This window comes from Mycobacterium paraintracellulare, from assembly GCF_000276825.1.
Classification (GTDB): Bacteria; Actinomycetota; Actinomycetes; order Mycobacteriales; family Mycobacteriaceae; genus Mycobacterium; species Mycobacterium intracellulare.
This window is the reverse complement of record NC_016948.1, coordinates 2,854,689-2,912,359: the sequence shown is the minus strand read 5'-3', so window position 1 is coordinate 2,912,359 and position 57,671 is coordinate 2,854,689. Positions and strand designations below refer to the sequence as shown.

Genomic DNA, 57,671 nt, shown 5'->3' with positions numbered 1-57,671 from the left:
ACCGAGGCGATCGTCGCCATCCTTGCCGTGCTGAAGACCGGGGCGGCCTACCTGCCGATCGATCCGGCGCTGCCGGCCGAGCGGATCGGCTTCATGCTCTCCGACGCCGCCCCGATCGCCACGCTCACCAGTCCCGGGCTCGCCGACCGGCTCGAGGGCCACGACGTCACGGTCATCGCCGTCGACGATCCCGAGCTCGAAGACCGGCCCGCGACCGCCTTGCCGGCGCCGGGGCCCGACCACCTCGCCTACCTGATCTACACCTCGGGCACCACCGGTGTTCCCAAAGGCGTTGCGGTCACGCACCGCAACGTCACCCAGCTGCTGGCATCGAAAGACTCCGGGTTGCCGCGCACCGGCGTGTGGTCGCAATGGCATTCGCTGGCCTTCGACGTGTCGGTCTGGGAGATCTTCGGCGCCCTGTTGCACGGCGGCCGACTGGTCGTGGTGCCCGAATCCGTCGCGCGCTCACCGGAAGACCTGCACGCGCTGCTGGTGGCCGAGCGGGTCAGCGTCCTCAGCCAGACCCCGTCGGCGGCGGGCGCGCTCTCGCCCGCCGGCCTGGAGTCGGTCGCGCTGGTGGTCGCCGGTGAGGCCTGCCCGGCCGAACTCGTGGACCGCTGGGCGCCCGGCCGGGTGATGATCAACGCCTACGGGCCGACCGAAGCCACGGTCTACGCCGCGATCAGTGCGCCGCTGCAGGGCGGAACGGGCGCTGTAGGGCCAGTGCCGATCGGCTCCCCGGTGCCCAACGGGGCGTCGTTCGTGCTCGACGAATGGCTGCGACCCGTGCCGCCCGGCGTCGTCGGAGAGCTGTATGTCGCCGGCGCCGGCGTGGCCTGCGGCTACTGGAAGCGCGCCGCCCTGACCGCGTCGCGGTTCGTGGCGTGCCCCTTCGGCGCGCCCGGATCGCGCATGTACCGCACCGGCGACCTGGTGCGCTGGCGCGCGGACGGGCAACTGGACTACCTCGGCCGCGCCGACGAGCAGGTCAAGATCCGCGGCTACCGCATCGAGCTCGGCGACGTGCGGGCGGCGCTGTCCTGGGTGGCCGGCGTCGAGCAGGCGGTCGTCGTCGCCCGCGAGGACCGGCCGGGGGACAAGCGCCTCGTCGGTTACGTCACCGGCACCGCCGACCCGGCCGCGGTCCGCGCCGCGCTGGCCGAAAGGCTGCCGGGCTACATGATTCCGGCCGCCGTGGTCGTCATGCAGGCGCTGCCGCTGACCCCGAACGGCAAGCTGGACACCCGCGCGCTGCCCGCGCCGGAATACTCCGACGCCGACCAATACCGCGCCCCCGACAACGCCGTCGAAGAGATCCTGGCCGGCATCTACGCCCAGGTGCTCGGGCTCGAGCGGGTCGGCGTCGACGACTCGTTCTTCGACCTTGGCGGGGACAGCATTTCGTCGATGCAGGTGGTGACGCGGGCGCGCGCCGCCGGCCTGGTGTGCAAGACCCGCGACATCTTCGTCGAGCAGACCGTGGCGCGGCTGGCCCGCGTGGCCGAGGTGGTCGACGCCGACGCCGCCGTCCTCGACGAGGGCGTCGGACCCGTGGCGGCGACCCCGATCATCCGCTGGCTGCAAGACGTGGAAAGCGTTGGCGGACAGGTCGATCAGTTCAACCAGGCCATGCTGGTGCAGGCGCCTGCCGGGGTGACCGAGGCCGACGTGGTAACCATGCTGCAGGCGCTGCTGGATCGCCACCCCATGCTGCGGCTGCGCGTCGACGGCTCGGGCGTCCAGGGGTCCGGCGACTGGTCGCTGACGGTGCCCGAGGCGGGCTCGGTCGATGCGGCCGACTGCCTGCACGTGGTGGACGAGCTGTCCGACGCGGCGGTCACCGAGGCGCGGTCGCGGCTGAACCCGGCCGCCGGCGTGATGCTCAGCGCGCTGTGGGCCGGCGCCACCGGGCAGCTCGTGGTGATCGTGCATCACCTCGCCGTCGACGGCGTGTCGTGGCGAATCCTGTTGCAGGACTTGAACATAGCCTGGGCCCAGCATCACAGCGGGCGGCCGGTCGAGTTGCCCGCTGCGGGCACCTCGTTCGCGCGGTGGTCGTCGCGGCTCGCCCAGCATGCGCGCCGCCCCGACGTCGTCGATCAGGCGGAGCGCTGGACCTCGGTGGCGGCGACACCGCCGGCCCTGCCCGCGGTCCGCCCCGACGTGGACACCTTCGCCACGGCCGGACACCTCTTCATGGAGCTGGACCCCGAGACCACCGGCGCCCTGCTCGGCGAGGTGCCGTCGGCGTTCCACGCCGGCGTGCAGGACATCCTGCTGATCGCGTTCGCGTTGGCGTGCGCGGAGTTCGGCGGCGGCCGCGCGCCCATCGGCATCGAGGTCGAGGGGCACGGCCGGCACGAGGAACTGGGCCGCGACATCGACCTGTCCCAGACCGTGGGGTGGTTCACCACCAAATACCCGACGGCGCTGAACGTGCGCGGCGTCTCCTGGGGGCAGGTCGTCACCGGCGGGACCGCGCTGGGCGCGGCGCTCAAAGACGCCAAGGAACAGCTCCGGGCGCTGCCTGACCCGCTGACCTACGGGCTGCTGCGCTACCTCAACCCCGAGATCGACCTGGACGGCCCCGAACCGCCGATCGGGTTCAACTACCTGGGGCGCCAGGGCGGCGCGGGTGAGCTCACCGCCGACATGTGGCGGCCCGTGCCGGACGGCTGGTCGGTCACCCGCGCCGCCGCGTCGACAGCCATGCCGTTGATGCACACCCTCGAACTCAACGCGGCCACCGTCGACTCCGCGGACGGCCCACGCCTGCACGCCAACTGGACCTGGGCGCCGTCGGCGCTCGACGACGAACAGGTCGCCCGGCTGGGCCGGTTGTGGTTCGCGGCGCTCGCCGGCATCTGCGCCCACGTGCGCTCCGGCGGCGGCGGATTGACGCCGTCGGACATCGCGCCCGCGCGGCTGAGCCAACAGCAGCTCGATCAGCTTGCGCGCCAACACCGTATCGCCGACGTGCTGGCGTTGACCCCGGTTCAGCAGGGTCTGCTGTTCCACGCCAACACCGCGCCGGCGACCGACGACCTGTACGCGGGACAGCTGAACATCAGCATCGCCGGCCCGCTCGACCCGAACCGCCTGCGCGACGCCGTGCACACTGTCGTGAGCCGGCATCCGAACCTGGTGGCCCGCTTCTGCGACCGGTACGACGAGCCGGTCCAGATCATCCCGGCCGATCCCGCGCTGGCCTGGCGGTACCTCGAGCTGGATGGCACCGACACCGACGCGATCGAGCGCCTGTGCGCCGCCGAACGCGCGGCCGTCTGCGGCGACCTCGCCGAGCAGCCCGCGTTCCGGGTGGCGTTGGTACGCACCGCATCCGAGCGCTACCGGCTGGTGCTGACCAACCACCACATCGTGCTCGACGGCTGGTCGATGCCGATCCTGCTCGGCGAGATCTTCGCCGCCTACTACGGGCAGCGGCTGCCGGCGGCGGCGCCCTACCGAAGCTTCGTCAGCTGGCTGGCCGACCGCGACCTCGACGCCGCCCGGGCGGCCTGGGGCGAGGTGTTCGCCGGCTTCGACACCCCCACCCTGGTCGGGCCCCAGGACCGGACGGAGCTCGGCCGGCAAAGCGTCGAATCATTCGCGCTGCCCGCCGACCTCACCCAGGCCGTCGCCGACCTGGCGCGCTCCTGCCACACCACCGTCAACACCGTGCTGCAGGCCGCCTACGCGCAACTGCTGGGCGGGCTGACCGGCCAACGCGATGTCGTGTTCGGCACCACGGTGTCTGGCCGTCCCGCCGAAATCGCCGGCGCGGACACCATGGTGGGCCTGCTGATCAACACCGTGCCGGTGCGGGCGAACATCGGCGCCGCCACCACCACCGCCGACCTGCTCGACCAGCTGCAGGGCGCGTACAACCACACGCTCGACCACCAGCACCTGGCGCTCAACGAGATTCACCGCATCACGGGGCAGGACGCGCTTTTCGACACCCTGTTCGCCTACGAGAACTACCCGATCGACGCCAGCGCGCTGTCGGGCAACCACGAACTCGCCGTCACCGACATCAGCAGCCGCGAATCCACCCACTACCCGCTGACGGTGCAGGCCCAGCCCGGTCGCGAGATGCGCCTCCAAGTCGAATACGACACAGACGTTTTCGACGCGGCACGGATCGCGACGCTGATCGAACGATTGCGGCGAGTGCTGGCCGTCATGACCGCCGACCCCGCGCGGCGGCTGTCGTCGATCGACCTGCTCGAGCCCGCCGAACACGACCGGCTGGACGCGTGGGGCGACCGGGCCATCCTGACCCAGCCCGGCACGCCGGCGTCCATCCCGGAGTTGTTCACCGCCCAGGCGGCGCGCACCCCGCACGCGCCGGCGGTGACCTACGAGGGCCGGTCCATGACCTACCGCGAGCTCGACGAGAGCTCGAACCGGCTGGCGCACTTGCTGATTGACCGCGGGGTGGGCCCCGGCGAGTCCGTGGCGCTGCTGTTCGGAAAGTCGGCCGACGCGATCGTGGCCATCCTAGCGGTACTGAAGACCGGCGCGGCCTACCTGCCGATCGACCCGGCCCTGCCGGCGGCCCGCATCGAGTTCATGCTCGGCGACACCGCGCCCATGGCCGCACTCACCGTCGCCGCGCTCGCCGACAAGCTCGACGGCCACCACCTGATGGTCATCGACATCCACGACCGCGCCGTGGCCCGCCAGCCCGTCACGGCGCTACCGGCGCCGGCACCCGAACACGTCGCCCACATCATCTACACCTCCGGCACCACCGGCGTGCCCAAAGGCGTTGCGGGGAGCCACCACAACGTGACCCGGCTGTTCGACGCGCAGGCCGTCGGCGTCGAATTGTCGGCCGACCAGGTGTGGACGCAGTTCCATTCGTACGCCTTCGACTTCTCGGTGTGGGAGATCTGGGGTGCGCTGCTGCACGGCGGGCGCCTCGTCGTGGTCCCCGATTCGGTGGCCCGCTCGCCGATGGACTTCCACGCCCTGCTGGTCGGCGAGAAGGTCACCGTCTTGAGCCAAACCCCGTCGGCGGTGCGGATGCTCTCGCCGCAGGGACTGGATGCCGCGGCGCTGGTGATCGGCGCGGAGCCCTGCCCGCCGGAACTGGTGGACCGCTGGGCGCCCGGGCGGGTGATGGTCAACGTCTACGGCCCGACCGAGGCCACGATCTTCTCGACGACGAGCACGCCGTTGAGCGCGGGTTCGGGTGCGCCCCCGATCGGCTCGCCGGTCCCCGGGGCCGGGTTGTTCGTGCTCGACGGGTGGCTGCGCCCGGTACCGGCCGGCGTGGTCGGCGAGCTGTACGTGGCCGGGCGCGGCGTGGGCTACGGCTACTGGAAGCGGTCCGGGCTGACCGCGTCGCGGTTCGTGGCGTGCCCGTTCGGCGAGCCGGGATCCCGCATGTACCGCACCGGCGACCTGGCGCGCTGGGGCACGGACGGCCAGCTGCAATACCTCGGCCGCGCCGACGAGCAGGTCAAGATCCGCGGCTACCGCATCGAGGTCGGCGAGGTGCGTTCGGCGCTGGCCGCGCTCGACGGGGTGGACCAGGCCGTCGTCGTCGCCCGCGAGGACCGCCCCGGTGACAAGCGCCTCGTCGGCTACATCACCGGACCCGCCGACCCGGCCGGCGCGCGCGCCGAGCTGGCCGAGCGGTTGCCGGCCTATATGGTTCCGGTGGCCGTGGTGGCGCTCGACGCGCTGCCCATGACCGTCAACGGCAAGCTCGACACCCGCGCCCTGCCGGCGCCCGAATACTCCGCCGCCGGGTATCGCTCGCCGACCACCCCCACCGAGGAGATCCTGGCCGGCATTTACGCCCACGTGCTCGGCGTCGAGCGGGTCGGGGTCGACGACTCCTTCTTCGACCTCGGCGGCGACAGCATCTCGGCGATGCGCGTCATCGCGGCGATCAACAGCGCCATGGACACCGGCGTTCCGGTGCGCGTCATCTTCGAGGCGCCCACCGTCGCCCAGTTGGCGCCGCGCATCGGGGAGGACACGGGCCGGCTGGACCCGCTGGTGGCGGGCGCCCGGCCGGCGGTGATCCCGCTGTCGTTCGCCCAGAGCCGGCTGTGGTTCCTCGACCAGCTGCAGGGACCGTCCCCCGTCTACAACATGGCCGCGGCGCTGCGGATGCACGGGCGGCTCGACGCGCACGCGCTCGGCGCCGCGCTGGCCGACGTGGTGGCCCGCCACGAGAGCCTGCGGACGGTGTTCGCCGCGCCGCAGGGAACACCCCAGCAGGTGGTGCTCCCCGCCGAGCGGGCCGATCTGAGCTGGCGGATGGTCGACGCCCGCGGGTGGTCGGCCGGCCGGCTGCGCGAGGCCATCGACATCGCCGCCGCCGAAACCTTCGACCTGGCGACCCAAATCCCGCTGCGCGCTTCGCTTTTCCGCGTCGCCGAGGACGAACACGTGCTGGTCGCCGTGGTCCACCACATCGCCGCGGACGGCTGGTCGCTGCGACCGCTGGTGCGCGACCTGGGCATGGCGTACGCCAGCCGGTCCGCCGGGCGGGCCCCCGACTGGGAGCCCCTGCCGGTGCAATACGTCGACTACACCCTGTGGCAGCGCGACCAGTTCGGCGAGCTGGCCGACAGCGGCAGCCGCATCGCCGAGCAGCTCGCCTACTGGCAGGAGGCGCTGGCCGGCATGCCCGAGCGGCTTCAGTTGCCCACCGACCGGCCCTACCCGCAGATCGCCGATCAGCGCGGCGCGGCCGTCGAGGTCGACTGGCCGGCGGACCTGCAGCAGCAGGTCGCCGGGCTGGCCCGCGAGTACAACTCGACCAGCTTCATGGTGGTGCAGGCCGCCCTGGCGGTGCTGCTGTCGAAGATCAGCGCCAGCACCGACGTGGCGGTGGGCTTCCCGATCGCCGGGCGGCGCGACCCCGCCCTCGACGAGCTGGTCGGCTTCTTCGTCAACACCCTGGTGCTGCGGGTCGACCTGGCCGGCGATCCCTCCTTCACCGACCTGCTCGCCCGGGTGCGCGCCCGCAGCCTCGAGGCGTTCGAGCACCAAGACGTGCCCTTCGAGGTGCTGGTCGAGCGGGTGAACCCGGCGCGGAGCCTGAGCCATCACCCGCTCGTGCAGGTGATGCTGGCCTGGCAGAACTTCGCCGGCCAGGACGGCGACCCCGGTGCCGGGCTGGCCCTGGGCGACGTGCGGGTCACCTCGATCCCGCTGGACACCCAGGTGGCCCGCATGGACCTGGTGTTCTCGCTGGCCGAACGCTGGACCGACGGCGACGAGCCCGCCGGGATCGGCGGGCGGGTCGAGTTCCGCACCGACGTGTTCGACGCGGACAGCATCCGGGCGCTGATCCGGCGGCTGGAACGAGTCCTGACGGCGATGACCGCCGACCCCACCCGCCCGATGTCGTCGGTGGACCTGCTCGACGCGGCCGAGCACGCCCGGCTGGACGCCCTGGGCAACCGCGCCGTGCTCACCGCACCGGCGACCGAGGCCGGCTCGATCCCGGCGCTGTTCGCCGCGCAGGCGGCGCGCACCCCCGACGCGGTGGCCCTGAGCTTCGAGGGCCGCTCGTGGACCTACCGCGAGCTCGACGAGGCCGCCAACCGCCTCGCGCACCTGCTCGCCGGCTTCGGCGTGGGGCCCGGCGAGCGGGTGGCCCTGCTGTTCGGCCGGTCGGCCGACGCGATCGTCGCGATCCTCGCGGTGCTCAAGTCCGGCGCCGCGTACCTGCCGATCGACCCGGGGCTGCCGGCCGAGCGGATCGGGTTCATGCTCTCCGACGCCGCGCCGATGGCCGCGATCAGCACGGGCGAGCTCGCGGCGCGGCTGCGCGGGCATCACGTCGTCGTCCTCGACGTGAACGACCCGGCGATCGACGCCCAGCCGGCCACCGCTCTGCCGGCGCCGGACGCGGACGACATCGCCTACCTGATCTACACCTCGGGCACCACCGGGGTGCCCAAAGGCGTTGCGGTGAGCCACCGTAACGTCGCCCAGCTGCTGGCAGCCCAGGACTCGGGCCTGCCGCGCGAAGGCGTGTGGTCGCAGTGGCACTCGCTGGCCTTCGACGTCTCGGTCTGGGAGATCTTCGGCGCGCTGCTGCACGGCGGGCGGCTGGTGGTCATCCCGGACTCGGCGGTGCGATCCCCGCGGGACTTCCACGCGCTGCTGGTCGACGAACGGGTCAGCGTGATCAGTCAGACCCCGTCGGCGGCGGGCGTGCTGTCGCCCGAGGGGCTCGAATCGGCCACCCTGGTGGTCGCGGGGGAGGCCTGCCCGACGGAGCTGGTGGACGCCTGGGCGCCGGGACGGGCGATGATCAACGCCTACGGCCCCACCGAGGCGACGGTGTACGCGGCGGTCAGCGCGCCACTCAAGGCCGGATCGAACGTCGTTCCCATCGGATCGCCGGTGCCCGGCGCGGGGCTGTTCGTGCTGGACGAGTCGCTGCGGCCGGTGCCGCAAGGCGTCGTCGGCGAGCTGTACGTGGCCGGCGCCGGCGTGGCCTGCGGCTACTGGAAGCGGTCCGGCCTGACCGCGTCGCGGTTCGTGGCGTGCCCGTTCGGGGCGCCCGGATCGCGCATGTACCGGACCGGTGACCTGGTGTGCTGGGGCTCCGACGGGCAGCTGCAGTACCTGGGCCGCGCCGACGACCAGGTCAAGGTCCGCGGCTACCGCATCGAACTCGGCGAGGTGCGTTCGGCCCTCGCCGCCCTCGACGGGGTGGACCAGGCCGTCGTCATCGCGCGCGAGGACCGTCCCGGCGATAAGCGTTTGGTCGGCTACGTCACCGGCGCAGTGGACCCGGCCCAGCTGCGCGCCCGGCTGGGCGATCGGCTCCCGGCCTACATGGTCCCGGCGGCGGTCGTGGCGCTCGACGCGCTGCCGCTGACCCCCAACGGCAAGCTCGACGCGCGGGCCCTGCCGTCACCGGAATACACCGACGCCGATCGCTATCGCGCCCCCCAGACCCCGGTCGAGGAGACCCTGGCCGCCATCTACGCCCAGGTCCTGGGGGTCGAGCGGGTCGGGGCCGACGATTCGTTCTTCGACCTGGGCGGGGACAGCATTTCCTCGATGCAGGTGGTGACCCGGGCCCGGGCCGCGGGCCTGGCGGTGCGGACCCGCGACATCTTCACCGAGCAGACCGTGGCCCGGCTGGCCCGGGTGGCCGTCGCGGCCGACGGCGAGGACGGCGTGGTCGACGAGGGCACCGGGGCGATCACCGCCACCCCGATCATCCGCTGGCTGCGCGGGGTGGAAAGTGCGGGCGGTCCGGTCGACCAGTTCAACCAGACGATGGTGCTGCAGGCCCCCGCCGGGGTCACCGAGGCCGACGTGGTGACCGTGTTGCAGGCCCTGCTGGATCGGCACGCCATGCTGCGCCTGCGGGTGGACCGCCATTCGGACGACGACGCCGGCGAGTGGTCGCTGCAGGTGCCCGAGCCGGGCTCGGTGGACGCCGCGCACCGCGTGCTCTCGGTGGACGAACTGACCGACGCGGCGGTCGTCGAGGCGCGGTCCCGGTTGAACCCGGCCGCCGGGGTGATGCTCAGCGCGCTGTGGGTCGCACCCACCGGCCAGCTGGTGCTGATCGTTCACCACCTGGCCGTCGACGGGGTGTCCTGGCGGGTCCTGCTGGAAGACCTCAACATCGCCTGGGGCCAGCACCACCACGGGCAGCCGGTGGCGCTGCCCACCGGCGGGACGTCGTTCGCCCGCTGGGCGTCATTGCTGGCCGAGCGCGCGCACGCGCCCGCGGTGACCGAGCGGGCCGAAGCCTGGCGTCGGGTCGCGGCGACCCCGCCCGCGCTGCCGGCCGTGCGTCCCGGCCTGGACACCTACGAGACCGCCGAGAACCTGTCGGTGCTGCTGGACGTCGAGACCACCCGCACGCTGCTCGGCGAGGCGCCGGCCGCCTTCCACGCCGGGATCAACGACATCCTGCTGGCCGGGTTCGCGCTGGCCTGGGCGGAATTCCTGGGCAACGCGGGCGCCCCGATCGGCATCGACGTCGAGGGCCACGGCCGCGACGAGGAGCTGGCCGCCGGCGTGGACCTGTCCCGCACCGTGGGCTGGTTCACCGCCAAATACCCGGTGGCCCTCAACGTCGGCGGCCTGTCCTGGGCGGACGTCGTGGCCGGCGCGCCGATCCTGGGCGCGCTGCTCAAAGACGCCAAGGAGCAGCTGCGCGCCCTGCCCGACCCGCTGACCTACGGGTTGCTGCGCTACCTGAACGACGAGGTCGACCTGGACGGCCCCGACCCGACGATCGGGTTCAACTACCTCGGCCGGCTGGGCGGGGCGGCCGCCGAACTTTCCGACGAGCTGTGGCGGATCAGCCGGGACGGCTCGGCGGCCACCGCCGCCAGCACCGCGGTGCCCATGCCGCTGATGCACACCGTGGACCTCAACGCCGGCACCATGGACACCGAGGACGGCCCCCAGCTGCACGCAACCTGGACGTGGGCGCCCTCGGCGCTCGACCGCGAGCAGGTGGCCCGGCTGAGCACGCTGTGGTTCCAGGCGCTGGCCGGCATCTGCGCGCACGTGCGCGACGGCGGCGGCGGACTGACCCCGTCGGACATCGCGCCGGCCCGGCTGAACCAGCCGCAGATCGACCAGCTCGAGCGGACCCACCGGGTGGCCGACGTCCTGCCGCTGACCCCGTTGCAGGAGGGGCTGCTGTTCCACGCCACCACCACGCGGGGCTCCGACGACCACCTCTACGTGGTCCAGCTGGACCTCAGCCTCGCCGGTCCGATCGACCGCGACCGGCTGCGCGACGCGATGCACGCGGTGATCATCCGGCATCCGCACCTCGTCGCCCGGTTCAGCGACCGGTTCGACGAGCCGGTGCAGATCATCCCCGCCGACCCGGCGATGGCCTCGCGCTACCTCGAGGTCGCGGCCAACGGGTCCGAACCCGAGGAGCAGATCCAGCGCCTGTGCGCGGCCGAACGCGAAGCCGTCTACGACCTGGCCGACGAGCCCGCCGTGCGGGCGGTGCTGATCCGCACCGGGCAGGACCGGCATCGGCTGGTGCTCACCATTCATCACATCGTGCTCGACGGCTGGTCGGTCCCGATCCTGCTGAACGAGACGTTCGCCTGCTACACCGGCCAGCGCCTCCCCGCGCCCCCGCCCTACCGCAGGTTCGTCGCCTGGCTGGCCGAACGCGACCGCGACGCCGCGCGCGAGGCCTGGGCCGGGGTGTTCGACGGCTTCGACACCCCGACGCTGGTCGGCCCGCCGCACCAGCCGGAGCCGGGCGCCCGGGGCGTCCAGTCGTTCGCGGTCCCCGCGGGGATCACGGCCGCGCTCGGCGAGCTGGCCCGCTCCAGCCACACCACCGTCAGCACCGTGCTGCACGCCGCGTGGGCGCAGCTACTGGCGTGGCTGACCGGCCAGCACGACGTCGCGTTCGGCACCACCGTCTCGGGCCGGCCCGCCGACGTCCCCGGCGCCGACGCGATGGTGGGCCTGATGATCAACACCGTCCCGGTGCGCGCGCGCATCGCGGCGGCGACCACCGCGGCCGACCTGCTGGCCCAGCTGCAAGGCGCGCACACCGAGACCCTCGACCACCAGCACCTGGCACTGAGCGAGATCCACCGAATCACCGGTCAGGACAAGCTGTTCGACACCCTGTTCGCCTACGAGAACTACCCGCTGGACACATCGGCGATGGCCGTCGACCACGAGCTGGGCATCACCGACGTCAACATGTTCGAGCGCAACCACTACCCGTTGACGATGCAGGCCGCGCTGTCCGGCGAGGAACTGGGCCTTCGGGTCGAATACGATGCCGCCGTCTTCGACGCGCACACGATCGGCGCGCTGGGCGAGCGGTTCGAGCGGGTGCTGGTCGCGATGACCGCCGATCCCGCCCGGCCGCTCTCGTCGGTGGACCTGCTCGACGGGTCCGAACACGCGCGCCTCGACGAGGTCGGCAACCGGGCGGTCCTGGCCCGCGCGCCGCTCGAATTCCCGTCGATTCCGGCGTTGTTCGACGCGCACGTCGCCGGGACGCCGGACGCGGTGGCGGTCAGCTGGGGCGACCTGTCGATGACGTACCGCGAACTCGACGACGCCGCCAACCGGCTGGCGCACCTGCTGACCGGCCACGGCGCGGGCCCGGGACAGGCTGTGGCCCTGCTGTTTTCGCGCTCGCCACAGGCGATCGTCGCGATCCTGGCGGTGCTCAAGACCGGCGCGGCGTACCTGCCGATCGACCCGGCGGCGCCCGCCACCCGGATCAGATTCATGCTCGAGGATTCCGCGCCGGTCGCGGCCGTCACCACCACGGGCCTGCGCTCGCGGCTGGACGGGTGCGACGTCACCGTCATCGACATCGAGGACGCACCGACCGACACCGCAGCGGGCACGCCGTTGCCGGCGCCCCCGCCCGACGGCATCGCCTACATCATCTACACCTCGGGCACCACCGGCGTTCCCAAAGGCGTTGCGATCACTCATCGCAACGTGACGCAGCTGCTGGAGCCGTTGGATGCGGGCCTGCCGCGAGCCGGCGTGTGGACGCAAAGCCACTCGTACGCGTTCGACGTCTCGGTGTGGGAGATCTTCGGCGCGCTGCTGCGCGGCGGGCGGCTGGTGGTGGTGCCCGAGTCGGTGGCGCGCTCGCCGCAGGACTTCCACGACCTGCTGGCCGCGGAGCGGGTCAGCGTGCTGACCCAGACGCCCTCGGCGGTGGCGATGCTGTCCCACGAAGGGCTGGAATCGGTGTCGCTGGTGATGGCCGGGGAGGCCTGCCCGCCCGAGGTGGTGGACCGGTGGGCGCCGGGACGGGTGATGGTCAACGCCTACGGCCCGACCGAGACGACGATGTGCGTGGCGATCAGCGCGCCACTGACGGCGGGATCCGGGACGCCGCCGATCGGTTCGCCGGTGGACGGCGCGGCGCTGTTCGTGCTCGACGGCTGGTTGCGTCCCGTCGCCGCAGGCGTCGTGGGGGAGCTGTACGTGGCCGGCGACGGGGTGGCCGCGGGTTACGTCGGCCGGTCCGGGCTGACCGCGTCGCGGTTCGTGGCGTGCCCGTTCGGGGCGCCCGGGTCGCGCATGTATCGCACCGGGGACCTGGTGTGCTGGACAACGGACGGCCAGCTGCAATACCTGGGCCGCGCCGACGAGCAGGTCAAGATCCGCGGCTACCGCATCGAGCTCGGCGAAGTCCAGACCGCGCTGGCCGCGCTGGAGGACGTCGACCAGGCGGTGGTGATCGCCCGCGAGGACCGCCCCGGCGACAAACGACTGGTGGGGTACATCACCGGAACCGCCGACCCGGGCGAGGCGCGCACCGCGCTGGCCCAACGGCTGCCGGGCTACATGGTGCCGGCGGCCGTGGTCGGGCTCGACGCGCTGCCGCTGACGCCCAACGGCAAACTCGACACCCGCGCGCTGCCGGCGGTGCAGTACACCGGCAGCGGGTACCGGGCCCCGTCGAACGCGCTCGAGGAGGCGCTGGCCGCGGCCTTCGCGCGCGTGCTCGGCGTTCAGCGGGTCGGGGTCGACGACTCGTTCTTCGACCTGGGCGGCGACAGCATTTCCGCGATGCGTCTCGTCGCGGCGATCAACACCGGCCTGGGTGCCGATCTCCCGGTGCGCACCTTGTTCGACGCGCCCACGGTCGCCGGGTTGGGTCAGCGACTGCGCACCCCCACGACGGACGCGCACGAGGTGGTTCCGGTGCAGACCCTCAAGCAGGGGGCCGGCGGTGTCCCGCTGTTCTGCGTGCATCCCGCCGGCGGGGTGAGCTGGCCGTATCAGGTGCTCGGAAACCACCTCGACTGCCCGATCATCGGGATCCAGCAGGTCCCGCGCAACGGCGACGGCGGCCCGCGGTCCATCCGGGCGATGGCGCAGACCTATGCCGACCGGATCCAGCACGCCTATCCCGAGGGTCCCTACAACCTGCTGGGCTGGTCGTTCGGTGGGGTCGTGGCCCACGAGGTCGCCATCGAGCTGCAGCGGCGCGGGTGCGAGATCGGGCGCCTGATCCTGCTCGACGCCCAACCCGGCCTCGACGGCGGCGTGGCCGTGAGCGAGCACGCCCAGGGCGAGCAGAGGGTGCTCGAAGAAGTGTTGCGGGCCAACAACATCGGCCCCGGCGAACAGGACGGACACGCCGACGAACGCCGGCCGCCCAGCAAACCGCTCGTCGCGCAACTGCTGAGCAACCTCAACGACAACATCGAGCTCTATCGCCGCCACGAGCCGGGGCGCTTCGAGGGGGAGATCACCGTGTTTTCCGCGGCCCGCGACGACGGCGATCGCGGCGCGCGGCTGTCCCGATCGTGGGCGCCCTACGCGTCCGGCCACATTGCGGTGCACGCGATCGACTGCACGCACCACGACATGCTGACCGCCGAATCGGTGGCGAGGTACGGCGAGCGGCTGCGCGACCTTCTGGGCGCGACGATGCGAGCCACCTCACACTCGCGGCGATCGCAGTGATCACCACGCGTTGATCATGGGCGTTGATGGGCCGTTGCAGCGCTTTTGGCGGACGTCACGCGCGCGCCGAATCGGGCCCCGGTAGGGTCGAAGAGGTGTGCGGAGTCACCGGGGAGGTACGACTCGACGGGCGGGCGCCCGAGGTAGCGGCGGTCTCAGCGATGGCCGCCGTGCTGACGCCGAGGGGCCCGGACAGTGGCGGCGCCTGGTCGCAGGGCCGGGTTGCCCTCGGCCATCGTCGCCTCAAGATCATCGACCTGACCGAGGCCGGCTCGCAGCCGATGGTCGACTCCGAACTGGGCCTGTCGATCGCCTGGAACGGCTGCATCTACAACTACAAGGAACTGCGCAGCGAACTCAGCGGGTACGGCTACCGCTTCTTCTCGCACAGCGACACCGAGGTTCTGATCAAGGCCTACCACCGATGGGGCGACGACTTCGTCAGCCACCTGTTCGGCATGTTCGCCTTCGCCATCGTCGAGCGCGACAGCGGGCGGGTGCTGCTCGGGCGCGACCGGCTCGGCATCAAACCCCTGTACCTGACCGAGGACAACCACCGGGTCCGCTTCGCCTCGACCCTGCCGGCCCTGCTGGCCGGCGGCGGCGTGGACACCCGCATCGACCCCGTCGCGCTGCACCACTACATGACCTTCCACTCGGTGGTGCCCGCCCCGGCCACCATCCTGCGCGGGGTGCGCAAGGTGCCGCCCGCCTCGCTCGTCGCGATCGAGCCCGACGGCAGGCGCACCGTCACCACGTACTGGGCGCCCGACTTCACCCGGCACGCCGACCGCGCGGACTGGTCGGAGCGCGACTGGGAAGACGCCGTGCTGTCCACGCTGCGCCTGGCGGTGAAGCGCCGCCTGGTCGCCGACGTGCCGGTCGGCTGCCTGCTGTCCGGCGGTGTCGACTCCAGCCTGATCGTGGGCCTGCTCGCCGAGGCCGGCCAGCATGGGCTGTCCACCTTCTCGATCGGCTTCGAGTCGGCCGGCGGCGTCAAGGGCGACGAGTTCCAGTACTCCGACATCGTGGCCAAGCGCTTCGAGACCGACCACCACCAGATCCGCATCGAGACCGAACGGATGCTGCCCGCCCTCGACGGGGCCATCGGCGCGATGAGCGAGCCGATGGTCAGCCACGACTGCGTCGCCTTCTACCTGCTCAGTCAGGAAGTCGCGCGCCACGTGAAGGTCGTGCAGTCCGGCCAGGGCGCCGACGAGGTGTTCGCCGGCTATCACTGGTACCCGCCGATGGGCTCGCCGGCCGCCGCGTCGCTGCAGGGTGCGGTCGCCGAGTACCGCGGTGCCTTCTTCGACCGTGATTCGGCCGAGCTGGCCGGCCTGCTGGGCCCGGGCATCATGGCGCCCGGCGACCCCAGTGGCCGCTTTGTCACCGAGCACTTCGCGCAGGCCGGCGCCGAGACGGGCGTCGACCGCGCGTTGCGCCTCGACACCACCGTGATGCTCATCGACGACCCGGTGAAGCGGGTCGACAACATGACGATGGCGTGGGGGCTGGAGGGCCGGGTTCCGTTCCTCGACCACGAGCTGGTGGAACTGGCCGCCACCTGCCCGCCGGAGTTGAAGATCGCGCACGAAGGCAAGGGCGTCCTCAAACAGGCTGCGCGGCGGGTGATTCCATCGGAGGTCATCGACCGGCCCAAGGGCTATTTCCCGGTTCCGGCGCTGACCCATCTCGAAGGGCCCTACCTCGACATGGTCCGCGACGCCCTCTACGCGCCGGTTGCCAAGGAGCGCGGCCTGTTTCGTGCCGAAGCGGTCGACACCCTGCTGGAGAATCCCAACGGCAAGCTGACCCCGCTGCGCGGCAACGAGCTGTGGCAGATCGCCCTGCTCGAGCTGTGGTTGCAGCGTCACGGCATCACGGGGCCGGTTGCATGACCGTGGTCGATCCGTCCGGCGACCACACCGAGGCGATCACGCTCGGTCTGCACGACGCTTCGCCGCCGGAGCTGGTCGATGCGATGGCGAAAGACGTCGAGCTCGAATTGGGTTGGGGCCGACTGATTTTCGGGCAGACCTTCGCCGACTCCCAGCAACTGGTCGAGGCGCTTCGCCGCGAGGGTCCCGGCCGGCGCGACATCTGCATCTACGCCCGCGAATCCCACGTCGTGGTCGCCGAGGCGCCGACCGAGCTGTTCATCGACCCCAGCCACACCTACCGGCTGCGCTTCACGGGCAAGAAGAAGGCCTCGCCGCCGCCGCCGCTGGGCGTGACGGTGCGCACGCTCAACGATCCGATCGACGCCGACGCCATGAACCGCGTGTACGTGCGCTGCGGGATGGTCCCCGCCGGGGTCGACGTGATCTGGGACAACCATCGGCATGTGCCGGCGGTGAAGTATCTGCTCGCGGTGCGCGACGAGGACGGCGCCGTGGTCGGCACCGTCACCGGCGTCGACCACGAGTTGCTGTTCAACGACCCGGAGGAGGGGTCGAGCCTGTGGACGCTGGCCGTCGATCCGGCCGCCGGGCTCCCGGGGGTCGGCGCGGCCCTCACCCGGGCGCTGGCCGAGCACTTCCGCGACGCGGGCCGCGCCTACATGGATCTGTCGGTGGCCCACGACAACGCCGCCGCCATCGGCCTCTACGAGAAGCTGGGTTTCCGCCGCGTCCCGGTGCTGGCGATCAAGCGCAAGAACGCGATCAACGAGCCGCTGTTCAGCCCGCCGCCCGAGACGGTCGACGACCTCAACCCGTACGCCCGGATCATCGCCGACGAGGCGCTGCGCCGCGGGATTTGGGTCGAGGTGCTCGACGCCGAGACCGGCGAGATGCGGCTCACCCACGGCGGGCGCAGCGTCATCACCCGCGAGTCGCTGTCCGAATACACCTCGGCGGTGGCCATGTGCCGCTGCGACGACAAGCGGTTGACCCGGCGGCTGGTCTCCGAGGCCGGCATCACCGTGCCGCGCGCGCGGCTGGCCACCTTCGACGAGAGCGACTTCGCCTTCCTCAAGGAGGTGGGCGAGGTCGTCGTCAAACCGACGCGGGGCGAGCAGGGCAAGGGCATCACGGTTGGGGTCGTTCCCGACAACGGGCCCGACGACCTGTCCGCCGCCCTCGCGCGCGCCCGCAAGCAATACCCGGACGTGCTCATCGAGCAGCGAGTGGCCGGCGACGACCTTCGCCTCGTCGTGATCGACGGCCGCGTCGTCGCCGCCGCCCTGCGCATGCCCCCGGAGATCATCGGCACCGGGGAGCACAGCGTGCGGGACCTGATCGCGGCCGAAAGCCGGCGGCGGTCGGCGGCCACCGGCGGCGAGTCCCGCATCCCGCTGGACGACCTCACGGAATCGACCGTCGCCGAAGCCGGTTGGGCGCTCGACGATGTGCTGCCCCAGGGCACCCGGCTCCGGGTGCGTCGCACGGCGAACCTGCATCAGGGCGGCACCATCCACGACGTCACCGCGCAGGTGAACAGCGAGCTGTGCCGGGTCGCGGTGACCGCGGCCGAGGCGATCGGCATCCCGGTGACCGGCATCGACCTGCTGGTGCCCGACGTCACGGGCGCCGACTACGCGTTCATCGAAGCCAACGAGCGACCGGGGCTGGCCAACCACGAACCTCAGCCCACGGCGGCGGCTTTCATCGATTTCCTCTTCCCCGGCCACCCCGGGCAGCCGCAGGCCTGGACGCCCGAGGAGTCCCGCTCCGATCGCGGCTGACGCCGGTCGAAACCAGAACGGAGACGCCCGTGAGTGCGAGCGCGCAAACCAACGCCATCACGACGCAGGTACCCGCACGGCTGGACCGGCTGCCGTGGTCCCGGTTCCATTGGCGCGTCGTCGTCGGCCTGGGCGGAGTGTGGGTGCTCGACGGGCTCGAGGTCACCATGGTGGGCAACGTCTCGGCTCGGCTCATGGAACCGGGCAGCGGCATCGCGCTGGACCCCGCGCAGATCGGCATGGCGGCGGCGATCTACATCGCCGGGGCGTGTTCGGGGGCGCTGTTCTTCGGTCACCTGACGGACCGGTTCGGGCGGCGAAACCTGTTCATCCTCACCCTCGCGATCTATCTGGTCGCCACCGTGGCGACCGCGTTCGCGTTCGCCCCCTGGTATTTCTTTCTGACCCGCTTCTTCACCGGCTCCGGCATCGGCGGCGAATACGCCGCCATCAACTCGGCCATCGACGAGCTGATCCCGGCGCGGGTGCGCGGCCGGGTCGACCTGGTGATCAACGGAACCTATTGGCTGGGTTCGGCCGCCGGCGCCGGCGGCGCGCTGATCCTGTTGAACACCGCCAACTTTCCGCCCGACATCGGGTGGCGGCTCGCCTTCGGCATCGGCGCGATCCTCGGCATCTTCGTGCTGCTGGTGCGGCGCAACGTCCCGGAGAGCCCGCGCTGGCTGTTCATTCACGGGCGCGAGGAGGAGGCCGAGCACATCGTCGGCGAGATCGAGCAGGAGGTCGAGCGGGCGACGGGCGAGCCCCTGCCCGAGCCGCAGGGCAAGCCGCTGCGGATCCGCCAGCGCAAGTCGATCTCGTTCCGGGAGATCGCCGGCGTGGCCTTCAAGCTATACCCGCGGCGCGCGGTGCTCGGGCTGGCGCTGTTCATCGGGCAGGCGTTCCTCTACAACGGCGTCACGTTCAACCTCGGCACGCTGCTCAGCCAGTTCTACGCCGTGCCGTCGGGCATGGTGCCGGTCTTCTTCGTGCTGTGGGCCCTGAGCAACTTCGCCGGCCCGCTGGTGCTCGGGCATCTGTTCGACACCGTCGGCCGCAAACCGATGATCACGCTGACCTACATCGGCTCGGGTCTCGCGGTGGTGGTGCTGGCGCTGGTGTTCGTCACCCAGGCCGGCGGCGTCTGGGCCTTCATCGGCGTGCTCATCGTGGCGTTCTTTTTGGCGTCGGCGGGTGCCAGCGCGGCGTACCTGACCGTCAGCGAGATCTTCCCGATGGAGACGCGGGCGCTGGCGATCGCATTCTTCTACGCGATGGGGACGGCGATCGGCGGCATCACCGGCCCGCTGCTGTTCGGTCAGCTGATCAACTCGGGCCACCGCAGCGAGGTCGTCTGGTCGTTTTTGATCGGCGCGGTGGTGATGGCCGCGGCCGGGCTGGTCGAACTGTGGCTGGGGGTCGCCGCCGAGCGGCGCCCGCTGGAAGAGCTGGCGTTGCCGCTGACCGTGGAAGACGCCGAAGAGGCCGAACGCCAAGGGGATTCGGCGCCGCTCCCGGACTGACGGGCCTGCCCGCTCGCGCGCGTCACCGCTCGGCTACCCGGTGAGCCTGGTCAGCCAGGCGGGATCCTGATAGTTCACGGACGTGACGCCGTCCCACACGAAGGGGGTGGAGTTGGCGTTGACGCCGGACAGCGTCGAATAGCCGTTGGCCGCTTTCGTCTTGGCCGTGCCGAGGTCGTCGCCGGACTTGATGCAGGTGATCACGGCGGCGCCGGCGCCGACCGTCTTGGCCAGTTGCGCGAATTCGCCGTCGGTGCGGTCTTCGGCGCCGCCCTCCTGCGGCTGAAAGTTGCTGGCGAACAAGCCCGAATAGAAGTCGCTGTAGAGCTTGGCGTCGTTCTGCGCGGCGACGCAGTAGGTGGCCGCGACCGCGCGGGTCGAATAGGTCCGGCTGTGCGAGCGGTCGTCGAGGAAGTTGAGCAGGTGATAGCGCACCGCGAGCTTCTTGTTGTTCACCGCCGCGTCGATGTCGGCGCCGTTCGATCGGATGAAGGTGCCGCACGGCGGGCAGATGGGTTCGTTGAAGATGTCGATCGTCGCCCGTGCGGCCGAACTGCCCACGTACACACCGTCATCGAGCACCCGCAGCGCGACGGCGTCCGGTGGTGGCGGCGGCGAAGGCGGCTCCGGCGGGGACTCAGATTCCCACGGCCGGACCACGGCGAGCAGCGCCCCGACGAGCGCCACGGCGACGGTGGCGGCGACGCCGACCCACAGCCAGGGCCTGCGGCCGGCTTGCGGCGGTGGCGCCCACGGCGGCGGGCCACCGGCGTTGCTCCAGCCCCCAGCACCGCCCCAGCCGGTCGGTTGGGGCACCGGCCCGCCGGGAGCAAATGGCTGGCCGGCGCCCGCAGGGGTGGGCCACGCCGTCGCCGCGGGCGGTGCCGGCGCGATGCCCCCGGGTGCCTGGGCGGCGAATGCCGAAGGCGGCGTTGCCATCTGGGTGCGCGCCAGGATGTCGGTGGCCCGATCCTGGTCGGGTGCGGCCAGCGCCGCGTACGCGGCGGATGACAGGTCACCACAGGTGAGGTAGCGGTCGTCGGGGTTCTTGGCCATGCCGCGGGCGATCACCTCGTCGAAGCCGGCCGGGATGCTGGGCCGCGCCGCGCTGGGCCGTGGGATCGGTTGGTGCACGTGCGCGCCGATCACGCTGAGCTGGTCGCCCGTGTAGGGAGGGGAGCCGGTCAAGCACTCGTACAGCACGCAGGCCAGCGCGTAGATATCGGCGCGATGCGTCACCTGGGAGTCGCCGAACCGTTCCGGGGCCATGTATTTGGCGGTGCCCACGGTGGTGCCGATTTGCGTCAGCTTTTCGTCCGACGTCGCGCTGGCGATGCCGAAATCGACGAGGTAGGCGAAGTCGTCGGCGCTCACCAGGATGTTCTCCGGCTTGACGTCTCGGTGCAGGATGCCGGCCGCGTGGGCGGCGTCGAGCGCCGACCCGATCTGACGGACGATTGCCACCGCCCGCGGCGGCGACAATGGCCCGTACCGCTTCAGCATGCCGGCCAGGTCTTTGCCGTCGACGAGGCGCATGTCGACATAGAGCTGGCCGTCGATCTCGCCGAAATCGTGGATGGGCACGACGTGGGGTTCGTGCAGCCGCCCGGCGGTGCGCGCCTCGCGCTGCATCCGCGAGCGGAAGACCGGGTCGTTGGACAGCGTAGGCGACATCAGTTTTAGGGCCACCACGCGCTCGCGGACCGTGTCCTCGGCCTCGTAGACGTCGCCCATGCCGCCGCGACCGACCAGCCGCCGCAGCAGGTACGGCCCGAACTGCGAACCCGCCCGCGTATCCGCGGTCGTGTCATCCATCGGCGACTCCTCATCCGCCAGCCCCATGCACCGCAAACCGATTCGTGGCGCTCGCGCGGGCCCGGCCGATGGCGGCGCCGGATCCGCCGATGCGGTGGCATGCAGGCATAAGGCTAAGGTTTCGGCGACCGCGGGGCACACCGAATAGCGAAAGCCAGCTAATTCGACGGGACGCGCTTAACGGACGTCGTCATCCCCGGCGGCGCGGTCGGTGAGGCCTTCGCGCGACAGCGCCCGGACGAATCCGTAGGCCTGCATCCCGGCCGGGCCGGGATTGTCGAAGATCCACTCGTTGATCTTTTCCAGCGCGTTGGCCAGGTCGTCGCGCTTGACCCGGACCAGATACGTCCTGCGGTCGTCGTCGGGGTCCTCGAGTGACTCGGCGACCGCGACGGGATTCCGGAACGCATACGCGATCCCGTGTACGGCATCGTGATTGAGCGCCCACTGAATTTCGCTGGGGCGCAATCGGTTCACCGCCAGATTCCGATAGTCACGGTCGTGGTCTGAACTGCTCACCTGGCCGGTGATCCTTTTCTGTGTGCAGCGCGGGAGGCGACAAGCCGGGCGTTTTCATCATAGGAAGGGTGGCCGCTTGCTGCATGTCGAGCGCTTCTGCGCACCGGTGTCAGCGGCTGTACTTCAGAAACAGGTAGTCGTCGCAGACCAGCGCGTGCGCCAGGCGCATCGTGACCGGCGCGGTCAGCCGTGCCGGGTGCACGCGGTAACCCACCGGCTGGCTCGCGGCGAGCCTGGGGGCGAGGGTGACGCACAGTTCGGTGACGGCGTCGGCCTCGACCAGCTCGTCGAGCAGGGTCGGCCCGCCCTCGCACAGGATGCGGCGCATGCCCTGCTCGCGCAGCATCGCGACGGCCAGGGCCACGTCCACGGTGTCCTCGCCCGCGATCAGGACGCGCAGCCGGTCGTCGTGGTCGAGGCGCGCCGCGGTTCGCGCGCAGGTCACCAGGATCGGTGGTTGTTCGGGATCGCTGAACAGCCGCGCGGGCAGGTCGCCGCTGCGGCTGACGACCGCGATCGGCGGGGGCGCGAATCGCCCCTCGTGGTGCCGCCTGGCCCGCGCCGCGTCGCTGAGCTTCACCGGGCCATAGTTTTCGGCGCGCGCGGTGCCCGCCCCGACCAGGACGACGTCGGCCAGCCCGCGCAGGATCCGCAACAGCCGCTGATCGGTGGGACACGACAGGGGACCGGCTCGCCCCCCGAACGCGGCGGCGCCGTCGGCGCTGAAGATCATGTTGGCGCGCAGGCCATCCGGGGGATCGGCATAGAACGGCGCGAGTTCGACGATGCTGGGGACGGTGCTGACCCGGGGAGACTGGTCCACCCTCACGCCTCGTGACCGGGTTCGAGTTGGCGGACGTCGCCGAACGACACCCAGCTTTCCAGCTCCCGTGGCGGGCTGCCGCCGACCGGGGCCAGCAGGTGCCCGACGTGGTCGCCCAGCGGGAAGCGCTCCAGGATCTCGCCGACGAACCAGGCGGCCGCGTCGTCGAGGATGGGCATCCCGTCGGGGCCGGAATGCCAGGAACAGCGGGCGAACTTGTCGATCTTGTCGCTGGTCTGACCGCCGAAGAGCTCCACGACGTCGAGGTGGTCGTGGTCGAACACGTGCACCGCCAGGTGGGTGGCGTCGCGGGCCGTGCGGAACGTGTGGTTGCGCTGCGACAGGCCGACCAGGAATCGGGGCGGGTGAATGCTGGCCTGGCTGGCGAAACCCACCAGGCAGCCGGCCGGGGTGCCGTTGGCGTGCGTGGTGACGACGAACATCGGATAGTTCAGCACCGCTACCAGCTTGTCGAATGCTTCGGTTTCGGGGTCGGCCATCCGGTCAGTCTTCCCCGTCGCAGCGCCGGGGAATCGTGTTCCCGCGATTCGCGCCGCGACGCAACATCATTCGGGAGATGAGTCGCCGGACCGCGTAGGCGGCGACGCCGACGCCCAGCACCGCCACCCCGGACAGCACCGACCACCGCGGCATCGCGAAAGCCAGCACCACGCATCCGAGCAATCCGATCACCGGGACGACCCGGGGCGGTCGGCCCTCGTCGCGCCCGAGGGTGAACGCCGAGGCATTGGCGACCGCGTAGTAGATCAGCACGGCGAACGAGGAAAACCCGATGGCGTCGCGCAGGTCGGTGGTGGCGGCCAGGACCGCGACCACGACGCCGATCAGCAGTTCGGCGCGGTGGGGCACCCGGGTTCGCGGGTGCACGGCGGCCAGCGGGTGGGGCAGATGGCGGTCGCGCGCCATGGCCAAGGTCGTGCGCGAGACGCCGAGAATCAATGCCAGCAGCGAGCCCACCGCCGCGACCGCCGCGCCCGCCTGAACCAGGGGAACCAGCGGGCCCGCGCCCGCCGCGCCGGCCGTTTCGACCAGCGGCGCGGCGCTCCGGGCCAGCCGGGCCGGCCCCAGCACGGACAGGGCCGCGATCGCCACCAGGGCATAGACGGCCAGGGCGATGCTCAGTGCCAGCGGTATCGCCCGCGGAATGGTGCGGGCCGGGTCGCGCACCTCCTCGCCCAGGGTCGCGATGCGCGCATATCCGGCGAAGGCGAAAAACAACAGTCCGGCGGCCTGCACCACACCGCCGGCGGTCGCGCCCTGCAGGCGGAACGGATCGAAGCCGGGCCGTCCCGATCCGAGCGCGGCGACGATCACCGCGGCCAGCACGGCCAGCACCAGCGCGACGATGATGCGGGTCAGCCAGGCCGACTTCTGCACTCCCGCATAGTTCACCGCGGTCAGCGCGACCACCACCGCCACGGCCACCGCGTGCGCCTGCGCGGGCCAGACGTAGGCGCCGACGGTCAGGGCCATCGCCGCGCACGAGGCGGTCTTGCCGACGACGAAGCCCCACCCCGCCAGGTAGCCCCAGAACTCGCCCAGCCGCTGTTGGCCGTAGACGTAGGTGCCGCCCGAGGCGGGATAGCGCGCGGCCAGCCGCGCGGAGGACGTGGCGTTGCAGTAGGCCACCACCGCCGCGAGCGCCAGGCCCAGCAGCAGTCCCGAACCGGCGGCGCGCGCCGCCGGGCCCAGCGCGGCGAAAATCCCGGCGCCGATCATCGAGCCCAGCCCGATCACCACCGCGTCGAAGACTCCCAGGCTTCGGCGAAGCTCGCCGCCGCCGGATGGCGCGCTCATCCGAGTGGGTTGTTCTGGCGCACTCCGCGATACATGCCCCAGCGCACGAACCACGGCATCACCACGCGTTCGACCGACCAGGACGGGAAGCGGAAGGCGTGGCCGGTGGGCAGGAAGACCTCCAGGCCGTTGGGCTGGATGCCGACCAGTGAACCCCAGCGCCGCGTCGGCGCGCGATAGGTGCGCAGCGGGCGGCCCGCGAATTCGGCGAGGACGTTTCGCGCCACCAGGGCGTCGCCGCGATTGCGGGCGGAGCTGCGCAGGGGGTCGGTGGCCGCGACGTCGCCGAGCGCGAAGACGCCCCGCTGACCGGGCACCCGCAGGTCCGGCGTGACGCGCACAAACCCGCGCTCGTCGAGCAATTCCGGTGGCAGCCAACCGGTGTTGGGCCGCACCCGCCCGATCGCCCACAGCACGGCGTCGGCGTCCGCCGGGGGTTGTCCGGTGCTCCAGCGCACGGGCTCGTCGGTGAGTTCGTCGCCCGCGAAGCCTTCGCCGATCACCGCGCGGTGGCCGGGGTGCACGCCGACGCCCAGCCCGCTCAGCCGGGCGCGTATCCGCTGCCAAGTCCGCGGGTGATACTCCTGAAGCGCGGACTCGCCGGGGAAGTACAGGTCGATTCGCTTGTCCGGCCAGGTGGTCGCCATGTTGAGGGCGCTGCTGACGGCCGCCGCGCCGCCGCCCACCACGATCACCGACTCGGCGGCGGCCAGCCGGTCGTGCGCGGCGCGCAGCCCCGCGCCGATCTCGGCGGCGGACTGCAACGTCGGCTGGCGCCAGAACCCGTTGCTGACCCCGGTCGAGATGACCAGCGCGTCGTAGGGTTCGGCGATCGTCGCGCCGTCTTGGCCCCGGCCGAAGACGATGCGGGCGCCCAGGTCCACCCCGGTCAGCGTCGCCTGCACCGTGCGGACGCGATCCAGGCGGCGGAACCGGTCGAACGGGATCCAGTAATCGCGGGCCCAATCGTGCGGGCGGGACAGCCGAACGCCGAGTTCCTGGCCGCTGACCAGCGCGGGTTTGGTCGAGATCCCGACGACGTCGGCGTGCCGCGACAGCCGGATCGCCGCGAGGACGCCCGCGTCCCCGAGTCCCGCGACGACGACGCGCTTTCGGTTCATGGCGCTATCCTGCCCTGCGTGCGGTGCGGACGAACGCCGACGAGCCGATAGCGGGGGAGGCCACATCAGTTGGACGCTCTTCTGCGCGCCCTCGTGCGGGCCTCGGCCCCCCGTCCCGCCGCGGCACAGCGCGCCGCCAAGGACTTCGAGAAGGGTTTGTTCCCGGCGGTTGTCGCCGAGATCCGGTGGGCGTTCATGCCGCCGCGCACCTGGCTGATGGGGGTGGTGGCCAACGTGGTCGTCGCCGCTGCCTGGCTGCTGGTGCAGCCGCTGACCCCGGTGGGCCGTCACCACGATTGGGTGATCCTGGTGGGCACCTACTTCTCGTCGTGGGTCCTCGCCGATGTGACCACCACCAACTTCCTGGGCGCGGATCATTACCGCATCGTTCGGGGCCTGTCCGCGGGCGTGCCGTTCGGGCGGATCCTGCTGATCAAGAACCTCGCCCTGCTCGCGATCGTCGGGTTGCCCACCCTGGCCGCCGCGACGGTGCTGACGCTGTGGCTCGAAACGCCTGCGCGCCTGGGCATTACGATCCCCACCGTGGCGGTTCCCATCGTGTCGTGGCTGGGCGTGGGAAACCTCATCTCGGTGCTGCACCCGGTCAGCGTCGAGCCGCTGGTCCGGCGCTGGCGCCAGCGCGGCGATCTGCGCCGCACGCGCAGTTGGCTGCTGGCGCTCGCGCTGCCGTACGCGCTGTATTACGTGGCCGACCCGATGAACGGTGTGGAGCACCGGGTGCTGTGGCAGCAGGTGCCCGCCCTGATCTGGCCGGTGTTCGGGCGCGACACCAAGAGCCTTGTCCACGTTGGCATCGCGGTCACCGTGTGGGTCGCGTGCAGCGTCGCCGCGCTCGGATGGGTGCGCCGGCGCGGGCTGCAGGTCAGGTGAGCTGCGGCTTGATCTCTTCGATGACCCACTGCGCGTAGTCGAGGTACTCGTCCACGCCACCGACGGCCGGAACGGGGACCGCGGTCATCGTAACGCCCTGCTCGGCGAGCCAGCCCAACCGGTCGACGATCTGCGCCGCGCTCATGCCCGGCCGATCGCTTGCGTCGCGGCGCGCGACGTGTCCTTCGCCGACCCGGTTGGTGCCCAGCCCGTGCATCACCTCGAAAGGCCGCCCGTCATAGGAAGGTTGGGACTTGATGTAGTCCAGCTTTTCGGCGATCTGCTCGGGCTTGGTTAGGAACGGCCACCAGCCCGAACCAAAGGTGGCGGCCCTGCGCAACGCGGCGTCGGCGTCGCCGCCGATCCAGATCGGGAGATGGGGTTTTTGAACGGGTTTCGGCTCGAAGGCGATGTCGGCGAACGACACGTAGCGTCCTTCGAATGTCGGCGCGTCACTGGTCCACAGTTCAACGATGGCCGCCAGGTACTCGTCGGCGATCCGCCCGCGTTCCGCGAACGGCACGCCCACGAGCTCGAACTCCCGAGCCAGCCATCCGACGCCGAACGTGACCATCATCCGGCCGCCACTCATCCAGTCGGCGGTGGCAAGCGCTTTGGCCAGCACGATCGGATGCTGCAGCGGCAGGATGGTGATGCAGGAATTGACGGCGACCCGTTCGGTGGCTCCGGCGATGAAGGCCTGGGCCACCGTCGAATGCAGGTAGTGCGGCCCGGACAACTCGACGTGGTCGGTCGGGATGACGAGATGTTCGGGCACCGCGATCATGTCGTAGCCCCACTGGTCGGCGCACCGCATCATGCGCCGCTGTTCGGGGCCCGTGACGGTCGCTTCCCATGGTTGCGAAATCGCCTTGAGGCGCAGCATGTGCGGAACGGGGAAGGAGAATTTCACGGGCGTCCCAGCCAGCGGTCCATGTCCCCCAATCTAGGGTGCGTGTTGTTAACCTGGCCACGTGGACTCCGAAACGGACCCTGCCAGCAAAAAGCCGACGAACGCGGCATTGGCCGCGACCAGTCGCGCGTTGCTGTGCATGATGTCCTACGAGGAGGAGATCTCCGGCTACGACCTCAAGAAGTGGATCGACTGGAGCGTCGATCTGTACTACTGGAGCCCGTCCTACAGCCAGATCTATACGGAGCTGAAGAAGCTGGAGGGCTTGGGACTGGTCACGTCGCGCGTCGAGCGGGACGAGGGCACCCGCACCCGCCGGCTCTACAAGATCACCGAAGCCGGCATGGCGGCCGCAATCGAGTGGGTCAACGACGCGCCGGTGGACCCGCCGGTGCTCAAACACAGTGTGCTGCTTCGGGTTACGTTCGGTCACCTCACCAATCCGGCTCGGCTCAAGGAACTGCTGCAAGAACACGTGGCGTTCGCCGATGCCCGCCACCGCAAGGCGGTGGAGGATGCCGACGGCGCCGAGGGCGAACCCGCATGGGCGTATTCGGTGATCGCCTTGCGCTGGGCGGCGAAGTACTACGCCGCCGAGCGTGAGTTCGCGCTCGAGCTCATGAAGGACATCGACGAGGCCGACGCCGTCTTGAAGAAGGCCGAGAAGGGCGGGTTCGGCAAGCCGCGCCCCACGCCGGGGTATTGGCGGGAAATCGAGAAACAGGTCCAGGCGAAGCGCGGCGCCGACTAGTTCTGGTTCAGACTAGTTCTGGTGCGCCTTTCCGGTGCCGTCGCTCGTTTCCGCTCGCCCGCTCGCTGTTTCGGATATCGGAAACGGATATTGAATTCCCTTGTGTCACTGTGGTTTCTGTGGTCACATTGCGGGGTTTTGTGTCGGTGGGCCTCGATAGTTTGACGGTATGGGTTCGGGCGGCGTCATCGATCGGGACGCGATCAGCGCGGCCTTCGATGCGCTTGATGCCGCGATCGAGGGCGTGGCGGGGCTGAGTTTTGATGCGCTGGCTCCTCGGGAGTGCCTGGCGTTGTTGGAGCGCTGCGAAAGGGCGCGCCGCCGGTTGCCGGTGGCTGAGCATGCGTTGATCAATCACCTGGCCCGCCAAGCCGGCATCGAAGAACTCGGCGGCCCGCTGGATCAGGCGATCGCCGACCGGCTGCGGATCAGCCACACCGAGGCCGGCCGGCGGGTCAAAGACGCCGCCGATCTGGGCCCGCGCCACGGCCTGACCGGTGAACCCTTGCCCCCGGTGTTGGCGGCCACCGCCGCCGCCCAGGCCCGCGGTGAACTCGGCGCCGCCCATGTGGCGGTGATCCGCCGGTTCTTTCGTCGCCTGCCGGGCTGGATCGACCCGGTGACCCGCGAGCGGTCGAGGCCGACCTGGCCGGTCACGCCGCGTATCACCGGCCCGACGAACTCGACGGCCTGGCCCACGTCCTGGAAGATTGCCTCAATCCCGACGGCCTTTTCACCGATGAGGACCGCGCCCGTAGCCGCGGGGTGACCCTGGGCCGCCAACAAGCCGACGGCATGTCGGAGTTGCGGGGCCTGATCACCCCCGAACTACGCGCCACGCTGGAGGCCGTGGAAGCCAAACTCGGTGCGCCGGGCATGTGCAACCCTCTCGACGACACCCCGTGCGTGGAGGGGACGCCCAGCCAAGAGGCCATCGATCGTGATACCCGCTCGGCTGCTCAGCGCGGCCATGACGCCCTGCTGGCGGCGCTGCGCGCGCTGTTGGCCTCTGGGGAGTTGGGTCAGCACAACGGGTTACCGGCCTCGATCATCGTCACCACCACCCTGGCCGAGTTGGAGGCCGCCGCCGGGCGAGCCCTGACCGGCGGGGGCACCATCCTGCCGATGAGTGAGGTGATCCGCCTGGCCCGCCACGCCCATCACTACTTGGCGATTTTCGATAAGGGCAAGGCCCTGGCGCTCTATCACACCAAGCGGCTGGCCTCCCCGGGACAGCGAATCGTGTTGTACGCCAAGGACCGCGGCTGCACCGCCCCGGGCTGCACCGTGTCGGGTTACTACTGCGAAGTCCACCACACCACCGACTACAGCACCTGCCACAGCACCGACATCAACCAGCTCACCTTCGCCTGCGGCCCCCATCACCGCATGCTCGACCCAGGCGGCTGGACCACCCGCAAAAACACCCGCGGCGACACCGAATGGAAACCCCCACCCCACCTCGAGCGCGGCCAACCCCGCACCAACACCTACCACCACCCCGAAAAACTCCTCCACCACGAACACGACGACGACGAAGCCGACAATCCCGGCGCCGCATAACACTTCGCGATCGCCGCTAGCTCAGATGGCGCCGACCCGCCTCGCCCGGCTGCGCCGCGCGCACGATCGCCGCTAGCTCAGATGGCGCCGACCCGCCTCGCCCGGCTGCGCCGCCTTCGCGATCGCCGCTAGCTCAGATGGCGGCGACCCGCCTCGCCCGGCTGCGCCGCGCTCGCGATCGCCGCTAGCTCAGATGGGGCCCACCCGCCTCGCCCGGCTGCGCCGCGCTCGCGATCGCCGCTAGGTCCGATGGCGCCGACCCGCCTCGCCCGGCTGCGCCGCGCTCGCGATCGCCGCGTCCTGGGCCGCGATGTAGCCGTACACCAGACCCTGCGCAATCGTCGCGCCCGCACCCGGATACGTCGTGCCGAACGCGTTCGCGGCGGTGTTGCCGATCGCGTACAACCCGGCGATCACCCCGCCGTCCTCACGCAGCACCCGCGCCCGCTCGTCGGTCCTGAGCCCACCGCAGGTGCCCAGATCGGACAGCACCACCTTCACGGCGTAGAAGGGGCCGTTGACCAACGGACGCAGATTCGGGTTCGGCTTGACCGTCGGGTCGCCGTAATAACGGTCGTACGCGCTGCGGCCGCGGCCGAAGTCGGGATCCTCGCCTGCGGCGGCGTTGTGGTTGAACCGCGTCATCGTCTCGAAGAACGCCGACACCGGTACACCGATCCGCGCGCCCAGATCGGTGAGATTATCGGCGCGGGCCGCAATGCCGGCGTCATACCAGGCCTGCGGGACGCGCATGCGCGGGAACAGTTCGGCGCCAAAGACATAACTGTTGCGGTATTGCTGGTCGAAGATGATCCACATCGCCTCGACCGGGCTGCCGGATCGCTCCAGCTCGAGCACCCGCTGCCCGAACGACATGTAGTCGGTCGCTTCGTTGGCGAACCGGCGCCCGTGCTGGTCCACGATGAGGCAGCCCGGAAGCGACCGCTCGGCCAGCATCACCGCGGGCGCCTTGCCGGGCAACGGCGCGATGGCGGGGAACCACCACGCCTGATCCATCAGGTCGATGCCGGCGCCGAGTTCCTGGCCCGCCCGGATGCCGTCGCCGGTGTTGGCCGCGGCACCGAGGCTGAGATCGGCGCCCAACGACTCCGATTGGAATTTCCACCGCATGTCCATGCTGTGGTCGAAACCGCCGGTCGCCAGCACGACGCCGCGCCGGGCGGTAATCGTCACCTCGCGGCCGCCGTGATCGACGACGGCGCCCGTCACGCGCTCGCCGTCGCGGACGAGCCGCACGAGCGCGGTGTCGGTCCACACGGGGATCCCGGCGCGCAGCACACCGGTGAACAGCCCGGCCGCCAGGCCCTGACCGCCCGCCGCGTAGCGCCGGCCCACCATGCGGCCCGCCACGCCCTGCGCCAATCGCTTGCCGTACGTGGGAATGCCCTTGCGCGGCATCCGGGCGACCAGATTCATCCAGCGGTAGTCGGCGCCCGTCGTCGGCATCGGAACACTGACCTCCATCAGGCCGGGCTCCAGCCGGGTGCGGTACGCGCCGAGCAGCGAGGTGTCGAACGGACGGCATTCGCAGGTGCGCCCGGCCGCGCTGCCACCGGGCGCCTCGGGGTGGTAGTCGGAATAATCGCGGGCCCAGAACAGCCGCAGCGGCGTCATGCGGCGCAGCATGTCCACCGTCGCTGACACGTGCGCCAGGAACCCGGCCGACCGCTGCGCGGGCGCCGACCCGGCGACCACCGAGTCCAGGTAGGCGCCGGCGCTTTCGGCGCTGTCGCCGGCGCCGGCCTCGGCCAGCACCGGGCTGGCCGGCAGCCACAGCGCGCCGCCGGACCGGGCGGTCGAGCCGCCCACGTACGACGATTTCTCCACGATCAACGCCGACAACCCGGATTCGTGGGCGGCCAACGCCGCCGCCATGCCGGTGCCGGAGCCGACGACGAGCAGATCCACGGCGGTGTCGGCCACGGGAAGCCCGGCAGGGATCGTCGTGCTGCGCGTCGTCACGTTCGAAACGGTAGGCCGCGCAGGCGCGATACCGGAAGAGCCGTCCTGATGAGTGGAACAACCCGGCCCACACGCCGGCCCGGGGGAGTTGAATCGCGCCCATGACGTCGCAGACTGAGGCCGACGAAATTCGGTTGATAGAAGCGCAGGCGGCGCCGACGCGGTTCGCCCGCGGCTGGCACTGCCTGGGACTGATCCGGGACTTCGCCGACGGCAAACCTCACGCGATCAACGCCTTCGGACAGAAGCTCGTCGTGTTCCGCAGCGGTGACGGCAACATCAACGTGCTCGACAGCTATTGCCGGCACATGGGCGGCGACCTGTCCCAGGGCGAGGTGAAGGGCGACGAGATCGCCTGCCCGTTCCACGACTGGCGCTGGGGCGGCGACGGCCGCTGCAAGCAGGTGCCCTACAGCCGCCGCACCCCCAAACTGGCCCGCACACAAGCCTGGACGACGCTGCAGCAGGACGGCATGCTGTTCGTCTGGAACGACCCCGAGCGCAAACCGCCGCCACCGGACGTGACGATCCCGCGCATCGAGGGCGCCACCAGCGACCAGTGGACCGACTGGCATTGGTACACCACGGTCGTGGGAAGCAACTGCCGCGAAATCATCGACAACGTCGTGGATATGGCGCACTTCTTCTATATTCACGGCTCGTTGCCCACGTACTTCAAGAACATCTTCGAGGGGCACGTCGCCACGCAGTACATGAACGGCGGCAGCCGGCCGGACATGGGTGGCACCGGATCGCAGATGCTGGGGACGACGTCGGTGGCGTCCTACTACGGTCCCTCGTTCATGATCGACGACCTGACGTATCACTACGAGCATGGCGACGCCAACACGATCCTCATCAATTGCCACTATCCGATCGACGCGAATTCCTTTGTGCTGCAATACGGCATCATCGTGAAAAAGTCGGAGGTGATGCCCGACGACCAGGCGATGGAAACCGCGGTCACCCTCGGCGACTACGTCAAGCTCGGTTTCGAGCAGGACGTCGAGATCTGGCGGCATAAGGCGCGCATCGACAACCCGCTCCTGGTCGAGGAGGACGGGCCGGTGTATCAGCTGCGCCGCTGGTATCAGCAGTTTTACGTCGACGTCGCCGACGTGCAACCGGACATGGTGGATCGCTTCGAGTTCGAACTCGACACGACCCGGCCCTACGAGGCGTGGATGAAAGAGGTCGAGGCGAACCTGGCGGCGCGGTCCGCCGCGGCCGGCTCGGTGTGATGGCACTCGACTGGTCCGCCAGGACCGACAATCGACTGGTCGACACGCCCATGGCCCCGGTCACGTGCCGCGAGTGCGGTGCGCGGGTGCTGGCCCGCAAGAGCAGCTGGAACCAGACGAGTGTGCAGTGGAACGCCGATGCCGCGAAGCGCTGCATCGAGCGCCGTGAGGCCGAGCGCCTCGCCGGTCATCATCGCGGGCCGTTCCTGGTGTGTGCCGCGCTGCGGGACTCGATCCAGGCCGCCGTGGCCACAGGAGAATTGGCGGTCGTCGACCCCGTAATCTGATGACCGTGAATGGTGCATCACGCGTCGCCGTCGTGACAGGAGCCAGCCGCGGCGCCGGACGCGGTATCGCGGCCGCGCTCGCCGCCCGCGACTGGCGGGTGTATGGGACGAGCCGCACCATCAGCGACGCCCCACCCGGCGTCGTGGCCGTCCGTGTCGATCACGGGGACGACGACGCCGTCAAGGGCTTGTTCGACCGCGTGCAAGACGAGTGCGGCCGCCTCGACCTCCTGGTCAACAACGCCGCGGCCATCTCCGACGCGCTGGTCAGCCCAAAGCCCTTCTGGGAGAAGCCACTCGAGCTGGCCGATGTGCTCGATGTGGGATTGCGATCGTCCTACGTCGCGTCATGGTGCGCCGCGCCGCTGCTGGTCGCCGCCGGCCGCGGCCTGATCGCGTTCACGTCCTCGCCGGGGTCGGTGTGCTACATGCACGGTCCCGCGTACGGTGCGCAGAAGGCCGGCGTCGACAAGATGGTCGCCGACATGGCGGTGGACTTCCGGGGCACCGGGGTCGCGACGGTGTCGATCTGGATGGGCATCCTGCTGACCGAAAAGCTCCGCGCCGCTTTCAGTGCGGATCCTGCGGCGCTGGCCGCAACGGCCGAGCATGCCGAAACACCCGAATTCACCGGGCATTTGATCCACGCGTTGTTCTGCGATCCGCACCTGGAGGAGCTGAGCGGGCAGGCGCTGATCGGGGCGGAACTCGCTGAGCGTTATGGGATCACCGACGAGGGCGGCCGCCGCCCGCCGTCGCACCGGGAAATGCTCGGCTCGCCCCGGACGCCGAGCAGCGTCGTGGTGCGCTAGCCGGGCGGGACGCTCACGCGTGCGCGCCGCCGTCGACGCGAATCTCCGTTCCGGTGACGAATGCCCCGTCGTCGGAAGCGACCATGGCGATCACCGCGGCGACCGCGCTTGCGTCGCCAAGGATTTCGCTGTCCGCACCGTGCAGCAGCGGAGTCTGCTTGGCCCACAGGCCCAGGTCATAGCCGTCGGGCATTTTCTCGAGCGTGCTGTTGGCCAGCGCCGTCGAGATCCCGCCGGGCTGGATGTTGACCGCGCGCAGCCCTCGCTTGGAGTACTCCAGCGCCAGCGAATGGGTGAAACTCAAGATGCCGCCCTTGCTGGCGGCATACGCGGCCATGTAGGGGTGGGCGAACGACGCAGCGGTCGAGGTGAAGTTGACGACGACACCTCGGCCGGATTCGAGCAGCGCCGGTAGTGCCTGACGCGTCATCAGAAAGGTGCCGGTCAGATTGACCGCCAGCGTCCGGTTCCAGTCGGCCAGCGTGGTCTCGTGAGTGTGCGAACAGGTCTGCACCGCAGCAACATTGACCAGTACCTCGAGGCCGCCCAGGTCGGCCGCCGCGGCATCGACGGCGGCAACGACATCGTCCTCGACGGAGATATCGAGCACCGCGGTGGTCAGTCGCTTGGCCGTGCCGGCCTCGTCGGCGGCGGCCGCCGTGCGCGCCAGCCCGTCCGCCGAGACGTCATAGGCCACGACGGTGGCCCCCTCGTCGAGCAGCCGGGCCACGGTGGCCTGTCCGATGCCGGAGCCGGCACCGGTGACGATGACGCGCCGATCGGCGAAACGATCCACGGTGCAAGGCCTTTCGGTCACGCCAGTTGGAAGGCGCTGATCGGGGCTTCCTCCGGATAGGTGGCCGGGCCGCCCAGGTCATAGGCGGCGTTGAGCGCGCTGATGAACGCCGGGTCGTGCAGCGGCTCGGCCGGGATGTCGAGGTCGATGCCCTTGCCCTTGAGGTCGTCGACCATGATGTCGATGGCCTTGTCGACGGTCAGGTCGTCGCTGCCGTCCATGTTCTTTTGCAGCTCGTCGAAGTCGGAGAACACTTCGGCCGACCAGTGCACCAGAAACCGCAGCTCGTCGGTGTGGTGGCGGGCGATCACGTCTTCGCCGTTTTTCAGCAGCCAATGCTCGCGGCTCGTCGGGTCGCCGGCGAACACGGTGTCGAACGCCAGTCCAGGCGGAATCTGTTGATCCAGTGGGCCATTCGCCTCACCGCGGTGCACCATCATCTCGTTTTGCACCACCACGCCGCGATTGTTGATCGGCGGCAGGATGCGTTGTGGCGCCTTGAGCGGACCGTGCGGCCAGTAGGTGAAGCCGCTGCCGGCATCGAGTGAGAACCAGGTGATGACCTGCGCCATCTTGATCAGATAGTCGCGGAACAGGCCGGATTTGCCCATGACGCTGGTCAACCAGGTCGGGGCGTTTTCGTGCCGCACACCGCGGAAGCTCGGCGAATCCAAGTGGCCGGGGTCGCGATTGGCGCAGGGTCCGTTGATGTTGAACAGCATCAACTGGGGCTTGGCGTATTCGGCGTTCCAGTACTCCTTGGCCATCTGCAGGAAGCGCTCGTTGTAGAAGCAGTCGTGCAGTTGCGGGTAGAGCACGGCGCCGTAGTTCGCGAGATAGCCGCGGAAGGTCGGGGTCAAAAACAAATCCAGCGATGGACTGAACCCCTCGGGAAACATGCCGCTCATCGTCGCCATCAACTCGTCGGCGGACGCGAAGTGCTGCGCGATGATCAGCTTCCACGGGCCTTCCGTGCGCACCACATCGAGAAGGCGCTCGCGCTGGTCGTCGGTGTAGACGTTGTCGATCTCGCGGGGCGGCGCGGCCGGTCGCAGCACGTCGGAAAGCTCCATCCGGCGCTCGTCGGTGAGCATCAGCGGTCTCCTTTGTCGGTTCAAGGTTGGTTGATTGTGCGCAGCATCACGGCGATACGGTCGACGGCTGTCCGGTGATCGGGACGTCAAACCGAAGCGGATGGGCGAACTTGGCGCGCAGCAGCGCCCCGATCTCCGCGAGGGCCAGCCGCCCCCGCGCGGTGGCATCGGAGCGCATCAGAAAGCCGTGGTACATCCCGGGATAGCGGGTGACGGTGGTCTGCACGCCGGCGTCGCGCAGCCGGTCGGCGTAGCGCTCACCCCAGTCCCGGATCGGGTCGCAGCCCCCGGTGACCACGATCGCCGGCGGTAGGCCCGACAGATCGGTCGCGTACGCGGGAACCTGATACGGGTCCGTGGGCGGGCCGGCGTCGCCGTCGGCCAGCGCGTGCATGTACTCGATGTCATCGCGGGTGAGCAGCGGTGCGTCGGGCATCGCGGCGATCGAGGCGACGGACATGTCGCGGTCCAGGCCGGGATACAGCAGCACCTGCGCGCAGATGGCCGGCCCGTGGCGATCCCTCGCCGCGAGCGCCACCGCCGCCGCCAGCGCACCCCCGGCGCTGTCGCCGACCACCGCGAGCCGCTCGGCGTCGACGCCCAATTCGGCGGCGTTTCGCCACACCCATTCGGTGGCGGCATAGGCGTCGTCGAACTGGGCGGGCGGCGCTGACTCCGGGGCGAGCCGGTAGTCCACGGCCACCACGGTGGCCGCCGCAGCCGAGGCGAGCTCACGGGCCAGCGGTTCGAACGAGCGGTTGGATCCCATCACCAGGCCGCCCCCGTGAAAATAGACCAGCACCGGGCCACCGGAAGCCGTTGTCGGACAATAAATCCGGACCGGCACGTCGTTGCCGTCGCTGGGGACGAGCGTCTCGGTGAGGCTGGCCATCTCGGGCATGCGTGGCGGCAGCGGCGCGGATTCGAGCCCGGCGCGCACCGCGGCCAAACCCCGTTGCCGCATCGGAGCGATCTCGCCGAACGAGGCGATGCGGGCGGCCGCGTCGGGATCAAGTGCGTGCGGGGTCATGTCGCGGTCACGTCAGTGCGGTGCGGATTCGAACCGGGTCTCGGTCCGCAGTCGTGGGGGTTGTTGCGCGGCCAGCACATTGGCCCGCTCGGCCATCGCCGCGCCGACGCTGTCCGGGTGGGTGTGCAGATAGAAGCGGCCCTCGGCGGACTGTCCGAAGATCCTCTCGGCGGCTTCCAGCGGATCCATGGACGCCGCCTTGATCCCGAGCATGGTCGAGCGTTGGGTTTCGGCGGCGGCGTCGCCCGCCGCGCCCGGGTCCACGCCGCCCGCCGACTCGAAGATGTTGGAGCGCACCGGCCCGGGCAGCACGGCCTGGACGTGGATGTGATGGTCGTGTCCCGTGGCCTGCACCTCGAGGTGCAAACATTCGGTCAACGACAACACCGCGTGCTTGCTCACGATGTAGGGCGCCTGCAACGGGATCGCCACCACCGCGCCCACCGATGCGATGTTCCACACCCACGCCTGGTCATCGGTGGCCATCATCTTCGGCAGAAAGGCCCGCACGCCGTGGAAGACGCCGCTGACGTTGACGTCCATGACGCGTTGCCAGTTGGCCACCGGCGTATCCCAGAGGTAGCCGAATTGTTCGATCCCCGCGTTGTTCACCAACAGGCGCACGGGACCGGCGTCGCGGTAGGCGCGGTCGGCGAGGTCCTGCACGGCCTCGGGGTCTCGCACGTCGCAGACGACATCGTGCGCCACGCCGCCACCGGCGGACAGCTCCTCGCGCAGCGCCGCGACCGCCGCCCCGTCGACGTCGGCCAGCACGACCGTCATGCCCAACCGGTCGGCGTACCGGGCCAGCCCGGCGCCGACGCCGGATCCGGCGCCGGTGATGACCGCGACGCCGCCCCCGAAGATGCCCCGAGCGTCCATGACTATGCGCCGGCGCCGCTTTCGGCGTGCAGGTCCGAGAGCAGGACCGAGTTGGTGGCGTCGAGGATCACGTCCATCTCGGTGAACTCCAGGCCTAGTGGGCCCGCGCCGCGGCGCCGGACGCCCACGTTGACCACCCCGCTGGACACCGCGAACGGCACGAAGTTGGCGATCTGGTTGACGAAGATATAGAAGCGCGCGCGGGTGACCCCGTCGTCAGCGCCGGTGCGGTGCACGTTGGTGGCGTGGTGGCGCAACGGGTAGGGGCTTTGCTTGCGGTGCTCGGACAGCCATTCCATCACCGCGTCACGACCGGTGAGCTCCGGTGACATCAGCTCTTCGAATGGGCTTGCGCCGGAATCGCTTCGGGTCAGGTAGCGGACATCCTCGGCGTAGCTGCGCCGCAGCTCGTCGTAGTGGGCCTCGTCGTAGTGGTACCAGAAGGACGCGATGAACTCCTGTAATTCCGGCAGCGTGATGTCGGTGCTCATGGGCACGAGTCAACTCCGGTGTGGTCCCGGTAACATCGCCGATGCCCGGTCAGTGGAACACGGCCTGGAATTCAGCCGGTGATCAGCTCCCACAGGGCTCCGGCGCTCGCGTGCATCGCCGCGTCGGTGAGCCGTTCGTCCCAATACCGCACGGAGCCGAACTCCGAGCGCCACGCGAGCGCCGCGCGGGTGAACTCGTGCAACCGGTGCTCCTGGGTGGTGCCGATCGCGCCGTGCACTTGGTGGGCGTTGCGCACCACCACCGAGGCGGCGTGGCCGCCGCACGAACGCGCCACGGCCACAAGGAATTCCAGGTGCGGCGCCGACCATTGACCGATGACCCCGGCGTGCAGTGCGGCCTCGGTCGCCGCGCGGGCGAGCGCGGCCTCGGCGGCGATATCGGAGATCAGGTTCTGTACGGCCTGGAACTTGGCCAGGGGGCGACCGAACTGGACCCGCGCGGCCGCGTGGTCGACGCACAGCTGCAGGATCCGATCCAGGGCGGCGCTCACTTGGATGGATCGCACCAGCGCGGCTTTCAGCCGCAGCTGGGTGAGCAGAGCCGCGGTGACCGGGACGCCCTGCAGGCCCGCCGGCTCGGCGGTCACCGTGTCGCGTGGCTCGCCGATCAGGTTGCTGCCCGGGGTGACCGTGAGCTGCTCGGCGGCGACGTCGGCAACCCGGTGTCCGCCCTCGGCTCGCCACACGACCACGATCCGCTCGGCGGAACTGGCCCAGGGCACCGCCGTCGCGGTTCCCTGCTTGTCGAGCACGCACACGGTCCGAACCGCGTCGTCGGTGGGCATTTCGCTGGCCTCCAGTAGCCAGCAGGCCAATAAGTCGTGCTCGGCCAACGGGATTCGAACCCCGTGGCCGGCGGCCGCGGTCACCAGTTCGGCGGCTTCGTACCAGGTTGCCCCGCTACCGCCGTGCTGTTCGGCACCGGTCATGCGCACGAGGCCGAGTTCGTCGAGGCGCCGCCACAGGGCGGGGTCGCGCTCGATCGTCGCCGCGGGCGGGTGCTTGTCGCGGTAATCGGAGAACACCGCGTCCATCATCTCGACGAGGGCGCCGTCAACGGAGGGCCCGGCGCTCATCGGATGCCCAACCCGCGCGCGAGCACACCGCGCAACACCTCGTTGGTGCCGCCGCGCAGTGTGAAGCCGGGCCGCTGATCGACGGCCGCGCACACCAGGTCCGAGAAGGCCGAGTCGGGGGCCTCCTGCAGGTCGGCGAATTCCGCGATGTCGCCTTCGGTGGTGGTGCCCAGCACCTTGACGACCGCGGCGGGCAGGTCCGCGGGTTCGTGCCGTTCCAGTGCGCCCGCCACCGCGGTGGACATCTGATGTAGGCCGGCGATGCGCGCCACCAGGCGCCCCAGATCGGGGTCGCGCGGGATGGCGTTTGACGCCATGCGGTCGGCGCAGGACTCCAACAACACGAACGTCGACAGGAACCGCTCGGGCCCGCTGCGTTCGAAGGCGAGCTCGGAGGTCACCTGTTGCCAGCCGTTGCCGATCTCACCGAAGACCATGGTGTCGGGGACGAAGGCCGATTCCAGGATCACCTCGTTGAAATGGTGGGCGCCGTTCATCGACACGATCGGCCGGATCTCGACGCCGGGGCCCCGCAGGTCGACGATGAACTGGCTCAGCCCGGCGTGCCGGTTCGCCGGGTCCACCGGTGCGGTGCGTGCGAGCGCGATGAACGCGTGCGCGAGGTGGGCGCCCGACGTCCACACTTTGGTGCCGGTGAGCGACCAGCCGCCGTCGACGCGGGCGGCGCGGGTGTGCACGCTGGCCAGATCGGAACCGGAGTCCGGCTCGCTCATCCCGATGCCGAAAAAGCATTCGCCGCGCACGATCCGGGGCAGGAACTCCGACTTCTGGTGCTCTGTACCGTATTTGAGTAGCGAGGGCACGATCTGGCGATCGGCGATCCAGTGCGCGGCCACGGGTGCGCCGGCGGCCAGGAGTTCCTCGGTGACGACGAACCGTTCCAGGAATGAGCGCCCGTGCCCGCCGTATTCGGTCGGCACGGTCATGCCCAGCCACCCGCGGGCCGCGAGGGCGCCGGTGAAACTTTCGTCCCAGCCCGTCAGCCAGGCGTCGACCGAAGGGGTGAACGCGCCCGCGGCCAATTGATCGGCTAGAAAATCGCGCACCTCGTTGCGCAACTCCTGGGCGGTCGCGGCGTCGGCACTGGCCGGCGGGACCAGACGGGGGAGTGCCATCAGCGCGTCTTCAGGGTGTCGGTATCGAGAACTGGGCTCATCCCGGCCACTGTAGTGAGGAGGCGTCGGCCCGGGATCAACTGAGGGCGTGCTGATCGAGACTGAAACGCTCCCGCAGTACGCGTTTGAGCAGCTTCCCGCTGGGGTTCTTCGGCAGCTCGTCGACGAAGAAGACGCGTTTGGGCGTCTTGAATCCGGCCAAGCGCTCCCGGCAGTGCGAGACCAGGTCCTCTTCGGTGAGAACGGTGCCGTCGCGCGGGACGACGGCGGCCACCACCGTCTCCACCCACACCGGGTGCGGGAGTCCGAACACCGCGACTTCCTGAACACCGTTGTGCCGGTAGAGGATCTCCTCGACCTCCCGGCTGGCCACGTTTTCGCCGCCGCTGTTGATCATGTCCTTCTTGCGGTCGACGACGTGCAGCAGTCCGTGTTCGTCGAAGTAGCCCAGGTCGCCGGAGTGGAACCAGCCGCCCTTGAAGGCCGCGGCGGTGCGCTCCGGGTCGTCGAGGTAGCCGGGCGTCAAGTGCGGGCTGCGGTGCGCGATCTCGCCGACCGCGCCGGCGGTGACCGGGTTGTCGTCGTCGTCGAGGATGGCGGTTTCCACGTTGAGCACCGGCCGGCCGGCCGAGCCGCCGTGGGCGTCCTGCTCGTCGGGTCCCAGGGCGCAGGCCAGCGGCGCCAACTCGGTCTGGCCGTAGAAGTTCCACAGTCGTAGGTTGGGCAGCCGCTCGCGGATCTCGCGCAGGATTTCCGCCGGCATGGCCGAGGCCCCGTAATAGCCCTTACGCAGGCTGGACAGGTCGACCTCGTCGAACACCGGTGAGCGCAGCAACGAGATCCACACCGTCGGGGGAGCGAAATAGTTGGTGACGCGGTAGCGCTCGATGGTGCGCAACACCGCGTCGGGCTCGGGCCGGGGCAGGATGATGCTGGTGGCGCCGAGGTAGACGTCGGTGGCCAGGAAGTTGTCCAGCTGCGCACAGTGATACAGCGGGAGCGAGTGGATCTCGACGTCGTCGTGCGACATCTCGCCGGCGACGATCGTGCTGACGTACTGCCACATCAGGCTGCGGCTGGTGTGAATGGCGGCCTTGGGCCGGGATTCGGTCCCGCTGGTGTACATCAGCCGCACGGGTTGGTCGTCGTCGATGTGCGGGCTCGGGGCGGGTGTGTCGGTGGTCAGCCACTGGCTGAAATCCGCCCAACCGGGCACGCCCTGGTGTCCCTTCGGCACCAGGGCGACCTTGGCCCTGACCGCCCCACCGAGCCGAATCGCCTCCTCGGCGGTCGGTGTCAGATCCGCTTCGACGACCAGGCCGCCGACCCGACTGTGGCCGAGGATGTAGGCGACCTCCTCGGCGGTCAGCATGAAGTTGATCGGGACCAGGACCACTCCCGCACGGGCCGTCGCGAATGCCAGCACGGCGTACTGCCAGCAGTTGCGTGACAAGAGCCCTAATCGGCTGCCGGGCCGAAACCCGCTGTCGTGCAACGCCGCCGCCGCCCGGTCCACCAGGTGGTCGAATTCGGCGAATGTCAGCGCGACACCGTCGTCGATGATCGCGATCTTGTGCGGGTGCCGGCGGGCCGATCGCCGTGGGATATCGCCGAGCCCGTGGCGACGCGCCCGTTCGATCATGGCGTCGAGGTCGTCGGACTGCATGCCGGTCACGGTAGGCGCCGATGCCCGTCGGCGGGTCGTTCGCGTCCCGCTGAGTAGACACGGCCCTGCCCATGGCCGCGGATCGCCCCGATACTCGGTGGCATGAGCAGTGGCGTCCCGTTCACGACTGAAAGTGCCGGATGGACGGGCCCGGATTTCGACGAAGTCGACGACCTGCGCGCCAACCTGCGCCAGGCCGATCCTGGCGTTCTGGTCGCCGTGCTGGCGCAGCTGACCGGGGACCCGACCGTCGCCGAGCGGTTCGCACCGAAAATCACCCATGTGCCCGACCCGCCGGAGCAGGCGGGCGTCACCGATCCGGAAACGGCCGCGCAGCTCATCGACGAGATCGTCACGGCGCTACGGGAGCCTCGCCGGGCGGACGCGGTGCCGGCCGACGACCTCGACCTGTTCGCCCGCGTCGCCCCCATCGCGCTCGGCGGAACAATCGACCCCGAGTACCTCGGACTGCTCCTCGAACAGGGTGGTTTCCAGCCCTCACAACCGGTACTGCCGCGCACCGCAAAGCTTCCCGCCGACTTCCGGGTGGTCATCATCGGCGCGGGCATCGCCGGCATCACCGCCGCGCTCGCGTGCGCGGACGCCGGTATCGACTATCAGATCATCGAGCGCAACGACGAGGTCGGCGGCACCTGGTACACCACCACCTATCCCGGCATCGGGGTGGACACGCCCTCGGCCTACTACTCGCTCTCGCGAGACATCAACGGCGACTGGTCGAGTTATTACCCGCAGGGTGCGGAGTATCAGGCCTACCTGGTGTCGGTGGCGAACAAGAACGACCTCCGCAGGAACACCCGGTTCGGTACCGAGGTGAAAGCGTTGTGGTGGGACGAGGGCCGCCGGCAGTGGCAGATCCACGCGGTCGGACCGGACGGAACCCGCGACGTCAGTTACGCGAACGCGGTGATCCCGGCCGCCGGGTACCTCAACCGGCCGCGGTGGCCGGAACTCCCGGGCCGCGAAACGTTTTCGGGAATTTCTCTCCATTCCGCGCTGTGGGATCCGAACCTGGATCTCACGGGGAAGAGGGTCGCGATCATCGGTGCCGGGTGCACCGCGGTCCAGATCGTCGACGCGTGCGTGGACCAGGTCGCGCACATGACGGTGTTTCAACGCCAGCCGCACTGGGTCGCGCCGCGGCGCCGGCCCTCCGACGATGTTCCCGCCTATCGGCGGTGGCTGGGCACCCGGTTGCCCTACTACGCCAATTGGATTCGGCTCAAGTCCTATTGGGGGACATCGGACAACAACTATCCGGTGATCCTGCATGACGAGCAGTGGGCGGCCGAGCATCTGTCGATCTCGCCGGCCAACGACGTGCTTTTGCAGATCTGCCTCGATTACATCGATCGAGTGTTCGGTGCGGGCAGCGAGCTCGCCCGCAAGGTCACGCCCGACTTTGCGCCCTACGGCAAGCGGATCATCCGCGATCCCGGCGGCTATTACGCGGCGCTGGCCCGCGAGCACGTGGACGTCGAGGCCAGTGAGCCCGCGCGGGTCAACGAGGCCGGCATCGTGACCGCCGACGGCAGGCAGATCGACCTCGACGTCATCGTCTACGCGACCGGCTATTACCTGGATTTCCTTTCCACGGTGGATATTCGGGGTCGCGACGGCAAGAAGTTGACCGAGGAATGGGGCGACTCGCCGCGGGCCTACCGGGGCGGGATGGTGCCGGGATTCCCGAACCTGTTCATCTCCTCGGCCCCCAACTACAGTCCGGGTCACGGCGCGGGGCACAACTTCGGTGTCGAAGTGATGGTGCACTACGTGATGGAATGCCTGCAGTTGATGGCGCTGCGCAAGGCCACCACCTTGGAGGTGACGCAGCGCGCCTACGAGGACTACGTCGCCCGCCTCGATTCGACCATGGCCGGCACCGTATGGCGCCACACGCCGTCGGCCCACACCTACTACCGTTCCGGCGACCGGATCGTCATCGCCTTCCCGTACCGCCTGGTCGACTTCTGGCGCGATCACCGCGCCCCGGCCGAGGAGGATCTCGAACTTCGATGAGCCGATTGCTGTCGGGCAAAACCGCTTTGGTCACCGGAAGCAGCCGAGGCATCGGCCGCGCCATCGCGCGGCGGCTGGCGGCCGAGGGCGCCACGGTCGCGGTCACCGCACGATCGCACACGCCTTCGTTGTCGACGCGGGCCGGAACGGCCACCGCTCTGCCCGGCACCATCGGGGAAACGGTGGAACTGATCGAGGCCGACGGCGGCTCGGCGTTCGGCATTGCAAGCGACCTGGAGGATGCGCAGCAGCGCGACGGTTTGGTCGACGCGGTCCTGGACCGAACCGGACGCATCGACATCCTGGTCAACAACGCCGGTTTCGCCGACTACGCGTTGGTCGAGGACATGAGCCTGGAGACGTTCGACCGCACCGTGGAGCACTACCTGCGCATCCCGTTCGCGCTGACGAAATCGGCCGTGCCGCATATGCGTGGCCAAGGGGCGGGCTGGATTGTCAACCTCGGTTCGGTCACCGGCGTGGCCCCGGTTCGGCCGTACCGCGAATACAACAAGACCTCCGGCGACGTGGTCTACGCGTCCCTGAAAGCTGCGCTGCACCGGTTCACCCAGGGCGTGGCCGCCGAGCTGCTGGACGCCAACATCGCGGTGAACTGCGTCGGCCCGTCGACCGCGGTACGCACGCCCGGTGCCGCGCAACTGATCCCGGATTCGTTCCCGACCGAACCGGTCGAATATCTGGCCGAGACCGTGCTGGCAATGTGCCATCTGCCCGCCGCGGAGCGCACCGGATTGGTCGCCTTCAGCCTGCACTACCCGTGGTCGCAGCGACTGCCGGTGCACAGCCTGGACGGTACCGAAGTGCTGCCCCCGTTACAGCCGCCGGCGACCGCCAATCCGGGCATCCTGCCCGCGGGCGTCTAGCTCAGCACCGGGTCGGGGATGGCGCAGAAGCTGTGGCATACCCGGTCGCGGATGATCACGTCGGTGGTTTCCGGGTCGAACCAGCGGTCCACCACCGCCCAGTGGACGGGGTGCATCAGGTAGGGCCCCATCAGCGCCTCGACGTCGGCGAACTCCTGCTCGAACACGTGTGTCCACGAGCAGGTTCCGACCGGCGCGGACACCCGGCTCAGCTGCCAGACCCGGATCGTCGGTAGGTACCGCGGCATCGACGACAGCTCGCGCTCGAACCGGGCGAGGGTGGGCTCGGGTGTGCCCGGCTGCACGCGCAGCAACAGCGTCCGGTAGACCGTGCCGGCCGCCTCGCCGCAGCGCACGGGCGAACCCGCATAGCTCGCGCCGTTGACCCGATCCACCGCCGGATCGGCCAGCACGGCAGCGAGATCCTCTGTCGCGCGGGCACATTGGTCCGCGGTGGCGAACCGCAGGTGCAGCAGGATGTCGCCCCCGTTGCGCGAGCCGGGCAGCGTCGGCTGCACCACCCCGCGCAGCGGCGCCGCCGCGCGGGCGGTCGTGCGCAGCTCGTCGAGGATCCGGTCGCGATCGGCGTCGGCGACGTCGATCAGCCGCGTGAGGTTATACATCGCACAGCCCGTCGACGTCGTCGGCGGCCGCGGCAAAGGAGCGGGACCGCTCGGTGACCAATTCGCCGATCCGCGACCACCATTCGCCCAACGCCGGATCCGGTCGGCCTTTCCAGGTCATCTCCCACCATGCCTGCGCGCTGGGCAGCGTCCAGGTCGCGGTGATGACGTTGCTGTCATCGTCGAACCAGATCGGTGGGCTCACGAGGATGTCGCGCAGCGTCATCCCGCGGGCGCGCGCGCCGGGGGCGTATTCGGCGAGGTAGGCGTCGACGAATCGGCGGGCACACCCGGGTCGGGTCACCACCCGGTCGATCACGAAGACTTCGCCCTCGGCCATGAGCCGACCGTATGACACGGCGGGGACGCGGCGTCGTCGGCTCCCAGCCACCGGGAACCTACCGTTGACCATGTGCGGATGCGGGGTCAGTGTCGCCGTATGAGTGCAGCGCCGCCGGACCCTTTCGCCCCCGCCGTGCTGGGGCCGGTGACCTTGCGTAACAGGGTGATCAAGGCGGCGACGTCGGAAGGCCGATCGCCGCAGGGCTTGGTGACCGATGATCTGATCGAATTCCATCGGGCCTTCGCCCGCGGTGGCGTCGGCATGACGACCGTCGCGTACTGCTGTGTGGCGCCCGAGGGCGCCAGCGCGCCCGGGCAGATCGTGATGAGCGCGGCCGCCCTCCCGGGCCTGCGGAAGCTGACCGACGCGGTCCACCACGACGGCGCTGCCATCTCGGCCCAACTCGGGCATGCGGGTGTGGTGGCGCAGAAGAAGCTGACCGGAGTCACGCCCATGGCGCCGAGCAGGTTCATCAACCCCGCTTCCATGGGTTACTGCCGCGAGATCACCCGCGCCGAGATCGCCCGGGTGATCGATCAATTCGGCGCCGCCGCCCGGGTGGCCGCCGACGCGGGCTTCGACGCCGTGGAACTGCATTTCGGCCACCTGTACCTGCCGAGCTCGTTTTTGAGTCCGTTGATCAACCGGCGCAGGGATGAATACGGCGGCGACATCGACAACCGGTCGCGGTTGTGCCGCCAGATCGCCCGGCGCGTGCGCGACGAGGTCGGTGACAGCATCGCGGTGACCGCCAAGCTCGATATGGACGACGGCGTGCCGGGCAGTATCTGGGTGGACGAGGCGCTACGCACCGCCGCACTGCTCGATGCCGACGCTGTGCTGGATGCGATCGAATTGACCCAGGGCTCTTCGGTTTTCAAGCCCATGTATCTGTTTCGTGGTGACGTCCCGGTCAAGGAGTTCGCCCAAGTCATGCCCCAGCCGATGCGCACCGGCATCCGCTTCATCGGAAAGTGGGCGATGGGCGAGTACCCCTACCACGACCTCTACATGCTGGAGAATGCCCGCCAGTTCGTCCCCCTCATGCGCAACACCAAGCTGATCCTGCTGGGCGGGATCACCGATCGCGGGCACGTCGAGACCGGCATGCGCGAAGGCTTCGATTTCGTGGCGATGGGCCGGGCCCTGCTGCGCGAACCGGACCTGATCTCCAGGATGATCGCCGATCCGGCCACCCGAAGTCGCTGCACCCACAACAACAAGTGCATGGTCACCGTCTTCGGGCGGACCCATTGCGTGCTCGATCCGGGGCAACGCTACGGTGCGGCGGAAGCGTTGCCCGCCAACGATCTAGCGCTGCAATAGCTCGGCGAGGGCGGCGGTCGCCTCTTTGCGCGCCCGGTGCGCGATGTCGAGCGTCGGCATCGTCATGAACCCGTGAATGCCGCCGTCGTAACACAATTGCCGTGTCGGCACGCCGGCCGCTGTCAGGGCGGCGCCGTAGGCCAGTCCCTCGTCGCGCAGGGGATCGTGGCCGGCGACCGCCACCACCGCGGGCGGGAGCCCGCGCAGGTCGGCGTTCAGCGGTGTGGCGTAGGGGTGGGCGCGGTCGTCGTGCGAGGGCACGTAGCAGTCCCAGTACCACTGCAGCGCCGGTTTGGGGTTGTAGAAGCCCTGGCCGAACAGCCGGTAGGACTCGGTGTCGAAGTCGGCCGCGATCACCGGGTAGAGCAGCAGTTGGGCCGCTGGCGCCGGGCCGCCGCGGTCGCGAGCCATGATCGCGGTCACCGCGGCCAGGTTGCCGCCGGCGCTGTCGCCGCCCACGACCAGACGGCCGGGATCGGCCCCGAGCGACCCGGCGTTGTCGTACGCCCAGCGCGTCACCGCGTACACGTCCTCGGCCGCCGCCGGCCAGGGATTCTCCGGGGCCAACCGATAGCCGACCGAAACAACCACGGCGGGAACGAGGTTGGCGAGGTTGCGGCACAGCCCGTCGTGGCTGTCCAGGTCACAGAAGACGAACCCGCCGCCGTGTGCATAGACCACGATCGGCAGCGGTCCGGCCGCGTCGGGACGGTACACGCGGACGGGTATCGGGCCGTCCCGACCGTCGATGGAGCGATCGGCGGCCTCGGCGATGGGTTCGGGCCGCGCCGGCGGCACCAATCTGGACCGGATGAGGGCTCGAGCCTGCGCGCCGCTCATCTCCTGAACCGGGGGGAACCCACTGTCCAATTGCTCGATGATCGCCGCGATCTGCGGGTCGAGGCTCACGCGTACTGCAGGGCGGGTTGTCGCGCGGGGGCGGGGTGTTGTGACCGCAGGGAAAGCAGCGGCCGCAGCGGCTGCAGGGTCGGGGCGACTCGTTGCGGGCCGCCCTCCACGTTGCGCCACACGCCCATCGCGGTCATTCGCACCGGGGCGGCGAGGCGCTGGTCGAGCGCCATGCGATTCAGCGGACCGCACACCGACACGGCCGCCACGGCCTCACCGGGACTCCCGATCGGGGCCGCGACACAGCCAAACCCCAGTAGGGATTCTTCGCGCTCGTAGGCGACGCCGTGCGCCCTGACCTTGGCCAGTTCCGTCGCCAGTTGCGGAGCGCTGGAGATCGAGTATTTGGTCAGGCGGGCGCCCAAGTCGATGTCGGTCTCCTCGTCGCGATAAGCCAGGATCGCCTTGCCGACCGCGGTGCAGTGCGCGGGCTGACGGCCGCCGACCCGGGTGGGGATCGCACCGACCATGCGGTCGCCGACCTTGTCGAGGTAGACGACGTCGGCTCCGTCGAGCACCGCGAGGTGCACGACAAGCCCGGTGGCGCGGTGCAATTCACCCAGCAGTGGGCCCGCCGCCCGCACCAACCGATCCTGGTGCACGGCAAGCGAACCCAGCTCCACCAGCCGCATGCCGAGCTCGTAGTCACGACCGCTGCGACGCAGCCAGCGCAGTTGAACCAGCCGCTCGAGCATCCGGTGCGCCGACGAGCGCGGCAGGCCGGTACGCCGCACGATCTGGGCCAGCGTGAGGCGTCCGGGGCCGTCGAAGGCGTCCAGGACCAGCGAGATGCGGTCGATGACGGCGGTGGGGGTTTCGGCGGGCGCGGCCATTCATCCTCCTGGCTGGCATATTCCTATTAGGAATATAGTTCTACCACAGGGCTGTGGCCGCTGTCACATGGCGTGCCGAAAGAACCCGCGAGCGGGAGGCGCTCCTCGCACGCTCGTAACGCAGGGGTGCAATTTCGGCGGGATATCCCACCGTGGCGTTACGCCCGCGGAAAAAGACTCGCCGAGCGCCCGGCGCGGCGGCCGTAGAAGCTGCCGTCACCGAGCGAGACGCCGCTGGCGTAGCCCCACGCGGCCAGGCCGGCGGTGCACCGGCCGGCGGCGAACAGCCCGGGTATGGGCGCGCCGCTGACGTGCAGCACCTCGGCGTCCAGCGTGGTCGCCAGCCCGCCCAGGGTGAAGCCGCCGGTGCTTTCCCGCAGGTCGATCGCGCCGACCGGCGATCCGATCGGCTTGATCCACTCGGACTTCTTGTGCAGCAGCGGATCCTCGCCGCGCGCGGCGCCCTCGTTGTAGGCGGCCACGGTGGCCTGCAGCGAACCGGGCGGCAGGCCCATGTCGCGCTCCAGGTCCGCGACGGTGTCGGCCACCCAGGTCGCCGGGCGCAGCATCAGCTTCGGCGACCACGAGGCCTCCGCCGCCTCCTGCGCGTCGCCGTCGATGATCAGGTACGCGACGTTGTCCTGCTGGTACAGCGTGAGCTGGCCGATCCGCCCCGGATAGGTGTCCTCGGCGACGTAGCGCTGACCGCGCCCGTTGACCAGGATGCCGCGCACCAGCTGCTGGGGGTCGACGAAGATCGCGACCTCGGTGGCGTCCATGTGCGCCAGGTCGGCGCCCAGCGCCTGCGCCATCCGGATCGCCTGCCCGTCGTGCTGCTCGATCGACGCGGCCGGCCGCCCCGCGATGCGCGGCGCGTAGCGCGCCACCATCGCGTCGTTGTAGGCGAAACTGCCGGTGGCCAGCACGACCCCGCGGCGCGCCCGGATCGTCATGTCGTTGCCGTACTGGCGGGCGCAGATGCCCACCACCCGGCCGTCGGATTCGGTGATCAGCCGCTGCACCCGCACGTCGTAGAGGGCCCGCGCCCCGGCGGCGGTGGCCGTTTCGACGAGGGGCTTCATCAGCATGTAGCCCGCACTCGCTTCGCCCTGCTTCTTGTTCTGCATCTGCGGGACGTGCCCGCGCGGGGCGGGGGAGGCGATCGTGTTGAACGGATAGGAGTTTTCGCCGCCGCTGTACATCAACCCCTGGTCGCCCATGGGCTCCCAGCCCGGCTCGGAGAAGAACTCCGCCTTGAACGGGACGCCGCAGCCCACCAGCCAGTCGAAGTGGGCGACGCTGCCGGCGCAATAGTCGGCGATCCTGGCCTCGTCGGCGCCGGGGCCCATCGCGACGTTGAGGAACGCCGCCATGTTGTCGACCGAATCGCTGAAGCCGCAAGCCTTTTGCAGCGGCGTGCCGCCCCCGAGGTAGATGAATCCGCCCGCCATCGATGCCGCGCCGCCCCAGGATCCGGTGCGCTCGAGCACCAGGACGTCGGCGCCGGACCGGGCGGCTTCCACCGCCGCCGCGGCGCCCGCGATCCCATAGCCGGCGATGACGACGTCGGCCTCGGCGTCCCACGACGTGATCGACGACGCCGCCACCGGCGTCACGTCAGATTCGGCGATCACATGCGCATGGCCGCGGGTGGTTCCGGAATCCACTCGTGGCCCCAATAGCTGTCGGCGGTGATTTCCTCTGCGGTGTAATACGTTTCGTCGACCCGCATCCCGTCGGTGCCGAATTCGATGTCCCAGTCGCCGGGCGCGCGGACGTAGAAGGACACCATCTTGTCGTTGGTGTGCCGGCCCAGCGTGGACGCGACGGTGAAGCCATCGGCGTTGACGCGGTCGAGCGCCTGGCCGACGGCGTCGAGGGTGTCCACCTCCACCATGACGTGCACCAGCCCGGGGTCGCGCTGCTGGGCGGCGGGGCAGATCGCCAGGCTGTGATGGCGCGCGTTGATGCCGAGGAACCGCACCCGGATCGGTCCGAACTCGGCGGGCAGCGGCACCCGGAACGCGCCACGAGACCGGAAACCGAGCACCTCGGTGTAGAAGTCGACGACGCCGTTGAAATCGGTCGCCGGCACGACGACGTGGCCCAGACCCTGGTCGCCCGTCACGAACTTCGCGCCGAACGGGGTGATCACCGGGCTGTGGTCGAGCACCGCGCTGTGGAACACCTCCAGCGTGGTGCCGGCCGGATCCTCGAAGGTGATCACCTCTTCGACGCGGCGGGCGTCGGCCTCCTGGACGGACAATTCCTTGAAACCGACACCGGCGCCGTCCAGGGCGGCCTTGACCCGTTGCAGCGCCTGGTGGTCACGCACTTCCCAGCCGACCGTGATCACCCGGTCAACCCCGCCGGGGACGACGATGATCCGGGCCGCGCGTTCGTCCATCCGCAAGTACAGCGCGGACTCGTCGGGTCCTTTCCCTTCGGCGAATCCCAGCACACCGAACGCGAAATGGCGCCAACGCTCGATGTCTGAGGTCGAAACCGTGATGTAGCCAAGGCTTTTCAGGTCAGACATTGAAAACCCCTCAGATCAAGGCCCGCAGCGGGCCTTCGGGCGGGTCGATGCCGATCGAACTCAGCGCCGCCGCGTGGTACGTGGTGCCCGGCACATGGATGGCGTGCATCTGGCCGACGTGCACGTCACGCCAATACCGTTGCAGCGGTTTGTCCATCCGGGCCGCGTTGCCGCCGGAGCGGGCGAAGATCTCGTCGACGGCGGAGACCGCGCGCCACACCGCGCGAACCTGCGTGCGGCGCCCGGCCGCGCGGTCGGCGAACGACACCTCCTTGCCCGCGGCGACCATGTCGTAGATGCGGTCGGCGTTGGCCAGCAGCTCCTGGCGGGCGGCGTTGATGTCGGCGGCAGCCTCGCCGATCGCGTGCATCACGTAGGGGTCGTCCTTGATCGCGGTCCCGGTGGCGCCCACCCGGCCGCGCTGGTAATCGAGGTGCGCGGCCAGCGCCCCCTCGGCGATGCCGATGGTGGCCGCCGAAATGCCGAGCGGGAACATCGTCGACCACGGCATCAGGTACAGCGGCTCGGTCATGCCGGCCTCGCGCTGGGCGGTGCCGTCCATCACCTTCGCCGCGTCCATGGTCCGGTAGGTCGGGACGAACGCGTCTTTGACGATGACGTCCTTGGAGCCGGTTCCGCGCAGCCCCACCACATTCCACGAGTCCTCGACGATCTCGTAGTCCTTGCGCGGCAGGATCATGTGCAGCATTTGCGGCGGCATCAACGGGATGCCCTTCTCGTCGCCGAGCATGGCGCCCAGGATGATCCAGTCGCAATGGTCGGTGCCCGAACTGAACTGCCAGCGCCCGTTGAACAGGTAGCCGCCGTCGACCGGTTTGGCCACGCCCTGCGGCGCGTAGGGCGACGCCATCCAGGTGTCGACGTCGTCGGCCCAGATCTCGGCGGCCACCTTCGGGTCGGCGTAGGCGAGCTGGTAGGGGTGCACGCCCACCACGCCGACGATCCAGCCCGCCGCGGGATCGAGCGCCGCGGTGGCCATCGTCGTCTCGGCGAACTCGCGGGGGTGGACCTCGAAGCCCTGATACTGCTTGGTCTGCAGCAGCCGGATCAGCCCGGCGCCCTTCATCAGCTTGACGGTGTCGTCGGTGAGCCGGCCGAGTTGCTCGGCCTCCGCGGCCTGTTCGCGCAGCTGATCGGCCATGGCCACTACCCGGTCCAGTACCCGGTCGCTCATATCGTTGTCCTTACGTGTGGGTGCTTAGTAATGGTCTACCGCAGTCCCGACCCGTCCCAAAGTAAATCCCGATGAGCGGACACAACGCGGTCAAAATTCGACATGAACATCGGTGCCCGCGGGCCGCGCCTGGCAGGCCAGAATCAGGCCCTCCTCGAGATCGTCGGCGTCCAACACGTCGCACGGAACCATGTCGACCTCGCCCGCGACCACGGTCGCCACGCACGAGCCGCAGCGGCCCTCCCGGCACGAGTGGGGCACGGCGATGCCCGCCTCGAGCAATGTCTCGACCAGCGTCTGCCCGTGGGGCCAGCACAAATGATGGCGTCGACCGTCCAGCTCGACGTCGACGCGCGCGACTTGCGGCATCCGCCGATCGTGAGCGATCCAGACGGCAGGGCGAACCCAGCTGCCCGGTGGCCGGGAAGATGCGCCCCCGGCGTCCGGTGACCGGGAGGGGGAGCGGTGCGCGATCCCGCAGGCCTTACCGTGACTGGTTGTGAACGATCCCGGCGAACAGGCTCTCGATGTGGTCGTGGTCGGCGCGGGGTTCGCCGGCCTGTACGCCCTGCACAAGCTGCGCGGCCAGGGGCTTTCGGTGCGAGTCCTGGAAGCCGCGCCCGAGATCGGCGGGACCTGGTACTACAACCGGTATCCCGGCGCGCGCTGCGACGTCGAGAGCGTCGACTACTGCTACTCGTTCTCCGACGAACTGCAGCAGGAATGGAACTGGACCGAACGCTACGCCACACAGGCCGAGATCCTGGCGTACCTGAACTGGGTCGCCGACAAACTCGACCTGCGCCGCGACATCGCGCTGCGCACCCGCGTGGTCTCCGCGACGCTCGACGAGACGACGCTGCGCTGGACGATCACCACCGATGCCGGCCAGACGATCTCGGCGCGGTTCTGTCTCATGGCTACCGGTCCGTTGTCGGCCGCGCTGACCCCGGACTTCGACGGCCTGGACACCTTCGCCGGCGAGATCTACCACACCGCGCAATGGCCCCACGACCCCGTCGACTTCACGGGCAAGCGGGTGGCCGTGATCGGCACCGGATCCTCCGGCATTCAATCGATTCCGGTCATCGCCGAGCGGGCCGCACACCTCTACGTCTTTCAGCGCACACCCAACTACAGCGTGCCGGCGGGCAACAGGCCGCTGTCGGCCGAAGAGCTCGACGAAATCAAGGCGGAATATGCCCAGCGACGCGCGCTGTCGTGGCGCAGCGGCGGCGGCTCACCCCACATCACCGCGCCGAAGCCCACCATGCAGTTCACGCCCGAGGAGCGCCGAGCGGCGTTCGAAAAGCGTTGGCAGCTCGGCGGTGTGCTGTTCTCGAAGACCTTCCCGGACCAGATGACCGATCTGGAGGCCAACGAAGAGGCCCGCCGATTCTACGAGGAGAAGGTCCGGGCCGTCATCGACGATCCGGCCGTCGCCGACCTCCTGATCCCCAACGACCACCCCATCGGCACCAAGCGAATCTGCACCGACAGCAACTATTTTCAGACCTTCAACCGCCCGAACGTGTCGCTGATCAGCGTCCGCGCCACCCCCATCGAATCCGTCGACACCACCGGCATCAACACGACCGACGCCCACTACGACGTCGACATGATCGTGCTGGCAACGGGTTTCGACGCGATGACCGGTGCGCTGGGCCGGATCGATATCGTCGGGCGCCGCGGCACCGCTATGCGCGACGACTGGGCGCACGGACCCCGCACCTATTTGGGGCTGGGCGTCGACGGCTTCCCCAACCTGTTCCTGATCTCGGGCCCGGGAGCGCCCGCCGTGCTGGCGAACATGGTGCTGCACGCCGAAGCCCAGGTGAACTGGATCGCCGACGCCATCGCGTTCCTGGACGAGCACGGTTACGCCGCGATCGAAGCAGGCGTCGACAGCGTGGACGGCTGGGGCGCCGAATGCGCCCGTCGGGCCGAGACGACGCTGTTCACCAAGGCGAACTCGTGGTACATGGGCGCGAACGTGCCGGGAAAGCCCCGGGGTTTCATGCTGTTCGTCGGGGGCTTCGCGACCTATAACGACATCTGCGCCGAGGTCGCCGACGCCGGCTACCGCGGCTTCGATCTCATCGAACGATGACGGGTCTACGGGACACGGTCGTCGTCGTCACCGGCGCCGCCAAGGGAACCGGCCGGGTGCATTGCCAGCGGTTCGCCGACGAGGGCGCCGACGTGATCGCGCTCGACGCCCCGGCCGTGGCCGACGAGTTGGCCGACACCGCAGAGAAAGTCGCCGATCGCGGTCGGCGCTGCGTGACCGGGCTGGCCGACGTCACCGACCTCGGGGCCGTCACCGCCGCCATCGATGCCGGCGTCGCCGAGCTGGGCCGCCTCGACACCATCGTCGCCAACGCCGGCGTCCACCTGCCGGGCGCGCCGTCGTGGGAACTGGACCCACTGGTGTGGCGGCGCACACTGGACATCAACCTCACCGGCGTCTGGCACACCGTCAGGGCCGGGGTGCCGCATATCGGTGGTGACGGCGGCTCCGTCGTCATCATCAGCTCCACCAGCGGCCTTCGCGGCCTGCCCAACACCGCCCACTACACCGCCAGCAAGCACGCGGTGGTGGGACTGGCCCGCACGCTGGCCAACGAGCTCGGGCCCCGCGGCATCCGGGTCAACACCGTGCATCCAGGCCCCGTCGCGACCCCAATGGTGCTCAACGAGGCCACCTTTCGGCGGCTGCGACCGGACCTGGAAAACCCGACGGAGGCCGACGCCGCCGAGGTGCTGCGGGCCCGCAACCTGCTTCCGGTGCCGTGGGTCGAGCCCGTCGACATCGCCAACGCCGTGCTGTTCCTGGCCTCGGATGAGGCCCGCTACATCACCGGCACCCAGCTCGTCGTCGACGCCGGCCTGACCCAGAAGACGACATGAGGGCGGCGCGCGGCGGGCGACTCGACGGCAAGGTCGCCCTGATCACCGGCGCGGCGCGGGGGATCGGTCGCGCGCAGGCCGTGCGCTTCGCCCAGGAGGGCGCCGACATCGTGGCGCTCGACGTGTGCGGCCCGATCGACACGGTGCTCGTCCCGCACAGCACGCCGGACGACCTCGACACCACCGCATCGCTGGTCCGCGAGGCCGGCGGGCGGGTGCACCCCGAGATCGTCGACGTCCGCGACCTCGCCGGCATGCGGGCCGCCACCGACCGCGGCGCCGCGCGGTTCGGCGGGCTGGACGTGGTGTGCGCGACCGCGGGAATCACGTCGCGCGGCATGGCGGTCGAGCTGGACGAAAACGCCTGGCGCACCATGCTGGACGTCAACCTCACCGGGGTCTGGCACACCTGCCGCGCCGGCGTGCCCCACCTCATCGCGCGCGGCGCCGGATCGGTGATCCTGACGAGCTCGATCGCCGGGCTGCGCGGCCTGGTCGGCGTCGCGCACTACACGGCCGCCAAACACGGCGTGGTCGGCTTGATGCGCTCGATGGCCAACGAGCTTGCGCCGCACCATGTCCGGGTCAACTGCGTCAACCCGACCAACGTCGACACGCCGATGATCCAGAACGACGTCGTCAGCAGCGCCTTTCGCCCGGACCTGGACCGCCCGCCCACGCGCGCCGAATTCGCCGACGCCGCGCGTTCGATGAACATGCTCGCAGTGCCGTGGATCGACCCCCTCGACGTCGCCAACGCCGCGCTGTTCCTCGCCTCCGACGAGGCGCGCTACATCACCGCGATCACCTTGCCCGTCGACGCGGGCGCCACCCAAAGATAGGAGGATCCGTGACCGACATCGCGAAGTACGGGCCGTGGGCGGTGATCGCCGGCGGCTCGGAAGGCGTGGGCGCCGAGTTCGCAAAGCAATTGGCCGGTGACGGGTTCGATCTGGTGCTGATCGCTCGCAAGCCGGGACCGCTGGAGGACACGGCGCGGCAGTGCCGCGAGATCGGCGCACAGGTGCGCACGTTGGCCATAGACCTGCTGGACCCCGACGCGGTCGCGCGAATCACCGCGCAGACCGCGGACATCGAGGTCGGCCTGTTGATCTACAACGCCGGCGCCAACACCTGCAGCAAGCCGTTTTTGGACGCCGAGCTCAGCGAGTTCGGCCGGGTGATCGACCTCAACGTGACGCGGATGCTGCAACTCGTGCAGCACTTTGCGCGGCCGATGCGGTCCCGCGGCCGGGGCGGCATTTTGGTGGTCGGCTCGATGGCGGCGACCCACGGTTCGATGCGCCAATCGGTCTACACCGGCGTGAAGGCCTTCAGCCGCCTCTTCGCCGAGAGCCTGTGGCTCGAGCTGCGCGAGCACGGCGTCGACGTGCTGGAACTGGTGCTGGGCGTGACCCGCACGCCGGCCATGGCCCGGGCCGGCCTGAACTTCGACGTGCCGGGGCTGTCGGTGTCCGAACCGGCCGACGTGGCCCGCGAGGGGTTGGAGAACCTGGCCAACGGCCCGGTGTTCATCGCTGGCGGCAACGCGGCCGCGGTGCACCGGGGCAGCGGCCCGGACCGCGCCGCGATCGTGTTGGGCGCGCACAGAGCCGTGCAGGAACTCCTGGGCCAGAAATGATGCGCTCCTGAAACTGGAAGGAGATCAGCGGTGATCGAC

General features: G+C 70.0%; 41 protein-coding genes and 1 pseudogene (2 of these 42 cut by a window edge). 18 read left to right on the top strand and 24 right to left on the bottom strand.

Annotated elements, in window-relative coordinates; genetic code table 11:
• From OCQ_RS13455 to OCQ_RS13440, 4 genes are all read left to right on the top strand, one after another.
• Window positions 1-14,448, top strand: the final stretch of a protein-coding gene (locus OCQ_RS13455; protein ID WP_041784987.1) for a non-ribosomal peptide synthase/polyketide synthase. It extends 16,803 nt beyond the left edge of the window; only the last 14,448 of its 31,251 coding nucleotides appear in the window; the start codon falls outside the window, past its left edge; the stop codon is at window positions 14,446-14,448.
• Window positions 14,449-14,543: 95 nt separating this feature from the next.
• Window positions 14,544-16,349, top strand: coding sequence for an N-acetylglutaminylglutamine amidotransferase (locus tag OCQ_RS13450; RefSeq protein ID WP_009953549.1), 1,806 nt, complete (start codon window positions 14,544-14,546; stop codon window positions 16,347-16,349).
• Window positions 16,346-18,136 (top strand): N-acetylglutaminylglutamine synthetase, encoded by a 1,791-nt coding sequence (gene ngg / locus OCQ_RS13445; protein WP_008257303.1) that lies wholly within the window; start codon window positions 16,346-16,348, stop codon window positions 18,134-18,136. The genes OCQ_RS13450 and ngg overlap by 4 nt, the downstream gene beginning before the upstream one ends.
• Before the next feature lie 29 nt (window positions 18,137-18,165).
• Window positions 18,166-19,659: an MFS transporter gene (locus OCQ_RS13440; protein ID WP_008257301.1), complete on the top strand. Its 1,494-nt coding sequence runs from the start codon at window positions 18,166-18,168 to the stop codon at window positions 19,657-19,659.
• Window positions 19,660-19,692: 33 nt separating this feature from the next.
• Here OCQ_RS13440 and OCQ_RS13435 read toward each other — a convergent pair whose 3' ends face one another.
• The 6 genes from OCQ_RS13435 to OCQ_RS13410 all read right to left on the bottom strand — a co-directional run bounded on the left by OCQ_RS13435 (window position 19,693) and on the right by OCQ_RS13410 (window position 25,755).
• Entirely contained in the window at window positions 19,693-21,474 is a 1,782-nt protein-coding gene (locus OCQ_RS13435) for a serine/threonine protein kinase PknE (protein ID WP_014711780.1), read from the bottom strand.
• A 177-nt stretch (window positions 21,475-21,651) separates the two neighbouring features.
• Window positions 21,652-21,993: a hypothetical protein gene (locus OCQ_RS13430; protein ID WP_008257297.1), complete on the bottom strand. Its 342-nt coding sequence runs from the start codon at window positions 21,991-21,993 to the stop codon at window positions 21,652-21,654.
• Between the two features lie 109 nt (window positions 21,994-22,102).
• Window positions 22,103-22,816, bottom strand: coding sequence for a pyrimidine reductase family protein (locus OCQ_RS13425; RefSeq protein ID WP_014382710.1), 714 nt, complete (start codon window positions 22,814-22,816; stop codon window positions 22,103-22,105).
• Window positions 22,817-22,818: 2 nt separating this feature from the next.
• On the bottom strand, window positions 22,819-23,316 hold the full coding sequence (locus tag OCQ_RS13420; RefSeq protein WP_014384863.1) for a flavin reductase family protein: 498 nt from the start codon (window positions 23,314-23,316) through the stop codon (window positions 22,819-22,821).
• A gap of 4 nt (window positions 23,317-23,320) precedes the next feature.
• Window positions 23,321-24,634, bottom strand: a complete 1,314-nt coding sequence (locus tag OCQ_RS13415) for an APC family permease (protein ID WP_014384862.1) — start codon at window positions 24,632-24,634, stop codon at window positions 23,321-23,323.
• Entirely contained in the window at window positions 24,631-25,755 is a 1,125-nt protein-coding gene (locus OCQ_RS13410) for an FAD-dependent oxidoreductase (RefSeq protein ID WP_014384861.1), read from the bottom strand. Before OCQ_RS13410 ends, OCQ_RS13415 begins: the two co-directional genes overlap by 4 nt.
• Window positions 25,756-25,848: 93 nt before the next feature.
• Here OCQ_RS13410 and OCQ_RS13405 point away from each other — a divergent pair, with 93 nt between their 5' ends.
• Window positions 25,849-26,646 carry a hypothetical protein gene (locus tag OCQ_RS13405; protein ID WP_014382707.1) on the top strand — a complete coding sequence of 266 codons (798 nt, stop codon included), beginning with the start codon at window positions 25,849-25,851 and terminating at the stop codon, window positions 26,644-26,646.
• Here OCQ_RS13405 and OCQ_RS13400 read toward each other — a convergent pair.
• The gene (locus tag OCQ_RS13400) at window positions 26,639-27,559 is read right to left on the bottom strand and encodes a TIGR03619 family F420-dependent LLM class oxidoreductase (protein WP_014382706.1); all 921 of its coding nucleotides are present in this window, start codon (window positions 27,557-27,559) and stop codon (window positions 26,639-26,641) included. The genes OCQ_RS13405 and OCQ_RS13400 overlap by 8 nt on opposite strands.
• Before the next feature lie 61 nt (window positions 27,560-27,620).
• On the opposite strand from OCQ_RS13400, the gene OCQ_RS13395 reads away from it, so the two are divergent.
• Together OCQ_RS13395 and OCQ_RS13390 are read left to right on the top strand one after the other, a co-directional pair.
• Window positions 27,621-28,310, top strand: a complete 690-nt coding sequence (locus OCQ_RS13395; protein ID WP_009956802.1) for a PadR family transcriptional regulator — start codon at window positions 27,621-27,623, stop codon at window positions 28,308-28,310.
• A 169-nt stretch (window positions 28,311-28,479) separates the two neighbouring features.
• Window positions 28,480-29,873: pseudogene (locus OCQ_RS13390) on the top strand (HNH endonuclease signature motif containing protein).
• Window positions 29,874-30,113: 240 nt separating this feature from the next.
• Here OCQ_RS13390 and OCQ_RS13385 read toward each other — a convergent pair.
• Window positions 30,114-31,856, bottom strand: coding sequence for a 3-ketosteroid-delta-1-dehydrogenase (locus OCQ_RS13385; protein WP_080588017.1), 1,743 nt, complete (start codon window positions 31,854-31,856; stop codon window positions 30,114-30,116).
• A gap of 101 nt (window positions 31,857-31,957) precedes the next feature.
• Here OCQ_RS13385 and OCQ_RS13380 point away from each other — a divergent pair, with 101 nt between their 5' ends.
• Genes OCQ_RS13380 through OCQ_RS13370 form a run of 3 tightly spaced genes read left to right on the top strand, consistent with a single transcriptional unit; the run spans window position 31,958 to window position 34,196 of the window.
• Entirely contained in the window at window positions 31,958-33,097 is a 1,140-nt protein-coding gene (locus OCQ_RS13380) for a Rieske 2Fe-2S domain-containing protein (RefSeq protein WP_008257275.1), read from the top strand.
• Window positions 33,097-33,384 (top strand): hypothetical protein, encoded by a 288-nt coding sequence (locus OCQ_RS13375; RefSeq protein ID WP_008257273.1) that lies wholly within the window; start codon window positions 33,097-33,099, stop codon window positions 33,382-33,384. The genes OCQ_RS13380 and OCQ_RS13375 overlap by 1 nt, the downstream gene beginning before the upstream one ends.
• Window positions 33,384-34,196, top strand: coding sequence for an SDR family NAD(P)-dependent oxidoreductase (locus OCQ_RS13370; RefSeq protein ID WP_014384857.1), 813 nt, complete (start codon window positions 33,384-33,386; stop codon window positions 34,194-34,196). The genes OCQ_RS13375 and OCQ_RS13370 overlap by 1 nt, the downstream gene beginning before the upstream one ends.
• Before the next feature lie 13 nt (window positions 34,197-34,209).
• Here OCQ_RS13370 and OCQ_RS13365 read toward each other — a convergent pair whose 3' ends face one another.
• The 8 genes from OCQ_RS13365 to OCQ_RS13330 form a co-directional block, all read right to left on the bottom strand.
• The gene (locus tag OCQ_RS13365; protein ID WP_014384856.1) at window positions 34,210-34,992 is read right to left on the bottom strand and encodes an SDR family NAD(P)-dependent oxidoreductase; all 783 of its coding nucleotides are present in this window, start codon (window positions 34,990-34,992) and stop codon (window positions 34,210-34,212) included.
• A gap of 17 nt (window positions 34,993-35,009) precedes the next feature.
• Window positions 35,010-36,086, bottom strand: a complete 1,077-nt coding sequence (locus tag OCQ_RS13360) for a hypothetical protein (protein ID WP_014384855.1) — start codon at window positions 36,084-36,086, stop codon at window positions 35,010-35,012.
• 46 nt (window positions 36,087-36,132) lie between these two features.
• Window positions 36,133-37,116 (bottom strand): alpha/beta hydrolase, encoded by a 984-nt coding sequence (locus OCQ_RS13355; protein WP_014384854.1) that lies wholly within the window; start codon window positions 37,114-37,116, stop codon window positions 36,133-36,135.
• Between the two features lie 12 nt (window positions 37,117-37,128).
• The gene (locus tag OCQ_RS13350) at window positions 37,129-37,998 is read right to left on the bottom strand and encodes an SDR family NAD(P)-dependent oxidoreductase (protein WP_009957265.1); all 870 of its coding nucleotides are present in this window, start codon (window positions 37,996-37,998) and stop codon (window positions 37,129-37,131) included.
• A 2-nt stretch (window positions 37,999-38,000) separates the two neighbouring features.
• Window positions 38,001-38,489 carry a nuclear transport factor 2 family protein gene (locus tag OCQ_RS13345; protein ID WP_009957264.1) on the bottom strand — a complete coding sequence of 163 codons (489 nt, stop codon included), beginning with the start codon at window positions 38,487-38,489 and terminating at the stop codon, window positions 38,001-38,003.
• A 71-nt stretch (window positions 38,490-38,560) separates the two neighbouring features.
• On the bottom strand, window positions 38,561-39,586 hold the full coding sequence (locus OCQ_RS13340; protein ID WP_014384853.1) for an acyl-CoA dehydrogenase family protein: 1,026 nt from the start codon (window positions 39,584-39,586) through the stop codon (window positions 38,561-38,563).
• Window positions 39,583-40,722: an acyl-CoA dehydrogenase family protein gene (locus OCQ_RS13335; RefSeq protein WP_014384852.1), complete on the bottom strand. Its 1,140-nt coding sequence runs from the start codon at window positions 40,720-40,722 to the stop codon at window positions 39,583-39,585. Before OCQ_RS13335 ends, OCQ_RS13340 begins: the two co-directional genes overlap by 4 nt.
• Window positions 40,723-40,798: 76 nt before the next feature.
• Complete coding sequence (locus OCQ_RS13330) at window positions 40,799-42,397, bottom strand: acyl-CoA synthetase (RefSeq protein ID WP_014384851.1); 1,599 nt, start codon at window positions 42,395-42,397, stop codon at window positions 40,799-40,801.
• 93 nt (window positions 42,398-42,490) lie between these two features.
• On the opposite strand from OCQ_RS13330, the gene OCQ_RS13325 reads away from it, so the two are divergent.
• Together OCQ_RS13325 and OCQ_RS13320 are read left to right on the top strand one after the other, a co-directional pair.
• The gene (locus OCQ_RS13325) at window positions 42,491-44,428 is read left to right on the top strand and encodes a flavin-containing monooxygenase (RefSeq protein ID WP_014382695.1); all 1,938 of its coding nucleotides are present in this window, start codon (window positions 42,491-42,493) and stop codon (window positions 44,426-44,428) included.
• Window positions 44,425-45,312, top strand: coding sequence for an SDR family NAD(P)-dependent oxidoreductase (locus OCQ_RS13320; RefSeq protein ID WP_014384850.1), 888 nt, complete (start codon window positions 44,425-44,427; stop codon window positions 45,310-45,312). The genes OCQ_RS13325 and OCQ_RS13320 overlap by 4 nt, the downstream gene beginning before the upstream one ends.
• Here the strand turns inward: OCQ_RS13320 and OCQ_RS13315 are convergent.
• Both OCQ_RS13315 and OCQ_RS13310 read right to left on the bottom strand, forming a co-directional pair.
• Entirely contained in the window at window positions 45,309-45,935 is a 627-nt protein-coding gene (locus OCQ_RS13315) for a Dabb family protein (protein ID WP_014384849.1), read from the bottom strand. The two genes, OCQ_RS13320 and OCQ_RS13315, sit on opposite strands and share 4 nt — an antisense overlap.
• Window positions 45,928-46,275 carry a hypothetical protein gene (locus tag OCQ_RS13310; RefSeq protein ID WP_009957256.1) on the bottom strand — a complete coding sequence of 116 codons (348 nt, stop codon included), beginning with the start codon at window positions 46,273-46,275 and terminating at the stop codon, window positions 45,928-45,930. The genes OCQ_RS13315 and OCQ_RS13310 overlap by 8 nt, the downstream gene beginning before the upstream one ends.
• Window positions 46,276-46,374: 99 nt before the next feature.
• Between OCQ_RS13310 and OCQ_RS13305 the strand changes: the two genes are divergently transcribed.
• Window positions 46,375-47,604, top strand: coding sequence for an NADH:flavin oxidoreductase (locus OCQ_RS13305; RefSeq protein ID WP_009957254.1), 1,230 nt, complete (start codon window positions 46,375-46,377; stop codon window positions 47,602-47,604).
• Here OCQ_RS13305 and OCQ_RS13300 read toward each other — a convergent pair.
• From OCQ_RS13300 to OCQ_RS13275, 6 genes are all read right to left on the bottom strand, one after another.
• The gene (locus OCQ_RS13300) at window positions 47,590-48,513 is read right to left on the bottom strand and encodes an alpha/beta hydrolase (protein ID WP_014384848.1); all 924 of its coding nucleotides are present in this window, start codon (window positions 48,511-48,513) and stop codon (window positions 47,590-47,592) included. The two genes, OCQ_RS13305 and OCQ_RS13300, sit on opposite strands and share 15 nt — an antisense overlap.
• Window positions 48,510-49,346: an IclR family transcriptional regulator gene (locus tag OCQ_RS13295; RefSeq protein ID WP_014384847.1), complete on the bottom strand. Its 837-nt coding sequence runs from the start codon at window positions 49,344-49,346 to the stop codon at window positions 48,510-48,512. Before OCQ_RS13295 ends, OCQ_RS13300 begins: the two co-directional genes overlap by 4 nt.
• Window positions 49,347-49,504: 158 nt before the next feature.
• Window positions 49,505-51,013 (bottom strand): FAD-dependent oxidoreductase, encoded by a 1,509-nt coding sequence (locus tag OCQ_RS13290; protein WP_051019737.1) that lies wholly within the window; start codon window positions 51,011-51,013, stop codon window positions 49,505-49,507.
• Window positions 50,977-51,885 (bottom strand): biphenyl-2,3-diol 1,2-dioxygenase, encoded by a 909-nt coding sequence (gene bphC, locus OCQ_RS13285; protein WP_014384845.1) that lies wholly within the window; start codon window positions 51,883-51,885, stop codon window positions 50,977-50,979. Before bphC ends, OCQ_RS13290 begins: the two co-directional genes overlap by 37 nt.
• A 10-nt stretch (window positions 51,886-51,895) precedes the next feature.
• Window positions 51,896-53,080 (bottom strand): acyl-CoA dehydrogenase family protein, encoded by a 1,185-nt coding sequence (locus tag OCQ_RS13280; protein WP_014384844.1) that lies wholly within the window; start codon window positions 53,078-53,080, stop codon window positions 51,896-51,898.
• A 90-nt stretch (window positions 53,081-53,170) separates the two neighbouring features.
• A complete protein-coding gene (locus OCQ_RS13275) occupies window positions 53,171-53,449 on the bottom strand; it encodes a 2Fe-2S iron-sulfur cluster-binding protein (RefSeq protein ID WP_008257233.1) in 279 nt (92 codons plus the stop codon).
• A 130-nt stretch (window positions 53,450-53,579) separates the two neighbouring features.
• On the opposite strand from OCQ_RS13275, the gene OCQ_RS13270 reads away from it, so the two are divergent.
• The 5 genes in view from OCQ_RS13270 to OCQ_RS13250 are tightly spaced (at most 30 nt apart) and all read left to right on the top strand, a layout consistent with a single transcriptional unit that may run on beyond the window.
• Complete coding sequence (locus OCQ_RS13270; RefSeq protein WP_008257229.1) at window positions 53,580-55,190, top strand: flavin-containing monooxygenase; 1,611 nt, start codon at window positions 53,580-53,582, stop codon at window positions 55,188-55,190.
• Window positions 55,187-55,990, top strand: coding sequence for a mycofactocin-coupled SDR family oxidoreductase (locus OCQ_RS13265; protein WP_014384843.1), 804 nt, complete (start codon window positions 55,187-55,189; stop codon window positions 55,988-55,990). Before OCQ_RS13270 ends, OCQ_RS13265 begins: the two co-directional genes overlap by 4 nt.
• The gene (locus OCQ_RS13260) at window positions 55,987-56,832 is read left to right on the top strand and encodes a mycofactocin-coupled SDR family oxidoreductase (RefSeq protein WP_014384842.1); all 846 of its coding nucleotides are present in this window, start codon (window positions 55,987-55,989) and stop codon (window positions 56,830-56,832) included. The genes OCQ_RS13265 and OCQ_RS13260 overlap by 4 nt, the downstream gene beginning before the upstream one ends.
• A gap of 8 nt (window positions 56,833-56,840) precedes the next feature.
• Window positions 56,841-57,632: an SDR family NAD(P)-dependent oxidoreductase gene (locus OCQ_RS13255; protein WP_014384841.1), complete on the top strand. Its 792-nt coding sequence runs from the start codon at window positions 56,841-56,843 to the stop codon at window positions 57,630-57,632.
• 30 nt (window positions 57,633-57,662) lie between these two features.
• On the top strand, window positions 57,663-57,671 hold the start of the coding sequence (locus OCQ_RS13250; RefSeq protein ID WP_009957240.1) for a nuclear transport factor 2 family protein. 501 nt of this gene lie beyond the right edge of the window; the window shows 9 of its 510 coding nt (coding positions 1-9); it begins with the start codon at window positions 57,663-57,665; its stop codon lies off the right edge, out of view.

What these genes read in the sequence shown, in the direction of transcription:
- ngg (WP_008257303.1), top strand. Translation starts at nt 16,346, where the DNA reads ATGACCGTGGTCGATCCGTCCGGCGACCACACCGAGGCGATCACGCTC.
- OCQ_RS13435 (WP_014711780.1), bottom strand. Translation starts at nt 21,474, where the DNA reads ATGGATGACACGACCGCGGATACGCGGGCGGGTTCGCAGTTCGGGCCG.
- OCQ_RS13420 (WP_014384863.1), bottom strand. Translation starts at nt 23,316, where the DNA reads ATGGCCGACCCCGAAACCGAAGCATTCGACAAGCTGGTAGCGGTGCTG.
- OCQ_RS13415 (WP_014384862.1), bottom strand. Translation starts at nt 24,634, where the DNA reads ATGAGCGCGCCATCCGGCGGCGGCGAGCTTCGCCGAAGCCTGGGAGTC.
- OCQ_RS13410 (WP_014384861.1), bottom strand. Translation starts at nt 25,755, where the DNA reads ATGAACCGAAAGCGCGTCGTCGTCGCGGGACTCGGGGACGCGGGCGTC.
- OCQ_RS13380 (WP_008257275.1), top strand. Translation starts at nt 31,958, where the DNA reads ATGACGTCGCAGACTGAGGCCGACGAAATTCGGTTGATAGAAGCGCAG.
- OCQ_RS13375 (WP_008257273.1), top strand. Translation starts at nt 33,097, where the DNA reads ATGGCACTCGACTGGTCCGCCAGGACCGACAATCGACTGGTCGACACG.
- OCQ_RS13370 (WP_014384857.1), top strand. Translation starts at nt 33,384, where the DNA reads ATGACCGTGAATGGTGCATCACGCGTCGCCGTCGTGACAGGAGCCAGC.
- OCQ_RS13360 (WP_014384855.1), bottom strand. Translation starts at nt 36,086, where the DNA reads ATGCTCACCGACGAGCGCCGGATGGAGCTTTCCGACGTGCTGCGACCG.
- OCQ_RS13355 (WP_014384854.1), bottom strand. Translation starts at nt 37,116, where the DNA reads ATGACCCCGCACGCACTTGATCCCGACGCGGCCGCCCGCATCGCCTCG.
- OCQ_RS13350 (WP_009957265.1), bottom strand. Translation starts at nt 37,998, where the DNA reads ATGGACGCTCGGGGCATCTTCGGGGGCGGCGTCGCGGTCATCACCGGC.
- OCQ_RS13345 (WP_009957264.1), bottom strand. Translation starts at nt 38,489, where the DNA reads ATGAGCACCGACATCACGCTGCCGGAATTACAGGAGTTCATCGCGTCC.
- OCQ_RS13340 (WP_014384853.1), bottom strand. Translation starts at nt 39,586, where the DNA reads ATGAGCGCCGGGCCCTCCGTTGACGGCGCCCTCGTCGAGATGATGGAC.
- OCQ_RS13335 (WP_014384852.1), bottom strand. Translation starts at nt 40,722, where the DNA reads ATGGCACTCCCCCGTCTGGTCCCGCCGGCCAGTGCCGACGCCGCGACC.
- OCQ_RS13325 (WP_014382695.1), top strand. Translation starts at nt 42,491, where the DNA reads ATGAGCAGTGGCGTCCCGTTCACGACTGAAAGTGCCGGATGGACGGGC.
- OCQ_RS13320 (WP_014384850.1), top strand. Translation starts at nt 44,425, where the DNA reads ATGAGCCGATTGCTGTCGGGCAAAACCGCTTTGGTCACCGGAAGCAGC.
- OCQ_RS13315 (WP_014384849.1), bottom strand. Translation starts at nt 45,935, where the DNA reads ATGTATAACCTCACGCGGCTGATCGACGTCGCCGACGCCGATCGCGAC.
- OCQ_RS13310 (WP_009957256.1), bottom strand. Translation starts at nt 46,275, where the DNA reads ATGGCCGAGGGCGAAGTCTTCGTGATCGACCGGGTGGTGACCCGACCC.
- OCQ_RS13305 (WP_009957254.1), top strand. Translation starts at nt 46,375, where the DNA reads ATGAGTGCAGCGCCGCCGGACCCTTTCGCCCCCGCCGTGCTGGGGCCG.
- OCQ_RS13295 (WP_014384847.1), bottom strand. Translation starts at nt 49,346, where the DNA reads ATGGCCGCGCCCGCCGAAACCCCCACCGCCGTCATCGACCGCATCTCG.
- bphC (WP_014384845.1), bottom strand. Translation starts at nt 51,885, where the DNA reads ATGTCTGACCTGAAAAGCCTTGGCTACATCACGGTTTCGACCTCAGAC.
- OCQ_RS13280 (WP_014384844.1), bottom strand. Translation starts at nt 53,080, where the DNA reads ATGAGCGACCGGGTACTGGACCGGGTAGTGGCCATGGCCGATCAGCTG.
- OCQ_RS13275 (WP_008257233.1), bottom strand. Translation starts at nt 53,449, where the DNA reads ATGCCGCAAGTCGCGCGCGTCGACGTCGAGCTGGACGGTCGACGCCAT.
- OCQ_RS13265 (WP_014384843.1), top strand. Translation starts at nt 55,187, where the DNA reads ATGACGGGTCTACGGGACACGGTCGTCGTCGTCACCGGCGCCGCCAAG.
- OCQ_RS13260 (WP_014384842.1), top strand. Translation starts at nt 55,987, where the DNA reads ATGAGGGCGGCGCGCGGCGGGCGACTCGACGGCAAGGTCGCCCTGATC.